This window comes from Granulicella sp. S156 (genome assembly GCF_009766105.1).
GTDB lineage: Bacteria > Acidobacteriota > Terriglobia > Terriglobales > Acidobacteriaceae > Granulicella.
The window spans coordinates 114,461-172,131 of the sequence record NZ_LMUH01000007.1; the positions used below are offsets into that span (position 1 = coordinate 114,461).

A 57,671-nucleotide genomic window follows, 5' to 3' on the forward strand; every position below is an offset into this window, starting at 1 on the left:
CACGCGGCGATGCTGAGGTCGCGGAAGCAGTGGCCATCGCGCAGCATCACGAAGGACTCTCCGCGGAGATCCTTGAGGGCGAGCGATTCCGCAGCGGCGCGAGGGTGATCCTTAGGCAGCACGGCGAACAGGGGTTCGGTGCAAAGCGGAAACAGCTCCAGGTCTTTGTGCCGCAGAGGAAGCGCAAGAATCGCAAGATCGATCGACAGGTCCCGCAGGCCTTCGATCAGGATCGGCGTCGTTTCTTCAACGATGCGCAGCTTCGCTTCGGGATACTTCTTCGCAAAGGTCTTCGTGTAGCGCGGCATCAGGTAGGGCGCAATGGTCGGGATAACGCCCACGGATACGCTGCCGCGAACGTCCGTCCACTTATCGGCCACGCTGGATCGCGCCGTCTCCATCTGGCTCAGAATCGAGCGGGCGTGGGGCAGAAAGGCGCGACCGGCCTCGGTGAGACGGACACTGCGTCCCAGACGGTCGAAGAGCTTTGAGCCCAGGTCTTCCTCAAGCTTCAGAACCTGTTGCGAGAGCGAGGGCTGGGCGACCTGGCAGCGTTCGGCGGCGCGGCTGAAGCTGCCTGTATCCGCGATGGCGCACACGTAACGTAGCTGGTGAATCTCCATAGGCTGTAACTATACTCCGGATGGAAATTATGTATTGGAACTATCGATCCCCATAGTGCTACATTCGATGGGGTCGAGACAAACGGAAACATGGTCTCGACGAACGGCACCGGCATTGCGCAGGCTTTACCGGGCTGTAAGAATGACGGTGGATGATGAGGAGTGAATGGATGGCGGCTGACCCGAGCCGATGCTCGTACAGGATCGCCACCCCATCCAGAAGCTGATTTCACGAGATGCCATCAGGGCGAACACACCCTGATCGATGCCTGGGTTCCGGCCTGGGTTGGGCCCAAACAGTTAGAGGGAGAGAATACATGTCAACTGAAGCGAAGTGCCCGTTCAATCACACAGCAGGTGGAGGCACAAAGAACCATGATTGGTGGCCGAGCCAGTTAAATCTGAAGATCCTGCACCAGCACTCGTCCCTGTCCGATCCCCTGGACAAGGACTTCAACTATGCCGAAGCGTTCAAGAGCCTTGACCTCGCGGCCGTGAAGAAGGATCTCCTCGCGGTGATGACGACCTCGCAGGACTGGTGGCCAGCGGACTTCGGTCACTACGGTCCTTTCTTCATTCGCATGGCGTGGCACAGTGCCGGCACATACCGCACTGGTGATGGTCGCGGCGGAGCCGGATCAGGCCAGCAGCGCTTCGCTCCTCTCAACAGCTGGCCCGACAACGTCAGCCTCGACAAGGCGCGCCGTCTGATCTGGCCGGTCAAGCAGAAGTACGGCAACAAAATCTCCTGGGCTGATCTGATCGTCCTCACCGGCAACGTCGCCCTGGAATCCATGGGCTTCAAGACCTTCGGTTTCGCAGGCGGACGCGAAGACGTCTGGGAACCGGACGAGGACATCTACTGGGGCTCCGAGACCACCTGGCTGGGCGGCGACAAGCGCTACGGCAAAGAAAAACCCGGCGACGGCGTACTCGTGGCCGATGCGGAGCTGCATGGCAGCGAGAAAGACCGTACCGCTGGCGGCAGCAACGAGCGCAATCTCGAGAATCCGCTCGCCGCAGTGCAGATGGGCCTGATCTACGTGAACCCGGAAGGCCCGGATGGCAACCCCGATCCGGTCGCCGCAGCTCACGATATCCGCGAGACCTTTGCTCGCATGGCCATGAACGATGAAGAGACCGTCGCGCTGATCGCGGGCGGCCACACCTTCGGCAAGACTCACGGTGCTGGCCCTGCGTCCCATGTTGGACCTGAGCCCGAAGCCGCTGGCCTCGAAGAGCAGGGCCTCGGCTGGAAGAGCAGCTATGGTACCGGCAAGGGCGCCGATGCAATCACCAGCGGCCTCGAAGTCATCTGGACGACCAAGCCGACAACATGGAGCAACGAGTTCTTTGAGCACCTGTTCGCCTACGAATGGGAGCTCACCAAGAGCCCGGCAGGCGCGCACCAGTGGAAGCCCAAGGGTGACGCAGGCGTCGGCACCGTGCCGGATCCGCATGATCCCTCCAAGCGTCGCACGCCGTCCATGCTGACCACGGATCTCTCCCTGCGCCTCGATCCTGCCTATGAGAAGATCTCGCGGCGCTTCCTCGAGAATCCGGACCAGTTCGCCGACGCGTTCGCCCGTGCCTGGTTCAAGCTGACGCACCGTGACATGGGTCCGCGTGAACGCTATCTCGGACCAGAAGTTCCTGCCGAAGAGCTCCTCTGGCAAGACCCCATCCCCGCGGTCGATCACAAGCTGATTGATGCGCAGGATGTTGCCTCCCTCAAGAGCTCGATCCTGGCCTCAGGCCTGCCGGTCTCGCAACTGGTTTCGACCGCCTGGGCATCGGCATCCACCTTCCGTGGCTCCGATAAACGTGGCGGCGCAAACGGCGCGCGTCTCCGTCTGGCTCCGCAGAAGGATTGGGAATCGAATCAGCCCGACCAACTCGCGAAGACGCTGAAGACGCTCGAAGGTATCCAGAGCGATTTCAACGGCAAGCAGACCGGCGGCAAGAAAGTCTCGCTCGCTGATCTGATCGTCCTGGCTGGTAACGCAGGTGTCGAGCAGGCGGCAAAGAATGCTGGCCACAGTGTGACGGTTCCCTTCACACCGGGCCGCGCAGATGCCTCGCAGGAGCAGACTGATGTGGAATCCTTCGCCGTGCTCGAACCGATCGCCGACGGCTTCCGCAACTATCTCAAAGGCAAATACACCGTGCCGTCCGAGAAGCTGCTCATCGACAAGGCCCAACTGCTGACGCTGTCCGCTCCTGAGCTGACAGTGCTCCTTGGTGGCCTGCGTGTCCTGAACACCAACGTAGGACAGACCAAGCATGGCGTCTTCACCAAGCGGCCAGAAGCCCTGACCAACGACTTCTTCATCAACCTGCTCGATATGGGGACGGAGTGGAAGGCGGTCTCAAAGGCTGAGGACGTGTTCGAAGGGCGCGATCGTAAAACAGGCGAAGTCAAGTGGACCGGCACACGTGTCGATCTTACCTTCGGTTCGAACGCGCAGCTTCGGGCCCTGTCCGAAGTCTACGGAAGCGCGGACGCGCAGGAGAAGTTTGTCCACGACTTCGTAGCAGCCTGGAACAAAGTGACGAACCTCGATCGTTTCAACCTTGCGTAAGTTTGCAAGGTAGGCGTTAGAGTCTTAAGCTGCTCGAACCTTGAGCTGACCCGGGTTATTCCGGATCAGCTCGAGGTTCGGGCAGTTCTTGTTTGTGGAATGGAAGAACAGGCCAATGCGCGTTTCCAAGAGCAGATTTTCTCGAATAACGCATTGGCGATTTAGCACTCGTCGCCGTGGATATGGTTTAGAGCATTTTCCCTATTACTGTGAACCGGATGAGTTCTGCGAGTGCCGTTTTTGTTGGGAAAACGGCGTACAGATCTTTGCTTTCGGTCTACACCTATAGGGAAAATGCTCTAGCGCGAGTGTCAGGTTCAGAGAGATCAGCGAACAGTAATCAAGAATCGCAAAATTAGCAGTTGACATTGACCGACAATCCACTACCATTTGGTTGTGAATAGACTGGATACAACATTTGCGGCTCTATCTGATCCAACCCGGCGAGCGATGATCGAGCGGCTCTCCCACGGCCCTGCCTCTGTGCATGGATTGACGGAACCGTTTGCACTCTCGCAGCAGATGATTTCAAAACATATCGCCTACCTGGTGCGGGCGCGGATTGTGATCAAGACGAAGCGTGGACGAGAGAGTGTGTGCACGCTTAGACCAGAGGCGATCAAGACAGTCAGCGACTGGGCGATTAGCTATCGCCGATTCTGGGAAGAGAGCTTCGACAAGCTGGAAGTAGTTGTCAATCAAATGAAGAAAGAGGAGGTCAGAGATGGCAGAAAACATGGTTAGCGAAGTTGAGCGGATGGTCGTCACAAGAATTTTTGATGCCCCACGCGAGTTGGTTTGGAAGGCGTGGACAGACCCGAAGTACATCATGCAGTGGTGGGGGCCGAAGGGCTTTACTGCGCCGGTTTGCGAGATGGATTTTCGCGTTGGAGGAAAACTTCTCTGCTGCATGAATGCGCCGGATGGGCAGCTCTGCGGCTGGAATGCGGTTGAATACCACGAAATTGTTCTGCACGAGAAGATCGTTTCTTCCATGTACTTTTCGGACTCGAAGGGAAACAAGATCGACCCTGCGGAATTAGGAATAGAACATGAGACTATCGACGGTGCCTACGACGTGACCCTCTTTGAGGACCTCGGAAACGGCCAGACGAAACTGACCTTCATCGGCAATGATCCCATGGAGAGAGCTAAAGAAAGCGGTCAAATGGAGGGCTGGATCGAGATACTCGATAAAGTTGCTACGGTTGTTGCGGAGCTAGCGCAGGCGAAATAAGAAGCTGAGGCTTTGATGATCGTGCTGCGCTAGATAAAGCTGAGGCTGGCAGCGGAGGCCCGGTTAGACCGGGCCTCTGGTCGCCTGGCCGAATCATGGCCCTTCCGGACAATCGGCCCTTGCTCAACTGTTACCTTCAGGCCTTAGCGCTCATCTAGAGCATTTTCCCTATTACTGTGCACTGGATAAATTCTAGGAGTGCCGTTTTTATTGGGAAAAACGGCGTATAAACCTTTACTTTCGGTCTACACCCATAGGGAAAATGCTCTAGCCTCGGTTAAGCTCCCAGGAATTAGCGTGGTGAGTCATTCGTTCGTTGAAGAATGATGGTCTGTTCACTACAGCGCGAAGCGCGTTCCCTAACACTTCAGCGTCACGGTTTGCGCTGCGCGCCATTTTGAACTTCTCCATCTTCTACGAATGAATGACTCACCACACTAGAGCATTTTCACGCCTCGACTTACCAGGGAACAACTCCACCCGTCTCGAAGAAGCCACCGGTCGGAGCATCATCAGGAACGAGAGACTGACGGACCGTCTCGGCGGCTCCTTCTTCAATGGTTTGGGTGCCGCTATTGCCATTCAAATCAGTGGCTGTATAACCAGGGTTGACGATGTTGACCTTGATGGGAGTGTCCTTTAGCTCCCAGGCAAGTTGCACGGTCAGCATATTGAGAATCGCCTTGGAGCCGTTGTAGCCCAGAGGCTTGATGCCGGCAAAAGACCAACTAGGATCGGCGTTCCATGTGAGCGAGCCGAGGCCGCTCGATACCATCACAATACGGCCGGATGGAGCATTCCGCACCAAAGGCAGCAGGCCTTGCGTAACAGCGAGCACGCCGAAGAAATTGGCTTCGAGAGTCTGGCGAACTGCCTCAGGATCGGCGAGGCTAGGCGGGCCGTCACCCTTCAAAAATACTCCTGCGTTATTGACCAGGATGTCGAGCCTGCCGTGTTCCGCGCGGATTTTTTCTGCAGCCTTCGTAATCGTTTCAGGTTTGGTGACATCGAGCTCAATGAAATGAGCGTCCGCGCCCTCTGCTTTCAGCTTCGCTGCAGCAGCTTCCCCCAGTTGCGGATTGCGTGCGCCGAGAAGCACTGTAATACCTTCCGCACCAAGCTGACGTGCCACTTCGAACCCGATGCCCTTGTTCGCTCCCGTTATCAAAGCGATCTTGCCGTTGTGTTTCAATGCCATGCGATACACCTCTCCCTCTGGACGATTGGAGAGGGGGAGAGGCAAGTAGGATTCAAATTCGCCAGGAGGATCGCTCAAAAGCGGTTGGACCTGACTAGTTATATCTACCGACCAACCCCAAGAGCCTGTCATTTCGACCGACCAACGGGAGCGGAGAAATGACAGATCTGAGAGTGGTTATTGTAAATACAACTGTAGTACTAGGTCCCGCAGAACGTCTGGCGAACATACTCTTCAGGGCGCGCCGGCATGGTATATCTCTCTTTGCCGGGCATGTCTTCGTAGGGACATGCCAGTACTTCGAGCAGCTCTTCAAAAGGCTGAAAATCCTCCTGCTCTGTTGCGGCCTCCAACGCAGCCTCCACGATATGATTACGCGGGATAAAAGCCGGACTCACCCGCCGCATCTGCGCGGCGCGCTCTTCTGGAGAAACAGACTCCTTCGCCAGCCTCTGACGCCACGCCGCCTCCCACGTATCGAAGGCCGCAGGATCGGCAAACAGCGCACGAACGCCCTGATTGCCTTCGATCCCGGCCGCTGCATCACACAACCTGCGGAAGGTCAGCGTAAAGTCGGCACGATTCTCTGCCATACGCTTCAGCAAATCTTCGACCAGCGCCCCATCGTCCTCATGCTCCTGCGTGAACCCCAACTTACGTCGCATCCCAACATCCCGCGCTGCTTCGAAGTGCACGGCAAACTTCTCCAGAGCTTCATGCGCGGAAGCCAGACCTGCCTCATCGCTTCCCTCTTCTGCTACAAGCAGAGGCAGCAATGTCTCGGCTAAACGAGTCAGGTTCCAGTGCATGGCATGCGGCTGATTGCTGTAGGCGTATCGCCCCTGGTGGTCAATGGAACTGAACACCGTCCGCGGATCGTAGGCCTCCATAAACGCGCACGGACCATAGTCGATAGTCTCGCCGGAGATCGAAGTGTTGTCAGTGTTCATCACGCCGTGAAGAAATCCGAGCAGCATCCACTGCGCAACCAGCTGTCCCTGCCGCGCGATCACACCATCAAGGAATGCCCGATAAGGCCGCGCAGCCTGTTTGGCCTCTGGATAGTGCCTGGCAATGGCATAGTCGGCGAGCGTGCGAACTCCATCGATGTCGCCCTGCGCGAAAAAGTACTGAAAACTCCCCACGCGAAGATGGCTCGTCGCCACCCTGGTCAGCACCGCCCCCGGCAGTGCTGTCTCACGATACACCGGCTGCCCCGTCGTAACGGCCGCGAGAGCGCGCGTCGTCGGCACACCAAATGCTGCCATGGCTTCACTCACGATGTACTCCCGCAGAACCGGCCCGAGAGCAGCCCTGCCATCGCCGTTGCGCGAGAAAGGCGTGCGCCCCGCGCCCTTCAACTGGATGTCATAGCGCACACCGTCGCGCCCAATGACCTCTCCAAGCAGATTCGCGCGGCCATCGCCTAGCTGCCGGACAAAGTATCCAAACTGGTGCCCGGCATACGCCATCGCCAGCGGCTCCGATCCCGCTGCCACACGACTGCCCGCAAGAATCTCAACCCCCTCCGGACTTGCCAGCTCAGCATTATCGAGACCGAGTTTGTCGGCAAGCTCCAGATTGAGCTTTACCAATCGTGGGGCTGGGACTGGAGTAGGAGCAACGCGCGCGTAGAACTTCTCCGGCAGCCGCGCATAGCTATTTTCGAAGTTGAACCGAACCCCGCCAAGCGTGGGTACCTCTGTTGGACTCATCTAACCATTGTGCTTGAGCTACAGAAATCTCGCTCGGCACGTCAAGGTGTGCCATCAAACTGATATTCGGAAATCAGGTGAAGCCTGTAAACGGTGCGATCTGACACCACAAGCTATCTGGGGAAGAGACTGTCATCTCTTCCCCAGATAGCTTGCGGCCTGAAGGCTCCTTACTGCACGGTGACGCTCAGGCTTGTAGACTGCGACAGTCCTGACGCTCCGGTTGTAACAACCTGGACCGTGTAGGTGCCGGCAGGCGTTGTCGTCGAACCTCCCCCACCTCCGCCCGACGAACCACTACCGCCGCCCGCACAACCAGTCAGCGAGTTTGCAGCGGCGCCTAGCAGAAGCAGCAACGCCATCGTCCGCAAGGCGATCCTAAGCTTACGACGCCGGCTCGCCAGCGCAAGCGCGAGCAAACTCGGTAGGCCCAGCATCGCTGCCCACGTGGTCGCGCGTGAGCCTCCAAAGGGCGAAGAGGGCAACGAAAGACTTGCAGTAGTACCTGTCTGAATCGTCAACGTCGAAGTTGCTGAGTTGGTAGTACCGGTAAAGGGAACGGAGGACGGAGCGAAGCTGCAGGTAGCATTCTGCGGCAGACCAGTGCAGCTAAGCTGCAAGGTTCCCGAATAGCCTGGCGCTACCGCGAGCGTCAACTTAGCCGTAGCAGAGCCCGACGATGCGACGGTGAGCGATGAGCTGGCCAGAGTCGCATTGAGGACCGGAATAGAAGCGGAGGTCGATTGCGTGAAGTTTGGATCACCGCTGTACTGTGCACTGAGGCTGGCATTCCCCGTCGGGAAAGACGTCGCCGTATAGCTCGCAACGCCATTGCTCAGTGTGCCCGTCCCCAGCAGTGTTTGCCCCGAGTAGAAGCCAACGCTGCCAGTTGGAACGCCACTGCCGCTCACCGGCGCTACCGTCGCGATAAACGTAAGGTTTCCGTTGGAGAGCACAAAGCTCGTTGTTGTGCCGACGGATTCGTTCTGGGTCACGGTGACAGAACCCGATCCAGTCGCGCTCGTGTAGATCCCAGTGCTCTTTGAGTCTGGGGTGTAGCTAGCCGATAGCGCATCCGTGCCGACCGGCAGTGTTCCTGCAGGAATGACGATCGCAGCGCTGCCTCCACTGAGTGGGGTTGCAGCAGAGGTATAGCTTCCACTGGTGAGCGTAACCGAACCAGTAGGAGCCGGGTATCCCTTAACAGCGATCGTAACCGTCAGTGCTTGCGCCGTGGTGATACTCGCAGACGACAGGCTCAAAGTGACAGGCGGCGCGCCACTTTCTGGATTAAGCATCGTCGGGACTGAGGTGCTGGCGGCATAGATGGTGTCGCCGGCATAGCTCGCGTCCACGGTCTGCGAGTCATTGCCGATCGGCGAGATGCCCGATGCGGACGCAGTTGCCGTCTGTGTAAGCTGAGACGTAACGACTGTAAGAGTGTTGGCGTTGATATTTGCGGTCACAACGTCCTTTATGCCGTCGCCGTTCCAGTCGCCCACGGCAAAGGCAGCCGGGCCAGATCCTACCGCAGCATTGATTCCAGCGGCAAAGGTGCTGTCGCCATTGCCCAGCAGCACGGTAATGCTCGAACTGAAGTTGGTCAATATAAGATCTGCGTTGCCATCGGCATTCAAGTCAGCTATCGCAATCGCCGCAAGCTCACCACCACTCGTGGAAGGGCCTGTGGCGGCGGTGAAGGTGCCGTCACCATTACCCAGAAGGATGGTCACGCTGCCGAGATACTCGTTGCTTATCGCGAGATCGAGCTTGCCGTCACCATTCAGGTCTCCGACCGCGATCGAATTGGCGTAGCCAGCCGTGGCGAAGGTGCCGCTCTGTCCAAAAGTGCCGTCGCCTGCACCCAGAAGAATGGTCACGGTGTTGCTATATAAGTTAGTGACCGCCAGATCCAGAATGCCATCTCCATTGAAGTCACCTTGCGCAATCGCACTCGGAGCGTACCCCAACTGCGGGCTCAAATTGGAAGGCGTGAAGGTACCATCGCCATTGCCCAGGAGAACCGTCAAGCTGGAACCTGAATATCCAGCATCGGCCACTACAAGATCCAGCAAGCCGTCACCGTTGTAATCACCCATCATCATCGCGATTGGCTGCTGTCCCGTTGACGGACTAAGGCTGGAGGGTGTGAATGTCCCATCACCATTGCCCAGGAAGACAGTGATGCTACTGATGCTACTACTGTTGTACAACTCGACGGCAAGGTCAACATGACCGTCGCGGTTGAAATCCCCCACAACAAGGGAGTTAGGTCCAGCGCCGGTTGGCAAGGTGGCCGCCGATTTAAACGTACCGTCGCCGTTACCAAGAAGAATCGTGATGGTGTTTGCACTATTGTTCGCCACGGCGAGGTCGGGAATGCCATCACTATTGAAGTCGCCGCTCACAACCGACACCGGTTGTGAGCCGACCGCAATCGGTGATTGCGAGGGGCTTAGGCTGAGGACCGGCGCACCGCTGCTCAACGTACCGCTGCCCAGAGTAACGGTACTGTTCGTGTCCACAAAGGACACCTTGCCGGATGGCGCAACCGCGCCATTGCCTATAACCGTACCGGTCAACGTGTAATTGCCCGCACTTCCACTCTGCGCAATCGTGGTCGTCGACGACAGCGAGGCCGTTACGGCGACGCTCGACGCCGCAGAGGCACTCGTCCCATTGCTGTTCGTGCCGGCAAAGACCGCCTTGTAGCTATGGCTTCCCGCTCCGGGGATGAACGGAAGCACCGCCGTTCCAGCGCTTGTCAGTTGTGCCGTACCGAGTAGATGGATCGCATCGCACAAGGTCGCCGTGGCATCGCAGAAGTTTACCTGGCCGGTAGTCAACGAAGTGGATCCCGCCGTCACCTTCGCCGTAGCTGTCACCATCGTGCCCGAGGCCACCGGGCTGCTGCCCGAGCTCAAAGCCAAGGTGGTTGCCGTGGCGATCTGAGAGGACCTCACCGTGACGGGCAGCGCCGTCGTAGCGGTAAGAGAGCCGGAGGTGCCTGTGATCGTCACCGTTCCGCTCACCGGCTTGGCCGTGGCCGCCGCCGTCAGCGTCAAGATGCTGGCGCCTGAAGAGGGGTTCGGCGAGAACGAAGCTGTGACCCCGCTGGGCAGGCCACTCACAACATAGTTGACGCTGCCGGAAAATCCATTCTGGGAGACGGAAGTCACAGTAGACGTCTCCGAACTACCCGGAAAGAGAAATATCTCGGATGGCGCAGCGGCGATGGTGAAGCCCGGTGAGTTAATCGTCAGCGTAAAGGTCGTGGACGCGGTCGTCGAGCCGGACGTGCCGGTGATCGTTACAGTCGCCTGTCCAGTTGCAGCGGTGCTGCTCGCCGACAAGGTCAGCGTGCTGTTCCCTGTAGTGGGGTTCGGCGAGAACGAAGCTGTGACTCCGCTGGGCAAGCCGGATGCGCTGAGTGTCACATTGCCGGAGAAGCCATTTTGAGAATAGATGTAGAAGTAGCCGGTAGTGGAAGCCCCTTGATTCAAGCTAAGAGTGCCGATCGAACTATTAAGGGTGAAGCTGGGTACAGCGATGGTCAACTGGAAGGTCGTCGTTACGGTCTGAGAGCCGGATGTGCCGGTGACCGTCACGGTGCTGGTTCCCACAGGAGCAGAGGCTCCGATGTTCATAGTGAGCGTGCTGCTATAGGTTGTGGGGTTGGGAGAAAATGATGCAGTCACGCCGCTGGGCAGCCCGGAGACCGAGAGATTCACACCTCCCGCGAAGCCGTACTCTGAAGACACATAGGCGTAGCTGGTGACGGAGCTTCCCTGGCCGGCCGTAGTATTGTAAAGGCCCGACAGCGAGAAGGTCGGCACATACACGCCCAGCGTAAGATTCGTCGTTGCCGTCATGCTGCCGGACGTGCCGGTGATCGTGAGTGTGTACTGTCCGAGCACAGCAGTGCTGCTCGCGGTCAAGGTCAAAGTACTGTTTCCCGTGGTCGGATTGGGCCCGAACGAAGCGGTGACGCCACTGGGCAGACCCGAGACGGACAGATTCACACTGTTGATGAAGCCATATTGCGGATTGACGCTCACATAGGTGCTGGTTGAGGTTCCCTGTCCAAGCGTCACGCTGCCGCCGCTATAGAGCGTGAACGTGGGCTTGTAGACACCCAGGGTCACCGTGGTGCTGGCCGTCTGCGTTCCCGAGGTTCCAGTCACCGTCACGGTGTATTGGCCCACGGCTGCGGTACTACTCGCATTCACCGTCAACGTGCTGAATCCGGTCGTGGGGTTAGGACTAAACGAGGCTGTGACACCGCTGGGCAGACCAGAAACCGACAGATTCACGTTGCCAGTAAAGCCATACTGAGGAGTTTCGTATATATATCCGTAATTCGAACTTCCCTGGCCGACAGTGATGCCCCCGTAATTCGTGAGTGTAAAGGTGGGGACATAAACGCCCAAAGGGAGTGTCGTGGTCGCGGTCTGCGTTCCCGAAGTGCCCGTGATCGTGAGAGTGTATTGCCCCACCGCTGCCGTATTGCTTGCAGTCAACGTCAACGTGCTGGTTCCCGTAGTAGGGTTTGGGGAAAACGCGGCAGTCACTCCGCTGGGAAGCCCTGTGACAGCAAGATTCACACTGCCGGTGAAACCGTATTGCGGAACGACGGAGAAGGAGGCGGTTCCCGTGGTGCCTTGACCGAGACTCACGCCGTAATAGGACGACAACGTGAAGGTCGGAGCGTAGACGCTGAGCGTGAGAGGAGTTGTCGCCTTCACGCTTCCGGAGACGCCTGTAATGGTCAGGCTATATTGCCCCACCTTCACAGAGCTGCTCGCCGCGAGTGTCAGAGTGCTGTTGCTGGTCGTTGGATTAGGAGACCAAAGCGCTGTCACTCCGCTCGGCAACCCCGAGACCGAAAGAGTCACATTGCCATTAAAACCGTTTTGCGAGGTGACAAACACATTGGAGGACACTGAGCTACCCTGACCGACACTCGCACTGCCACCCGCGTTGAGCGTAAACGAGGGAGCATACACGCCCAGGCTGATGGTCGTCGTAGCACTGAGCGCACCGGACGTACCGGTGACGGTCACAACACTCTGGCCTATGCTGGCGGAACTGCTCGCAGTGAAGGTCAGTACGGAGATCCCTGTGGCGGGATTGGGAGAGAAGGACGCGGTCACGCCATTCGGCAGACCGGAGACAGCGAGGTTTACGTTGCCGGTGAAGCCATACTGATCGGTCACGTAAATGGTGCTGGCTCCGGTGAAGCCCTGGCCGACGGTGACGGGACCTGTCCCCGAAAGGGAAAAGCTCGGTGCATGGATCGTGAGCGGCAGGCTGGCGTTTGCCGTCACCGTGCCCGAGGTGCCGGTGATGGTCAGGTTACTGCTGCCGGGCGTGGCTGTGCTGCTGACTGTAACCGTCAGTGTGCTGGTGCCAGTGGTAGATGTCGGAGAAAAGGATGCTGTGACGCCGGCAGGCAGACCTGCGATAGAGAGGTTCACCGAACCGGTGAAACCGTACAGCGGTAACACGGAGATCGTGGACGTGCTCGACGAGCCCTGAGCGATTCCCAATGTGGCCGGCAACGCCGCCAGCGTAAAGCCGGCTGCATGCACTGAGACCGTAGTGTTGGTGCTCGCCGTCAACGTGCCCGAGGTACCGGTGATGGTGATGGCCTGGTTGGCGAAAGGCGCAGAGCTGCTCGCCGTCAACGTCAGCACAGATGATCCGGTAGTGGCAGGGTTCGGAGAGAACGACGCGGTCACACCCGTGGGTAACCCGGAGGACACCGCGAGATTGACGCTGCCTGTGAATCCGTCCGCACCCGTAATGGACACAGTTGTGGTAGCCGTGCTGCCTGGATTGATCAGAATCGAGCTTTGCGAACTGTCCAGCCAGAAGCCCGGCACCTGCGGCCCGGCAAGATCGTTGATCAGACTCTGCCCGTTGGCGCTGCCCCAGCCCGTCGTCAGGTCATAGCCCACCTCCGCGTTGAACCACAGCGGCTGATTGTTCGTCTCATTGTTGCCGACGGTAATGTCGTGGAAATCACTGCTGGTGCTGGCCCCCTGAGCAATCCGATAGACCGCAGGGTTGATGAACCCTAGTCCGCCACTGGGTGCATTTCCTGATTCCACGGCCTGCTGATTCACCAGCGCCATGAAGCCTGCCCACCGCGGAGACGCAAAACTGGTACCCGCCCAGCCGCCCTGGCAGACTCCAAAGCTGCAGTTGTAGTTGTCAAAATCACCTTCCATGGCGACATCCGGCACATTGCGAAGGGTGGTCGAGCCGCCATTGGCAGTGGTCGCAAGACCGACCTGCCAACTCGGAATGGAGATGTTATCCGGGCTGATGCCACCGCCGCTGCCATCTCCCCCGGAGTTCCAGACCGTCTCCGAAACCCAGCTACCAGCCGCGCCGCTGGTGGTCAGATGGGTACCACCCACTGCGGTAACGTACTGGTCCTCGCCAGGATAGAAATAAGGGCTAATGGCCGCATCAAAGGCTCCGCTATCGCCGGAAGCCGTGAAGAAGCTTTGTCCCTGTGCAGCCATCTCCTGGAAAAACACATCGTCGACCGTGGGGTCAGCTGGCATCCATCCCCACGAACAGCTGATTTGTTTGGCGAGGTTCTCTGAAACCATGGAATTCAAAATGTCAGCGTCCTCGACTCCGTCACTGACATAGACCCGCACCTGGCTCAAACCGGGGGCCATTCCAATTGCCTGAACGATGTCCAGCACCACCTCGGCCTCGGCATTCGGGTCTCCACTAACCGGTGCGCCGGTAGCTCCATCCACCAGCACATTATTAATGGGAACAGCGTAGGTCTGTCCCGCATTGCTGAAGGTCAGATTCACGTCGCTGAGAAGGTAGCCCTCGAACTCCAGAAGGCCGACGGCCTGTCCAGTGCCATTCAGCGTCGTTCCGCCATAGTAGGCTGCGCGCATGTCGCTGCCCAGGTACGAGCCGCCCGGCCCCGAGCCGGTAACAGCCGCCGCTTGTTTGCCGTTTGGTGAGTGAACGGACATGGGGCGCGGCACCGAATAGTTATCCAGTCCGGAGATGTGGGCTACCTTCACGCTGAGATTCAGCGAAGGCTCACGATCCGGAGAGAAGAACGTCCGGTTCGCTGTCGGATCTTGATACAGGTTCATCTGTACATTGAACGCAGCGCTAATCTGCGCCACCGTGCCCGAGACGGGAACGATAAGCCGGTTCGCGGGAAGCTGTGTCACGGTCAGGCCATTCGCCTGCGCGAAGGCCACAACGGCCTGGAAATCCTCATTAGTAGGGCCGAACTGATCTGTGAACTGAGCCACCGTCAGAAAGTGCCGGTAGTCCGGGCTGGTGGGGTCGTACAACCGGCCAAGCAGGCTCGTCAGCGCCGCGCTGTTCCGCAGCGGCAACACAATCGAGGCTTGCATCTTCTGGTCCGGAGGCATGGCCCCGGCCAGCGCCGCCTGGTGATCTGAAACCGCCGCACGCACATGGTTCTGCAACACCTGAAGCTGCTGCGCCTGTGCAGCAGAAGAAATGCCGAGTGCAAATGCAAGAGCGGCACACCAGATCAGAAAGAAGCTTGCCCGGCGAGACCAGCGGCGCAGAGAGCAAGTGGACTGGAGACGAGATACAAAGGCCGATGCGGTTCGACGGCTAAACACCATATGAGGAGAACTCCCTGAATCAAGCGGACCTCTGGGCCTCTGCCGTGTGTTTAATAAAACAGCACACGAAGCCCGGGCCCTTGGTAAAGCATTTGCAGATTGAGGATTATTGAATCAAGCGGGAGTCTATCACAAGAGTGATCGCACTATTGTTAGGTTCCATAACCAGCATGACTGGCTCTTACATCGGCGGCATCTAGACGAGCAGCCCAGGTCTAAACAGAAACAACTAGATTCTCCGCATCTGCGTGGGCGATTTAGGAACTTTCATCAAACTGCGGTGTGTCTATAAACCTTTGTAGTAACGACTGCCGCCCTCTCGGCTTTGTCTTTATTTTGTCTTTATTTTGTCTTTGCTTTTATTTCTCAGATAGGTCCGGACTTCAGTCCGGACATCCAAGGCCGGTAACAAAATGGGATTCAGCCCCTGGGACATGCTCTCTTTTTCATGGGCATAGTGCTGGTGAAAAGGAGAGCCTATCGGAGAGGCCGAAGCCAGCCCCTACTTCAGAAGCAACAACAAAAACATTCATGGAGGCGAGCTAATAGATACGCTTCAAGCCCGAATCTCCGTCAACATCGCCTTGTCCTTGGCCGGAGCAATGTTTGGCGTAGTAAGTAGTTTCTCTCCAATGAAGATGGAGTTCGCCCCCGCAAAGAAGGCGAGCAGCTGAGCCTCCTTGTTGAGGCTCAGCCGTCCTGCCGTCAGGCGGACACGAGAAAGCGGCATCAGAATTCGTGCGACTGCAATCGTTCGGATAAGATCCGTCGTCTCGACCGGAGGCATGGTTCCGAGCGGTGTTCCCGGAATCGGCACCAGCAGATTAATGGGTACGGACTCAGGCTGCGGTTCCATCTGCGCAAGCTCGCTTAGAAGCGCGCAGCGATCCTGATCGCTCTCCCCGAGTCCGAGAATACCGCCGCAACAGACTGTGATCCCTGCTTCGCGAACCCTCCGAATCGTCTTCAGGCGGTCGTCATAGGTACGGGTGGTAGTAATTTTGGGGTAATACTCGCGGCTGGTGTCGAGATTGTGGTTGTACGCATCAAGGCCTGCCTCTTTCAGGCGATGGGCTTGCTCGGCAGTCAGCATGCCGAGTGTAACGCAGGCCTCCAGCCCCAACGATTTCACCTCTCGAATCATCGCCAGCACACGCTCGAAGGGCTCGCCCTCTGGAGCATTGCGCCACGCCGCTCCCATGCAGAAGCGTTGCGCTCCCTGCTCCCGCGCCCTCAGTGCGGAGGCACGCACTTCCTCCACGGAAAGGAGAGGCACTCGCTGGAGTTCCGTCTGGTGATGCGCCGACTGCGAGCAATAGCCGCAGTCCTCCGGGCAACCACCCGTCTTGATGGAGAGAAGAACGCAGCGCTGAATATCTTCCGGATCATGAAAGGACCGATGGACGGAATGCGCACGGAAGAGAAGATCAAAGAACGGAAGCCGGTACAACTCCAGGACGGATGCAACATCAGTGGCACTGCTCAATGTCAGAGACTCCTTGGTCTCCTGTGATTGTGTTGGCCGCAATCTGCAGGGTCAACAATGCTTTGATCTTGTCCTAAATAGTTTAGAAAATAAACTATGATGCAATCCAAGATTAGCTCTCGCTCTCATCGTTCCACCCGTGATCCCCGAATTATTGAGGGAGGGGCACGGCATTGACCAGAGACGTGTTCTGCTGCCCTCTCCAGATGACAGTCCCATCCACTCGCTCAATCGAAAGCACCGGCCGTATGCCTCGCAATCCACTGCAGACACAGATGCTTTCAACATCCCGCAGAACGTGGAGGCTGATCTCCCCCTCCTCCACGTTCTGCAAAGATTGGAGTAGGTGCGCCCGTTGGACTCCTGGTAGAACTCCAGAAGCCAGGCTAGGCGTCATCCATGCTTCGTTCATCAGAACCAGAACGTTACTGATCGCACCTTCTGTTAGTTCCGATCGTTCGTTGAGGAACAAAACCTCATCAAACCCCAGACGTCGCGCCGTGGTTAGGTTTCGTTCATAGAGCTCTCGATTCGTCGTCTTGTGGCGCAGGAATACGTCTGCTGAATGAGTGCGTTCCTCCGCCAATAACAGGCGGCCATTCCAAATCACGGGCGCCAGGGGTTCAGCAGTAATGCTCCAATCTCCCGTTTCGCTGAGTTCGACCCGCACCCTGCTTGCTGTACTTCCACAATCCCTGACGGCTGAGGCCAACTCTCTCTGCAGCCGGTCGCCGTCATACCGGATACCGAAGTACTGCGCCGAATCGTCAAGCCTTCGCAGGTGAAGGGGAAGCAGAGCGATTTCACCTTCACAGCGCATCGTCTCTATCAAAGCAATCGGAGGACGTTTGTTCGTGAGAAAACTAGCCTTCAGCCGACACTCTTCAAACTCCTCGTCCGGCTTCGAGTCTGCCGTGATCCCGCCGCCGACGCCCATCATGACACGGCCGTTCTGAAGCTGCACGGTTCGGATAGCGACATTGAAACAGGCCTCCCCGCCTGGTCCGAAGTAGCCAATGGAGCCCGTGTAAACCCCACGACGATTCTGCTCCAGCTCCCGGATAATCTCCATCGTCTTGCGTTTGGGAGCTCCCGTGATGGATCCCGAAGGAAACAGGTGCGCAAAGATCTGAGACGGAGAAAGCCCATCCTCCAGCAGTCCAGAGCACGTCGACGTCATCTGGAGCAGAGTATTGTAGGTCTCTACCTGGAAGAGATTGTCGACCTTGACCGTGCCGTATCTGCAAATACGTCCGAGATCGTTCCGCAGCAGGTCCACAATCATGACGTGCTCGCTGCGATTCTTTTCATCGTTCCGCAGATCCTGTTCCGCTCTGCGATCTTCCACCAGATCGTTCCCCCGCATCCATGTGCCCTTCATGGGGCGGACGGCAATGCGTCCTTGCGTGGTGCGAAAAAATAGCTCCGGGGAGAACGAAAGTAGCGGTCCTTCTACCCTATTGATGAGGGCAGCAAAAGAGACTGGCTGCTGCCTCAGCAACATCTCATAAACGGCCAGCGGCTCAGACTCCGTATGGCCTGTGATTCTATCGGTGAAGTTCACCTGGTAGGTATCACCAGCATCGAGATGCTGATAGATACGAGCGAGTGCTGCACGGTAGTCTTCCCGCGATATTTGCAGGCCATCTGTGATGACCGTGGCGTCCTCACGTAGCGTGGCCCTCGTCGTGTCTGGCATTGGGAGCGTTCCCCGTATCACTCCACTGGAGTGGTCGAACTCGATGGGGAGCGCAAAGACTCCGAGCCACGCCAAAGGTTCTGACGGAGATGAACCCTCTGATCGTCTAGGCGTCAGTCCAACGAAGTGCTCACCACACTCATAGCCGAAGTATCCCGCAACGAACGCACCCTGGGCGAGATGACGATCAATCTCCCTGAGAAGGTGGTCCAGGTCGCGATCAGTCCATGCGATCAGCTCCCGCAGCGGATTCAGGAAGAGCAAGCTCTTATCTTGAACCCCATCTGGCTTCGCGGTCTCCAACAGCACAGAGTTAACGCTACTGGCTGCACAGGCTCGGAAGGCTTCCGGCAGGGCATGCCAGGAGGGAGACCGAAAAGATTCGGGCACATCAAGATCGCCATCCCCACCCTCTTTTTCTTTGAGGCGTTGGGACTCTTGATACTGCACGGGTTCGATCACAGAGTGCATCTTCGCTTGCCGCCTGGCTCACTCCCTCGATCCCATAAAGCTTAATTCGGAGAGGAATAGGCTCTCATCCATTATCAACTCTATGGCGATTCGTATCGCCAGGACGCTCTGGAATCAGCGGCTCCATTGCGAACCGCTGCCCCAGAGCGTCACCCCTGAGGCAGCCTTCAACCAACGCTTCGGATACATTCTGTTGACGCGATAACATTTTAACGATACGTTCATAAGTATCTTTTCGGGTCCTTACTTCCCTCACCTTTGGGCGAATGCCGTCTGCGCAGAGCCTTCTCAGATGACCTGTTCCTGCGCCGTGCAATTCGCTGTCTTCGATCTATGTGTCACATCCATGTGTCAACAGGAGGTTTCGAATGTCACGAATGTCGAATCGCTTTCTACCCATTCTTCTGGCTGGGTTTGTATTGGGAACCTTGTTCGTACCCTCGACCCTTTCTCCCGTCATGGTCGCTCAGGGCATCATTACGGGCTCACTGACGGGCTTTATCTCCGACTCCACCGGGGCCGCCGTGGTCAACGCCAGCGTTACCGCTGTGAACGAAAACACCAAAGGTCTATTCAAGACCGTCACCGGCTCCGATGGAACGTTTACGCTTCGTGATCTACCAGTAGGTTCTTACACGGTGAGTATTACGAACGAAGGTTTCAGCAAAGACACGATACAGCAGGCGCTGGTCACGACCGGCAACACCACGTCGATCGGGAACCAGAAGCTGCAGCCCAGTTCGATGACAGAGACCGTACAGGTTGCAGCCAGTTCAGCGGCTCTGCTCGATACAGTTTCATCCCAGGGGTCGGCGACCATTGAGTCCAAGGAGCTTCAGGAGCTCCCTGTCTATGGCGGGTTCGATACCACAGCTTTGCTGGTGCCAGGAATCGTTTCCACCCATAGCAACGGGGATGCGCAGTCCAATGGCACGGACTACTCCTCCAACGGCCTGCGGTCTCGGTCGAACAACTCCGAGCTCGATGGCCAGGCGAACAACGATCTTCTGATCACCGGCCCGCAGATTTACTTCTCCAACCAGGACGCGCTGCAGGAGATACAGGTTATCTCCAATAACTTCAGCGCCCAGTATGGGCGCAATGCGGGCAGCATCGTTAACTACATCACGAAGAGCGGTACCAACGAATTTCATGGCTCAGGCTTTGAGTTCTATAGTGGCACCTGGCTTTCATCATTGACCCAGGGACAAAAGGGTCCACAGTTCGGCTATTGCACGCCCGGCGAAGATGTATCGTCCGGATGCACAAAGCCTGCGGTGCCAGGCTTTGTACAGAATGCCTATGGTGGAACCCTGGGTGGCCCAATCATCAAGGACAAACTTTTCTTCTTCGGCAGCACGTACTGGGTAAGAACATTTCAGGGTGCGACACGCTATACCAGCGCGGGAACCCTCTTTCCCGACTCCGTTGGTCTGGCGCAACTACAGCAGAGTTTTCCATCCAATCCGGGAACGCAGGAACTGGTGAAACAGGGGCCGTTTGCCTATAGCGCCGGAAATCCAACGTCATTCGGTACACCGCAGAACGTGTTGGTCACCGATGGGGTTACGACGCAATCCATTGAGATGGCCCAGGTAGCTCGCAATGTAGCCAACATCGATCTCGACCAGGAAGACATGGGACGCCTGGACTTCCAACCTACGGATCGGGATCACTTTTATCTCCGCTACATCTACCAGGACACACCCCTCATCGCCTATTTTGGGAACCTCGTTGCCGGTTCCAGCGTCAATGTTCAAAGCACTACGCACTCCGTTGGCGCTGACTGGACCCATACCTTCTCACCACACTGGGTTGATCAGCTTCGTTATTCTTTTCAGCAGGCCAGGCTTGGATTTGAGGGTGGTGGAGTGCCTAGTTGCACCATCGGCAATCTGAGCACCTGCCCGTCGAGCGTGAGTTTCGGAAGCTCGTTTCTACAGCTAGGTTATCCAGCAGGACAACCTACAGGCCGCATCGCCAAAGTGACTCAACTGCAGAACAATGCGACAGGCTCAGTCGGTCGCCACAGTGTCAGCTTCGGAGGTGAGTTCGACTATCAGAACAACCCGAACATCAATCTGCCCAACGGTGCCGGCGTATTCAACTTCACACCCGGCGGTGCAGCATTTCCGCTTCGCAACACGTCGGCTGGCGCGGATACCTACAACGGATACACGGCACTGCTGGAGGGCGTCTCATTTACCTCTTTAACCGCCGGCAATGCGACGACGCACTTTGAAGCACCTAACGTGTTTCTCTATGTCCAGGATGACATCAAAGCCAGACCAAACCTCACACTGAACATCGGTCTTCGCTATGAGTACTTTGGCCAGGCGGTGAACGCGCTGCACAACGAGACGGTTGCGCAGGAGACAGGATCCAATCCGTTCTGGAATACCTCTCTGCCGCTCTCTGCAACTACCTTCCCCAAAATCAACAACTACTGGAAGAACATCGAGCCAAGGCTAGGCTTCTCCTTCAATCCCGATATAGATAAAGGATTGGTGATACGTGGAGGGTTCGCGATTAACGCAGATCCTTCCTTCAACGAGATCTTTCTTACAGCTGCTTCAGGAAGCCCCGTCGTCAACTCCGGCACATTCAGCTGTAACGGACAAACAGTGAACTGCTTGCCCGGTGGAGGATTTACCTACGCTGCCGTACATGCACTCGACGATCCACTGATTCCGTCAGGAGGAGACCCAAGATTCAATCCTGAGCAGGATGTCCCGACAAACTTTCGCCCTGCTTTCGTAGAGACCTGGACACTTGGCATTCAGCACCAGGTCGGTAGAGCGAGTGCACTTGAAATACGCTACGTCGGCAATCATGCGGCGCATGAGTTCCAGAGGATTAATTCGAACCCCTACTTAGGGACCGCATCCTCCTGCTCTGATCCCACCACGGCAGGATACCTTCGTTCAGACTGCACACATTTCCTTCGCAGCACCGTGGCCAATACTGCGTTCTCGCAGTACAACGGCCTGCAGACTTCCTTTACGACGCAGTCCCTTCATAACTGGAGTGGTTCGATCGCCTACGCCTATAGCCGCGCTATCGACAATGCGAGCGAGATCGATAGTACGTATGGCGGAGGTACGACGATCGCATACGCGCAGAATCCCTTGAACCTCTCCACAGGAGAACGAGGGGTAAACGGGCAGTCGTACACGCATGCGGTCGCCTCCAAGGTCACGTTCACGTCTCCATTCTTCAAGGAGGAGAGAGGCATTCTGGGAAGAGTCCTTGGCGGATACCGGGCCAATGCTCTTTACACCTACAACAGCGGTCAACCCTTCACTCCGTTTCAAAGCGCCACCTCTCAATCGCCGAATGCGGATTCGAATGATCCTATGAGCTATAGCAGCAACTGCGACTCTGCATTCAACAACTACTTCAACTCCGGCTACGACGTATGCCGGCCTGTGCTCGCGAACCCGAAGGCACCCATTGGCTCAGTTGGAATCAATACTGGGCATGGCTATATGGACTACGCTGTACCCGGTAAACAGATCTCCCGCAATGACGTTCACTGGATCTACGATAACCAGTATGAAGCTCAGGCGGTTGGCAACACGTATCCAGGCGTAGGGCGCAATACGCTTCGCGGACAACCATGGAATTCCATGGATGCCAGCATCTACAAGGATGTCAGATTAAGACGAAACATCACGCTTCAGTTGCAAATCACTGCGTTCAATGTTCTGAACCACGCTTACTTCGGAACACCGGACGCCTATCTGGATGATGCGCTGAAGTCTCCACAGTCCGGATTTCTGAATCGCTATTACAGCTCCGGCTCAACGGCAACATTCGCTGCAAACGGCGCCATTGTGCCACCTCCAGGAAATCGAAATATCCAACTCGGAGGCGAGCTCCGCTTCTAGTGGATTACAACTCTGTTCAAGCCACCCGAGATGAACCCAGACAGCGGCGGGTGGCCCGGATTTCATAGCACTCCGTCGCGGAAATGGGTATCCCACGGACTTTGAGGACGTACGCAAAATCCGCAGAGCAGCACGATACCCAGCCCCAAAGGGGCGGTAGATCCCAGCCTGGGGCGCAAGCCCCAGGTAAAGGACCTAACAACGAATCACGACAATCACGACACCAGGATAAGTGACACGACCTCGACATTCGAATCGCTGGGGAGCGTAACGCTTTGCACCGTCTTCGTATTGTTCAGAGAAAACGAATAGCCATAGAGATTAAAGGTATGGCTGTCTTCTCCTCCGCTGCTTGTGTCGCGATAGGACTGGGTCACAGCGTTCGACTCGCCACTGTAGCCCTGGGGGGTAAACCAATCGCTCAGGCTTTGTGTAAATGAGGATGTGGTCCCATCAGAGTACGTCACTTTGAAGGTCTGTGAAGCCTGATTGCCGTTCACCCCTGTAGCGAGCATCTGCAGTGAAGAGTAACTCCCGGAAGGCAAGGTGATTTGCTGTCCGGCGGCGCTCACAACATTGGACGAATTCGCCGCACCGATACTGAAAGTTTCACCGTTCCAACTCTGCGACGAGCCTAGAAGATTCGCCGAGTAAGCATAGCCATTCCCATCCAGTCCCGCATTGGACGCAAAGCTGGTTCCGTCCGAATAGATTCCCTCACGGTTAAAGGAGGATGTGAGGCTGACTGCCGTGGCACTGCCCCCAGTAGTTGAACCAGCTACACCTGTATTGATCGCACTGGCGTATTGCGCCGCCTCGCTCTTCCCTACGATGTCGTCATAAATCCAGAGGAACCCGCCCGTAATCCCGCATTGGCTGTGCCAACTGCTCATCTGGCTTTGTGTTTGGCTGGCTGTGTCATCCTGATCCCACACTCCCGGAAATACCGGAACAGAACCAAAATCCCACCCAGAGCATGGAGTGTTTCCGGATCCGCCGGAGTATGTCTGCAGATGGACGCCATCCACCGTTCCCGGGCTTTGAGTGTTGATCGACGAAACCAGCGATGTCCAATAAGAGCTATTGTCGAAGGCATCCGGCATAACGTTATAGCCAAGCCCATGCAGCATCACTGAAAACGCAGTGGTAGAGGCCGCATCAAAGTTGTTTTCGTCGTCGAGATCGATGGCATCCAGCGCGGGAATCGCAGCTTTCAACGCTTGAAAGTCCTTATAAAGGATGCTGCTCGAACCGGTACCCTGCGAGTTGACCAGGGACTCGATATCTTGAAAATCCCCAACATTCGAGGATCCGATACTGAAGGTGATTCTCTTCACCGTCCCTTGTTTCAGGGTTGCCATATCAGAGGCGAAATTCGGATACGTCTGGTTCCCGACGTAGGCGCCATTCGACGTTAGCGGAAACTCGCCATTGAGATTCAAATCTCCAGTCGAGGAGACCTCGACGCTCCAGACAATGACTTCCGTAAAGCCGGAGTTCTCCAGTTCAGCGATATTAGTTGCCGCACCGCTCTTATAGAGCGGTCCGCCGCCGAAGATTCCCGTATATCCCGTTTGTGCAGATAACCTCAAAAACGACGGCACCGCAAACAGTAGGAGCAGCAACAATACCTTGGTACGCGTAACTACGAAGTGTTGAATAGAGGTAAGCCCGATGTTTCTTAACTTCCGCATATATCCCTCTTCCCTGACCCGAGTATTTTCAACATAGGCGAGCAGAATGGCCTCCTCGCATCGTTGAAGTGATCCCATTCACTATCTGAAGGGGTGCCGCGAATTATACGAGGTTTTGTTTTATTTTTAGCTGCACGGCTCGGGACGTTAAGTAACACCCACCCGGTGCAAACTTAGTCCGAATATTGACAATAAGAGGCAATAAATTGCGAGCGGCGTGCTGGATCTTCCCGCGCGGTTGTCTTTCGCCCTTGGGTACAGGGATTTATAGGCAGGTGGCCCCGATTTCATTGTGCCTCCGCAGAAGCAAACGCCACATCTCGCTTCTGAGATGTGGCGTTTGCAGAGGCAACCTCTCGCACGAGCCTCCATTCATTTTGGGGCTGTGGCATTTACATCGTACGGCGCAAAATACATAGCATGTTCTGCGGCGATCTTAGCGACCCGTTCCATAGCTTCTGGCGGAGCGAGCGTTGAGAATGGCTGATGCAGATCAGCACTCGCTACCGCATCGAAGAAAGCCTGGTGGGACGGTGTGGATATGCCCAGCACGCGACATGGCTCGGAACTTTTATTGTAGAAAGCATGCAATGCATTTGGCGGAAGGATCATGGTCGATCCAGCCTCACAATGGATCCAGTTTTCTTTGCCTTCGAGGACGCGGAAGAACTCAGCGCTGCCAGCCAGAATGTAGAAAACTTCCGGTGCAATATGAGAATGCAACGGAACTCCCTCTCCTGGCTGTAAGGTCTGCTCACATACGGCGAAGGCATAGGCGTTCTCCTCAGCCTTGACCTTCCAGGTGATGTGAGCTCCGGCGATGTCGAACGTTTCACCCTCCTCCGGTGAGATCTTCCGGACACCTTCGGTAGTTGGGATGTTCTGCAGAACTAGACTCATGGGCTGCTCTCTTTCAAAGGCATAGTGTGACGAGCAGTGTGAAGACTTCATCACCGCACTATTCCAGCATAGGCAAAAACTTCAGGCATAAATCAGCTAGAATTGCCAAAGAATAGCTTGATATGGCCAAATCCAACCTTCAATTGCATCAGGTCGTAGAAGAATCCAAAGACGACGTTATGCATTGGCATGTCGATGTCCCTGTGTCGCTGAGTACGGAAGAGCATTCACACTCCAAGGGCCAACTTTTCTCGCTGAAGTCAGGCCTCGCTCTCGTTCAGACTTCGACGGGGGTATGGGCACTTCTGCCGAACCGCTGCTGCTGGATACCACCTTCGTATCAGCACTGCATGCGTTCTCTTGGAAAGATCTCGGGATGGTCGCTCTATCTACCCGCCGCTGCCTGCGCGTCACTTCCCCAAAAGCCAACAGTGCTGCCGTTGTCTCCATTGGTGGAACAGATATCGATACGGATATCGGAGTGGAAGCATGATCCGCCCGCACCCGCCACCAGGCGCCACCTCATTACTGTCTTGCGGGATGAGATCAGGAATGCAACAACAGAGTCATTGCATCTCCCAATGCCCATTGACCCTCGACTCAAGAGACTTGCAGATGAGATGTTGAAGCATTTGGGAACAAACAGAAGTCTCGATGATTGGGCACGATTTGCGGGCATGTCGAAACGCTCGCTTCTTCGTAACTTCCAGCGCGAGACCGGGATGACGATCGGGCAATGGTTCCAACATCTGCGTATGTTTGTTGCTCTCGAAAAACTGTCGAGAGGGAGTTCTGTTACTCAGACTGCTCTTGCCGTGGGATTCAGAAGCGTCAGCGCTTTCATCAAGGTCTTCAAGAACGTGGTCGGCGCCACCCCACTCGCCTATAGCCGAGCTCAACAGATTTAGGCGGCTGGCCCAGATTCCACAGCCCCCCCGAAGTGGGTGCCCCACATCTCGATTTTGAGATGTGGGCGCTTGCAGAGGCAAGCTCTCGCGCACGAGCGAATCACCTGGAAGATAGATGCGATTTCAATGGCGCGACATTTTTAGGCAGCAAGGTAGCCTCCGTCTATTAAAATGTGCTCATACGAGGTGTCTGTGGGTATTCAATAATGAAGGATTATTTTAATACTCGTCTTTTCGAAAGCTCCGCTCAAGATGATGCTCCGCACCATTTTCTGGCTTGATCAAATCGTTTTCTATCTCCCCAAACTTCAGAAGAAAACCTACCGCCGATGATTGCAAACTGTTGGCGGGCAGTTTCGGGATCCTTAAACTTCCAAGCCATGAGCGCCATTTCATTTATGGTACGTTGTGATATATGGTATTCCGTCGCCAGTGCCTGATACCCTCTTTGAATTCGCCCCCAATCCAACATGTCTGAAGGGAAACCGCTGCCAAAGGCAACGGCAAAACCACCGGGGTCGCGGCTAGTCATAAGGCCAGCTGCAATACGAAAATAGAGTTGATCGCCATGGGTACCACCAAGCCTATCGGCTGAAGACTTGGCAAGAGCTGATGCTAGTTCGGGGTGCCCCATATCCGGCACGGATCGCGTACTATCGAAACCGAGGTCCCCAGGTTGGTCAGCATGCCACAGATAGAGGGCATATCGGCGGTAGAGATAGAAGTAACCAAGTTCGAACTGAATTCCCTTTTCAAATATGTCCCGGATCCGAGTAGTATCCCAACCTGATGAAAGGCCAACCATCATTGCCTCCCAATACCACTGGGGGCACATAGAACTCATATGGGCTGAACTCTCAAGTACAACTCGCGCTTTTTCTATGCGTTGTCTATGGACGATTAAGTTGTTACCCAGATATAACCCATTAGTTTTTAGAGTCCCAGCCGAAGCCCAACGAAGATATCCAGTAACAAGAGCGACACGAGCTGTAATCGAATCGGGTCGTTGCTGCACCCAACGCTCCAGATGAGAGATGTAATCAATAGCTCTCTCATCACCTGGCTGGCCCTCTGCAAGTTCAGAATAAAACTGCCACAGGCTCCAATCCCCTCCAGATGTCCGAGATTTATTCTGGCGATATCGTTCTGCTTTGCTGTCCAGCTGGTCGAAATGTTCCGCCAGAAGATCGGACTCAACAATATGACGGCTCTCCCGCTGTTGACAGGAGCCAGCATCAGTATCGGGCGAACTAGGGCTACAATCCACCAACTGTCCTAAACCCGAGCATGGGACCGCTAGAAGTAATACGAAACAAAACGCGAAGTGAATTCTTATGGATCGCAGAACGTATATTTCTAGATCCTTCTTCATGGCGAACGAGCATAACAATTTATGTCATTAATGGCAATTTGATTGATTGATCCCTCAGCAAGAGTTGTTTCGGCGCAGTTTTAAATTGATGAAAAACAACCTCACCCCATAAATCCAAGCTTATTCACGCTAAACGCGGATAGCGTCGGAAATACTGTCGCCAGCTGCGCCTGCTGTACTCCAAACCACTGAGCAAGTGTCGACGCATACTGCACACTCGCGGTCGATGGAATCCATCTTCCATTCGATCCCGAATCATCTGGCCCACCAAGCTGCAGAGTCGGATAAGTCCCATACATACTCCCACCCTTCACGGCTCCGCCCAGCACAACGTGATGCGAACCCCATCCATGATCGCTGCCGCTGTTTGAGTTTGGCTGGAACGTTCGGCTAAAGTCCGACATCGTAAACGTCGTCACCTGCTGTGACACGTTAAGCTCCTGCGTCGCTTGATAGAACGCCGAAACCGCCTGGCTCATCTCTGCCAGCAACACCGCCTGTGTATTCAACTGGGACGAATGGGTATCAAAATTCCCTATGCCGCAAAAGAATATCTGTCGTTGTACCCCCAACGCAGCTCGTACCTGAATAATCTGTGCCACTTGTTGCAACTGCGCTGCCAGCGGATTATTCGCTGGGAAGACCGTCTGCAGAGAAGGCACCGATTGCACAGCGTCAGACAGTACCGTCGCATACTTGTAAGCATTGGTCGTAATCGCATTGTCTGCCTGTACCAGCGATACTCCACTTTTCATCGTCAACATCGCCTGCGCGACAGCGGTTCTCGACGAGCACTCCGACACCTCCGAACACGTCACCGCACCGATGCCTCCCGGAGATACAGCCACAGGCCCCGTTGTCTGCCCATCACAAAACACGGTATCCCCATCCACCGACGTAACCATCGGGATAGAAGCATTAACGTTGTAAGTAGAAGCCAGTGCATCTGCCATTCGTCCAGCCCATCCCGTTTGTGTGGCTACGCTCTTCGCCGCGTTCTGCCACTCCACCTGCTGATCGGGGTGAGAAAACAAATTGCTCGGCACCGGTTGCCCTGCCGCAAACTGTGCCTGTGTCAATGGCTGTAATAGCGTACCCACATTGGCCACCAGCGCCGCACTTCCAGAATCTACCAGCGCTCGCAGCTCCGGCATACTCGGATGCAACCCAAATGTCGGCATCGAATTCAGCTGCAACACCGTACTCTGCGCCAGGGCCAAAGGCCCGCGAATAGCCTTATAGTTCGCATATCCCGACGGATCGAACGGGATCAACGTGTTGTTCCCGTCATTCCCGCCATACAGAAACACGCACACGAGTGCCTTGTAATCGGTCGATGTCTGCGCTAGAGCATTCATCAATCCAAATGGACGTAACCCCAACACATTGCCTGCCGCAACAAGGGAGGCACACCGGACAAAACTTCTACGATTCATGGCTTCTCTCTCCTTTGTCTTAGTGCATTACCTTGTATTCAGAGCTGCTGATCACCAGATAGACAGCCACCCGCACTCGCTGTCCAATGTCCGTCAGGCTGGAGATCTCATTCACAATCATCTCCTTCATGTCGCGCGGCATCCGCCCATGCAGAAACATCACTCCCAGCTTATCGACCAGAGCACTCGGATTCCCTGCCAACTGCCCCATCGCACTCGTCACCGTCAGGTTGCCATTGAAGCCGGCGATCTGGTTCTCCGCCAACTGGTCGGCCAGCGTCAGCCTCTGCTGTACAGCGGCTGTATTCTCCAGCCCAAACTCCGGCGCATTCAACGTAGTTCCAGGAACCACATACGATGGCGAAAAGAAGTTGAAGACGCTGGACGACCGCAGCGGAATCTCACCCAACGGGCTCGTATAGTTCCGCAACCCTACATACGCGCCTTGCTTCTCAAGGCCTGTATTGATGTCCATATACTTCAGCGCCTGCATCACATTCGTCAGATACAGAACCGGTTCCCGCAAATGGCCGCCATCATAGTTCGGATCCCAATCCCCGGCCCGGGCTTCAGTGTCCATCAGGATCGCCGTGATCACGGCTGACATATCGCCACGAACACCACTTCCATTGTCGATAAAGACCTGGCTCACTCGTTCCACATACGCAGACGAAGGCGTGCTTGTTACCAGGTGTTGTATGAGCTGCTTGCAGATAAACGGAGGCAGATTCGGATGCGCGAAGATATTATCCAGCGCGGCTTCCAGATCCTGCGATGTCGACTGTCCTGCCGGCAGCACCACATTATTCAACAGCGTCTTCGATGTCGTATCGTGTGCTGAATCCACCGCTGCCATCGGCATCGAGTAGTTGGGGACATAAGAGGGGAAGCTTGTCGGAGCCGCCCCTGTCGAAGTCGCATACGTCCACCCCGTATACACTCGTGCAAACGCCTGCACCTGCGCCTCCGTATAAGCAGGAATCGTATCTCCCGAAGCATCTGTCTGCGCTGTAGCATCGGGATTCAGCATCACTGGCCCAATCGAGAACAGCTGCATCATCTCGCGCGCATAATTCTCATTTGCGATCTGTCCTGCTGGCGCCTTGCTACTGTTCACCATGCTCAGATACTGCCCCATTGCTGGCGACAGCGTCACATCTTCCATGATCGTGCGCCAGTTGGTAAACGCATCTTTTGCAAGTGTGTTGTAGTACTGCGGAGCTGCGTTTCCATCAATCACCTGCGTTGACGTCACCCACATCTCACTCAACGCAAAGGCAACTCTCTGCCGCAGCTGGTCTGGCGCAGTCAACGCCGTCTGCCAAAACTCCGATTCAAAGCAAATACCCGGATCGCCCATGCATGCCTTGGGAAGCGGATCCGACAACACCCCCAGCGCTGTCTGTGGAGTATTGAGCTGCTCTGCAATATAGGCGTCCAGCCCAATCTGCTGAACATTCGTTATATCAATCGCACGCACACCAAACGTGGTTTGATCCAGCAGACGGCTCGCCTGCGTCACGGTCGGCGTGACCCAACTAGCTGCTCTGGCTCCGCCCGTACTATTTGGGCTGCCTGTTGACTGTGCACTCTCCGGTACTACCAGGAGCTGTCCCAGTGCCGTGTATGGAATCAGTAAAACGAACAACGCGCCAGCCGGTAGCAGTTTGCAATGTAGCACGGAGGGTTACCTCGCAGTTATGCAAAGGACTTTCACAAAGCGCGCCGCCGGTCAGATACGCAAAGCACGCCGTCGGCCAGATAAAGGAGGTAAAGAGGGATGAATCTATGAAATGAGGCAATGATATCTATTTCCAGACCCAGCACATATAGATAGAACTTCTCATCAATAGAGAAGAGGAACGGGTGACGATACTTCTCAATCGTCATAGGGTAAAGGTAGCAACCAGAATGTGGCTTTGGGGGGCGAAAAGAACAGAAAGCATGCACAGGGAAAGAACATTTCTAGAAAAGCAGCCATTTAACATCTGCCGCACAAATCTAGAAATCACATCGCCTGTTCGCTTTTTACTCGGTTTACTGCAAAGTGCAACAGCCTTTGCCGTACTGCTCCTCTGTAACGTGCTCCATCCAATCGACCACCTTGCCATCGAGTCTCTCCTGAATAGCAAGGTGCGTCAGCGCCGTCGTCGGCGTAGCTCCATGCCAGTGCTTCTCACCCGGCTCGAACCACACGACATCGCCGGGTCGAATCTCCTCGATGGAACCACCCTCTCGCTGTGCCCATCCCGCACCTGAAGTCACAATCAGAGTCTGGCCAAGCGGATGAGTGTGCCAGGCTGTTCGAGCACCTGGTTCGAACGTAACGCTTGCACCGGCTACAAGCGCGGGATCGGGTGCCTGAAACAGCGGATCGATACGCACAGTGCCTGTAAACCAATCAACAGGCCCCTTAGTCGATGCCTGCGTACCCACCCTCTTGATCTCCATAGACTGTTCCCTCACGCTTCGAATCGATTGTATCGGAGGAACAGCTCGGCTTTACTGGAGTCCTCTAAAGGTTCGCGTTCTCTTATCGGGTCTGATTCCAAGATCTGTGGCAGATCTTAAAAAGCAGATCGCCTCTGCTACTACTTCTTGAAGGCAGGGAGAAGCTGCCTGCTGCTCCGTGCAGAGGTCAACGCCATGAAGCTCCAATATTTTCGTATGCAGTCGATGAATTCTCGCCCACGGCCCTTCCACTTGAAGCATGACCAAAATCAGCTCGTCGACGTGGCTGGAGACAAAAGCAATCGGCAGGATCTCTTGTTGTTCCAGTAATTGAAGGAGGCGCGACTGAAAGCGATGTCCAGTGCGAGCTACGTACATAAGCGTTGTGCACATCCCACGCTTCCCTCCTCGATCATTGAGATCACCGCACACGATGCCAGGCTGAGATCGGGATCTTCCCATCGGGAATGGCGGGCACACGCCACTCCAGGTCATCGCCATTGAGGGTGAACGGCCGTGTTTGCGTGGCGCCATCCCAGTTGGGAAAGGAAGCGCGTTCGATCTGGAATGTGATGGTGCCTTTCTCTGGGTCAACGGTGTAGCGGCCAAAGTGGCAACTCATGCCCAGCGAAGCGTCTTTGTATTCATCTGGCGTGCCGTGGAGTTTATCTCCAGCGGCAAACTTCACGCGATCCTCGCGGAAGATCTGTACTGTGTATCGTCCGTCTGCTCCGAATACCAGGATGCCCTGCGGGTTCGCCCCGTAGGCGTGAACACGCGAACCGTCTGGCTGAAGATTGTCTGCCGCAGTGAGCGTCCATATTCCCACCAGCGAGGAAGCGGTTACAGCAGCTGCCTTAGGGGATTGTGCCATCAGCTCACACGTTGTCATCAGCATTATGCAGAGCAAACCGTTCAGCACTGCCGCAAATGTTTTCATCCACTTCTTCATTGCGTTCTCCTGGGTTATTTATCGATTCGAGGTTCATGGGACAGACTCTTCTCACCTTGCATTCCCCGCCCCATAGCAGCTACTGGTTTGCCGCCGACGGTGTCCAGAAATTGTGGAGGCTGCCATGCGTGAGCATGCTGCTCGAAGCTGTAAGCGATTGAGATCAGCGTTGGCTCGCTCCACTTTGCGCCAAAGAGAATGATCCCGACCGGCAGATCGTGAGCGAACCCAGCGGGCACCGTGATTGACGGATAACCGGCCATGGCCGCAGGTTGTGAAGGGTCGCGGATCGCGGGGTCACCCAGCACGGGGTCTATCACGAAGGCAGGTCCCCAGGTCGGTGCCAACAGTGCATCTAGATGATGCGTACTCATGGCCGCATCGATTCCTTCAGGGCCAGACAGGCGCTTGGCCTTGGCGTGAGCATCGATATAAACCTGCTCCGTCAGAGGACCTGCTGCCTGCACCTGTTCCAGCAAATCCTGTCCAAACCATGGCATCTCTCTGAAGGCTTCACGCTGATTGAAGGCGATCACGTCGGCCAGATTTCTCACCTTGAGCTTCGGATGATCGGCCAGATAGGTGTTGATTGCATCCTTGAATTCGTACCTCAGTACGGTTCCTTCCAAGGCACTGAGTTCGTCAAGGTGCGGCAGCTCCACAGGATCGACGATCACGGCGCCTTGCTGTTTCATCAAGTCGATCGCCTGTTCCATTGCATGATCTGCATTGGGGTCCCGGCCTGCGAGTTGGCGAACTATACCAATACGCTTGCCCTTGAGCCCATCGATCTGAAGGAAGCGCCTATAGTCCGTCGCGTGTTGATCCGCTTCGGCAGTGGCCGGGTCGCGCAGATCGCTGCCGGCAATCGCGCTGAGCACAGTGGCGGCGTCGGCCACGCTGCGGGCCATTGGGCCAGCGGTATCCTGACTGGGACTGAGGGGCACAAGACCTGCACGGCTGACCAGTCCCAGCGTGGGCTTGATGCCGACGATACCGTTCATCGAAGCCGGGCACAGGATAGAACCATCTGTTTCTGTGCCAATTGCCGCCACGGCAAAACCAGCGGCCACAGCCGCAGCGGAACCTGCACTCGAACTGCACGGGGTGCGGTCCAGCACATAGGGGTTGTGGGTCTGGCCGCCGCGCGCACTCCATCCACTGACCCCATGACTGGAGCGAAAGTTGACCCACTCGCTAGGGTTGGTCTTGCCGAGAATCACCGCACCCGACCTACGCAGCCTAGCTACAACGTCTGCATCGCGGGGTGCAGGCTCATCCAGAGCGAGAGAGCCGGCGCTGGTGAGCATACGGTCGCCGGTATCGATGTTGTCCTTGATTAAGATCGGAATTCCGTAGAGAACACCGTGTGCCGGTTCGCTATCGAGCTTGTTGGAGAGTGCCGTAACGTCGGGATTTATTTCGATCACTGAGTGGACGGCAGGACCGGCCTGATCCAGGATATGGATTCTTTCTATGAACTCTGCGGTAAGGTCACGCACACTGAGCGAACCTTGTGCGAATTTCTTCTGCAATGTTTCTATGTCGTTGTAATACGGTTTGTTGGCGACCGCATTTCTAGAAATCTGCATCGCATGAAGAGCCTTCATGGCGAAGATCATGCAGAGCAAACTGCCCGTAACTATTGCCGTTTTCCGTGATCGGTCTTTCATTGAAAGGCTTTCAACTCTCGATTCCCTGTCTCAAGCTATGGTTAGGAAATCGTGAAAGCAAGTTCATAATTTTCATGAAATAGATGAGTATCCATAAACAGTTTTGTCTCGCTTGTTGACCGCCCTAAGTGTATGGAGTATACATACACAAGACAATGTTACTGACCATTCAAACCGACGATGCACGGCCGATCTATCAGCAGGTTGCCGATGGAATCAAGGAGCTGATTGCGCGAGGCGAGCTGACGGAGGGCACACCGTTGCCACCGGTGCGGCAGCTTGCAGCAGACCTTGGGGTGAACCTCAACACGATTGCCGTGGCTTATCGCGAGCTGCAGAAGGATGGCCTGATCGTGGTAAAGCATGGCTCCGGGTCGGTTGTGGCTCCGAGGTCACCAACAGCACGGACACAGGGTGAGTTGCGAACGCCGCTTCGGACAGCACTGACGCAGTTTGTGCTGGCGGGATGGACCAAGGACAAGATTTTAGAGCTGGTCACGAAAGAGTTAGAGATTGTCGGGAGGGGTAGCAAATGACAGCTGCACATCTACAGCATTATGCCGTTCTTGTTTACGTATTGTTTTGGGTGAGCAGGATTCGCGGTGTGGTTCGCCGAGGGAAGCAACCGCATCTGCGCGGACCGAATTGGTTCTTCAATGTTCCAGTGCCTGCAGGATTCTATGAAGGGCCTGGGCGACAGATACTGCGTGGGTACTGGCTGCGGATGGCTATCCCCTGTGTATTGGATATACCCGCAATTGCAATGATGCTGACGGGGCATACTTCGTGGCTGCCCTGGGTGATCGTGGCGCTGGTGCCGATGATCCATGGGAATCACATGTACAACGTGAATATTGCCGAGCGGCAAGCCTGGCAATTTGCGAAGCCAGAAGAGGCACAGGCAACAGTCACGTCTACCGTGGGGCTGTCGCTTACGCCGCGAAGGCTGAAGGACTATACGAACTGGCCTCTGGAGTGGGTGATGGCTTTCGCCACTGTCGCCGCAGGGCTTGTACTGGCTCATATCTATCGAACTGCTCCAGAGGAGCATAGTATCCGCGCCGTGTTTTGGGTTCCGGCGTTCTTACTCTACCTGCAGCTTGGGGTCCTGCTTGTGAAGCGGGTGATTGTAACGTGGAGGGCACCCGTACCCATGGCCCAGACGGCTGAGCATATGGCGACCCGCGATGCTATGCGCAAGTACTACCTGCGGATGTGCGACTGGAACCGGATAGTGTTTACGGCAGGAATTGTGTTTCGTCCCGTGTTATTGAGCGCTCCCAAGGCTGAGTCTGAGTTGCTGATCAGGATATGGATTGGGGTCTGGCTGGCGCTCTCGGTTGCAGGAACGGTGTGGATTGAGATACGCAGGAAGCAGTTAGCTGAGATGGGGGTGAAGGCGAGGCCTGTGCGTATGCCCGACCTCAGCGGCCAAGTTGAGATGACAAAGTGGCCTGTGTGTTATCAGCCGGATTTGCCGATGCTGGTATTGCAGGGTGCTCGAGGCTACTCGTTGAATCTGGCCAATACGATTGCGTATCTAGGAGCGGCCTATCTGATTGGAATGGCTTTGCTGCTGATGCTGGCGAGGGTTGGACATTGAGTTCGAGATTGACTAACTAGACAAGAAGAAAAATAGCGAGGAGATGCTCGATGCAAACGAGATGGGGATGGCTTGGCTTAAAAATGGATGTGGTTGTGGCGATTTTGATGGTGCCAATGATGGCAGCGCAGTTGCCGGAGATACATTCGATTGCCGGGGAATGGGACGGGATGATCGGCAAGCAGCATCTGGTGTTTGAGTTTGAGCAGACGCCCGAGAATGGATTGAAGTTGAAGCTGACCAGCGTGGACCAGGGGAACGCAATCGTCCCGGTGGACAGTGTGACCTTTGCCGGGGGGAAGCTCGATGTAGAGATGAAGTCCATCGGAGGCAGCTATGTCGCCACGCTAAGTGCGACAGGCGATTCGCTTGTAGGTACGTGGGCGCAGGGTGCGGCGAACCTGCCGCTGACACTGCATCGGCCGGGAGCTAAGGCTGCCGCTTTTACCCTCAAGCCGCGGACGATCGGCACCGTTCTACTGGAGCCCTGCCGGACGGTAGATGGCAATACCGAGGGATTGTGCGGAACGGTCTCGGTCTGGGAGAACCGGGAGCTGAAGCGTGGACGGCGCCTGGCACTGAAGGTGATGGTGTTGCCAGCGCTTTCAGGCGGTGCTGCGGACGCGTTTTTTCCGCTTGCGGGCGGCCCGGGGCAGAGTGCTATTGAGCTCTATCCGATGACGGGTTATACCAACGCTATCCGCAAGGAGCGTGATGTGGTGCTGGTGGACCAGCGAGGGACAGGTGGTTCCGCGCCGCTCAATTGTGCGTTGCGGGATATGAATAGTGCGCAGGATGTACTGGGAGAGGAGATTCCGGCAGAGCGGCTGAGAGCCTGCCGGAAACAACTGGAGCAGACAGCGGACCTGACGCAGTACACGACATCGATCTTTGCGGACGATCTGGATGAGGTGCGGGCTGCCCTGGGGTACGAGAAGATTGACGTGTTCGGGACGTCCTATGGGACACGCGCAGCATTAGTTTACTTGCGGCAACACGGGAAGCATGTGCGAACGATTGGACTGGAGGGCGTGGTGTCGCCGGAGTACAGGTTTCCGGGGACGTTTTCGCATGCGTTGCAGAGTTCTATCGATCAGATCATAGAACGTTGCGAAGCGGATACGGCGTGCGAGCAGAGCTATCCCGATTTGCGCAAGGAGTTTGATACGTTGCTGGTGCGATTGGATAAGGAACCGGCGAAGGCCGAGGTGACAGTTGGCGGCTCCAAACAGACGGTGACTATCTCAAAGGGACTGTTTGTATCCACACTGAGGCCTGCTCTGTATATGCCACAGGTGATCAGTGCCTTCCCGTTGATGATTCACAAAGCGTATGAGGGACATTGGAACGTATATGCTTCGGTGGCACTCCAAATAAGGACAGCACTCGATAAGGCGATCAATCGGGACATGAGTCTCTCGGTTGTCTGCGCAGAAGATGTTCCTGGGACGACGGAGGCGATGATTCGAGAGGAGTCCGCTGGAACCTATCTTGGGGATTATCAGGTGAGGCAGTATCAACACTACTGCTCGGAGTGGGCGCAGGGACACGCACCCGCAGACTTCCATGCCGCAATCCACTCCGATGTCCCGGCGCTGCTGATCTCAGGGGCGCTTGATCCAGCTACCCCGCCGGAGGTGTCACGAGAGATGTCTCGAAATCTAAGCAATAGCCAGACTGTACTGCTCAACAATGGCACGCATGGGACCGGATCGCCCTGCGTCGATGGGATCGTAGAAAGGTTCGTAGCGACAGCAGCAAGAGTGAATGATTCCTGTGTGGCTGATATGAAACTTGGGCCGTTCTTGACGGAGACGAAGTAGTGATTAGATGTGAGACAAGGTGAAATCCGAGCACCCGCACCATATCTCAGAATTTATGATGGGCAATAGGTATCGTTTCCCCGTATTTACGAGTTTCGTTTTGCCGGTAGCACGAGAATAGGTAAGCACTGGAGGGTTGTGATGCGGAAATGGATGAGGGGTTGTGTGCTTGTGGTGGCGCTGATCATGACGTATACAGCGCAGGGACAGGCGACATTCGAGGTAGCAACGGTGAAGCCGGCAGCGCCGCTTGACATGGCAAAAATGGCTGCGGCGATGCAAGCTGGGCAGGCTCCGAAGCTTGGGCCCCACGTAGAGGGTGGACGCGCAGAATATACCTATATGGCATTGCGCGAGCTGATAGCAATGGCTTACAACCTCAAACCCTATCAGGTGAACGGACCCGATTGGTTGGCTACGACGCGGTTTGATATCAATGCGAAGATGCCGGAGGGAGCTCCGAAGGATGCTGCACCCGCGATGCTGCAGACGCTTCTGAAGGAGCGGTTCAAGTTGACCGCACACCCGTCCACGGAGGAGCAGCCGGTGCTGGCGCTTGTGGTGGCCAAGAGTGGACCCAAACTGAAACCCGCGACGGAGGCACCGACCCCCATTGATGAAAACACTCCGCTGAAGCCCGGTGAGATAAAGATGGACTCCTTGGATGGTCCCATGCGAGTGAAGGTGAACTCAGATGGAAGCACAACCATGAACATGGGCGTAAAAGGAATCTTCGTCCAGAAGATGGACATGCAGACCAAGACTCTGCATATTCAGTCCAGCGCCATGACGATGGCGGGATTCGCAGATATGCTGACCCGACTCACGCAAATGGGCGGTGGTAACAGCAGACAAGTAGTCGACATGACCAGCCTGAAAGGCTACTACGAAGTAAACCTCGATATTTCGCTGGCAGAAATCCTGGCGATGGCGAAAGCAAGCGGGATCGATCTGCCGGCGCGAGCGGGAGGAGAAGCTAGTGGTGACTCCGACCCAGATGGTGGACAATCGGTGCTGGAATCAGTACAGGAGCTAGGACTGAGGTTGGAAGGGCGAAAGGCGAGTGTGAACCGATTAGTCATCGATAGTATTGCGAAAACGCCGACAGAAAATTAGGCATGATGCCATCTTGTGGCTTCTCCGTCGAAGCTCATGGGAATACGAGGGCTTAGCCTACAGTTTTGACGTTTGGTGTGCTGACCCAACCTCTACTGCCTGCCCGGCAAGCTGACGGTCACATGCTTGCCAGTGCCGAGTTCGACGAGAGTAGGGGGCAGCGGCTTGGTAGGATCTTTCCAGTCATTGAATCGGTAAGCCGCTGCCCAGACCGAGTTACCGATCTTCAGCAATGGAAGATCGCTTACGGGTCCGGCTGAGCCGATGTCCTTCTGCGAATCATGGATGTTGCGCAAGTGGGCGCCGGTGGCGTTCTGGCAGGCGAGGACGTTTGGGTCGTATGTCCAGGCGATGCCGCCACCACAGCCCTCAATCTTCTGTGTCTTGAGGGAGCCTCCAACCCAGAACTCCGTGGCATAGGCGGGCTTCCCGTGCCCGTGGGCTGCATTGAGATCTCCAGCAGCCAAAATGCGGTTGTCGGCAGAAAACGCCGGCCTTGCGGGAGGGTCGAGGGCAAGGTCGTCGCCGCGCGTGATGAAGTGAGTTGGACGAGTGCGGCCGGCCGTGGCGATGCGAAGCGTATCCCGTGCCGCAGCGATCTGGTGCCCATCCGGTGAGAGCGCAAAGGTGGTGGCGTGCGCATAAGGCAGCGGATCGGGCAGGTCTTTCGGAGCCTCGATCACGGCCGGCACATCGCGGATCCAGAGATATCGCTTGTCGGCTACATCCCAGGCGAACAAGGTATCGTTCGAAAGCCCATACAGGATGGTACCGTCAGACGAATATAGGAGCTGTGAAACGCCAGCGCCCCACCGAGGGTAGGTCTGTCCGGGAACGAAATCCAGATGCTCGTCCCACCCCAGCGCCGCTGTCTGCTTGCCGGTGTTTACGTCCAGCAGAAGAACGCCGGCCTCGCTAGCGCCCACACCTTGCAGACCGACCGCAACGGTGTGGCCATCCGGCGACATAGCCAACGCTGTGGGTATGTTCTTTGGACTCTGCTGCCAGAAGACCTCTTTGGACCCTGATGCTGCCGCAAAGATCAGATGTTTCCCCGTGTAATCGAGAATGTCGATCACCAGAACAGACCCGCCTGGCGTAGCGGCGATGGATTGCACGGTGCGCGTCAGGTCATTCCCCTCCGCTGTATTGCTGGGCCGCTTCCTCAGCGATAATGAGCCAAAAATCCGTGCGGCACTCCGGCGCGGAGACATTAAGACCGCGCGTCGCGCCGTCAACGGCGGCTCCAATGGTTTGAACGTCTTCATCGCAGCCATGAAGGCGGGGCGTGCCTTTATGCAGCAGCGCGTCGCAGAAGATGCCTCGCAATGCGTGGCTGCACTGGCTGGCACTCGCTAGTGTGGTATCTCTAAAGTTCATTACATAAATCTCGTACTCTTGCGGGGCAAGAGAGCCACCATTTCCAGCAGCTTATATTTCGAACCAGCTTTGAATTATGCTGCAAACTTTAGAGACAGAACTCGAAGGACGCAATAGAATGTCGATGAAACAGCTTGTCATCCGCACCGTACTCACGGCACTAGTGATCGCTTCCCCACTTTGCGCCTTCGCGCAAAAGGCCAGCCTGTGCACAGAGCAGGAGGACTTCCTGTTCACCTGCACGCTGGAGAGCAAGAACATCGTATCCGCGTGCGCTGAGGTCGACGCAGCGCAGAACGGATACAAGTCGATCGTCTACCGATACGGTACCAAGGACGCGATCGAGCTTTCGATCCCAAAAGCTCCCACGGATTTCCGCACTGTGATCCGGGTCAGTGAATGGACCAACAAGCAGAGCAGCAAACTCACCGAGGATGATAGATATCTTCGTTTCCTGAACGGGCGTTACAGCTATCTCACCTATACCTCGACCGGAAACAATTTCGACATCGCGGGCCTCGCCATCTTCGATGGAGCGAAGTTACTGAAGAACGAGAAGTGCCAGCCCGACAGCTTCGATAGTCATATGCTCAGCTTCAACGAGCTCCTGAATCTTGGCGTGCGAGAAGAAGAGGCCGCTGGAGAGAAGAAACTCTGGAAAGCCATCGCGCCTCCAGGTTCCGCTGTTCTGCGTCATCCATCCGAGATGCGCTCCAAATAGAAGCTGGCATGCGCCTCGTTACCGTGTCCTGTATTTCTTCGATGAAGCCCCGGGCCACTCAGGGGATCGTGCCTCGATGAGCGCATTGCCCTGTTCTCAATAACTAAGAGCTAGCATGATCTCTAAATCCGATGGGATCCTCGCGCTTCCCTGTGTCTTGCCTTCGGCCTGAATTCTTCCATGCGAGGTGATCTTCCGCAGCTTCACGGGTATACGCAATTGGTTACAGAATGATGAAATCGCCTGGCCTAGATATAGCCATGTTGGATAGCCTTGAGGACTGCGCGTGTGCGATCTCGCACCAGAAGCTTTCCCAGGACATTCGAGACATGGTTTTTGATCGTTCCTTCCGATAGCTTTAGCACTTGAGCGATTTCATGATTGCTATAGCCTCCCGCTAGCAAACGGAGAATTTCTATCTCGCGAGGAGTGAGGGCTTCGGTAGGAACTGATCCGCCGGGTTCAGACATGGAGTATCTCGCTACACCGCTGAGTACCCGTTGCGTCACAGATGGATTGAATAGATTTCCTCCTGCCGCGACTATGCGGATGGCCGCCGTGAGCTGCACCAGCGACACATCTTTGAGCAAGTACCCCCTTGCACCTGCCTTGAGGCCTTCGAGCAGAACCGCGTCCTCGTCAAAGGTCGTGAGAATGATGGTAGGCGGAAGAGAACCGATCCTCGCCAAAGCTCGAAGCACGTCCGCGCCATCTGCCTTGGGGAGACGCATATCCAGCAGCACGACGTCCGGATGGCAATCGGTAATCACTCGTGGCGCTTGCTCGCCGTCCTCGGCGATCGCCACGACGGAGATATCGTCCACTAGGTCGAGCAGACTTTCCAGGCCTTGGCGAACGAGCGTCTGATCCTCAACGATGCACACCCGAATCATCCGTTCAACTCCATAGCGACGGGAAGATAGGCGCGAATGCGAAAGCCATCGCTCGGTTCCGATCCAAAGCTAAGCTGGCCACCAAGCTGTTCGAATCGGGTCTTCATACCGGAAAGACCTACGCCGGGCACGGCGGATGGATTTCCTCTGCCGTCGTCGCGAGCGAGGATTTCCAATCCTCTGCCGACTGCAGCAATCTCAATCCAGAGATTCCCCGCGCGTGCATGCTTCAACGCATTGGTAATGATCTCCTGCACACAACGCAGCAGAACCTCTGCGCGCCAGGCGTCATCGATCTCAAGATTCGCCGGGCACGTCACATGAACGTTGATATGCGGCATGTCCCGGCTAAGGGCTTCTAAGGCACGGCGCACGTCCATGTTTTCAAAGCGGCGCAGGGCGTTGACCACGCCCCGAATATCACCTAGCATGCCCTTCGAAATGTTCTGCGCCTGTTCGATAGGCCTCTTCGCCTCAGCATTCACCTTATGGCTTGCAACTTCCAGATGAAGACTGAGTGCGGTGAGACTGTGACCGAGCAGATCATGCAGTTCCTCTGCGATCTTAACCCGCTCGGCTCCACGGGCGCTCTCAGCCAGCAATTCGCGGGCCGCTTGGAGTTCGGCGTTCGTCCGGCCTAGATCCTGCCGCAGCGCGGCTTCACTGCGGGCTACAAAGGCGCTCACCATGGCGAACGCCTGGAATCCGATGTAGGAGCCGGTTGCGGCCCAACCCCAACCGAAATCGCAGGTTGGCGCGTAGATATAGAGCAAAGCCGCTGTCTGTAGTACGCCCCAGGCGGTCGCGGTTGGCACAGAGAAGAAGAGGGCGAGCTGCCAAGACACGATGACAAGAAGAAATCCGAGAAAGTAGCCCGGCAGCAGATCAATCATTGCTAGCGCCGCCATGCTTTCGAGCAGGAGCGCCAATAGTCGTATCTTCCCCTCCCTCCCCGATTCGAGCCTTGAACTGAACCACAGCGCAGGCCCAAAGACCGCGAAGGCGAACAGCCAGAGAGCGAAATCGCGGGGAGAAAAGCCGTGGTATTTATGACGCAGAAAACCGAGGACCACTGGAACGCCGAGAAGCGCCCATGTGCCGAGCGACGCAAACCGCAGAACTCGATGAGAGGCTCCCGACAGGACCATCATGAGATTATTTCACCAGCTGCCGGGAACTGCATGTGCCGGAAGTCATGGCCTCTTCGCCTGACTTTCGGCACTGGTGATGATCATTGTGCGTCGGTATTGTCTTTTCAGGAAAGCCGCTGTCCGGTTCAGTCCCATGGTCGAAGGAGCAAAATGAAAGTTAAGAGGTACATCACGGCGTTGACCATCTACATGACGCTCATTGTCGGCGCTGGCGGGCAGACAGAAACGTCGACAAGGCGCGACGACCGGAGTGAGATTCGCCAGGCCGCGCTCGACTACATCGAAGGTTGGTATTCCGGTGATGCCCAGCGAATGGAACGAGCTCTACATCCCGAACTGGCGAAACGGATGGTCTCTACGGATGCCAAGACTGGCAAGAGCAGCCTCAATCAAATGGGCGCCATGACTCTGGTTCAGAATACAGGCAAGGGCTACGGCACGCACTTCCCTAAAGACCAACAACTAGAGACCATCACGATACTGGATGTCGACCGCGACGCAGCCAGCGTCAAGATCGACGCCGCCACTTGGATCGACTATCTACAACTTGCAAGGTGGAACGGAGCGTGGAAAATCGTGAATGTCTTATGGGAGGTCAAACCGGCAGACCGGGCACAAGGGCAGGAGCAGAGATGAGCAATTCGACAATCGAGAATGATGTATCCGTGCGGTTCCGTCTTCTCAATTCCTTTCTTCTTTTCTATAGCATTGCGCTCGCAGGTCTTCTACCCGCACACGCAGCGGCCGCAGCGCAGGCCCCGGCACCATGGCAGATCTCCACACCGGCAAAGTCGGGTCTCGACGAAACACGTTTAGCTTCTCTTTACGTGAGCATCCGGGACGATCCGCGGCACGACCTGAAGGGGATCGTGATCTTGCGTGACGGCAAGCTAGTGGACGAAGCCTATTTTAACGGGGACGGCCCTGGGACTTTGCACGATATACGCTCGGCGACGAAGAGTATTACCGCAACCCTCATGGGCATTGCTATTCAGCGCCGCTTCATCCACAGCGTCGATGATCCAATTGCAATGTATTTACCAGGGCTTCCGCGCGACGGGAAGCAGGATATCAGGATTAGAGACCTGCTCAACATGCGGTCCGGACTTGATGCGAACGATGAAGATCCTTCCAGTCCCGGGGACGAGGACAATCTTGATCGATCTACCGACTGGATGAAAACCGCATATGAGATTCCGATGAAGACAAGGCCGGGGACACAGTATCAGTACTGCTCTCTGGACGCGTTCTTGACAGGAGCAATCGTTGAGAATGCAACGCGCATGCCACTCGACCAGTTCGCAAAGAAAAATTTGTTCGGACCGATTGGTATCAAGGAGTTCGAGTGGAGGCATGTTCCGGTAAACCGGACAACCGGTCAGGGGAACCTGAAGATCACCGCGCGTGATGCTGCTGCAATTGGCGAGCTGTTCCTGAATGGAGGGCGCGTTCAAGGGAGGCAGGTGATACCTGCGGATTGGGTTAGAACGAGCATGGAAAGCCAAGTCTCGATCTCGTCCTCCGATCCTTATGCAGATCACTATAGCTTCATGTGGTATACCAAAACGGAGTTCACAGGGGATCGGCAGATCACTGTACATTTCGCCTCTGGAAATGGCGGAAACAAGATCTATGTAGTTCCATCTCTCCACATGGTCATTGCAATCACATCGAGTGCGTACAGCACCAACTATGGGCAGCGTCGGTCGCAGGACATCTTGCTGGCTATGCTCGCAGCAGCACACCCCTGAAGTGGCTCGACGAGTGCTAAATCGCCAATGCGCTCATTGACAAGCGATGAGTACCGATGAGCATCTCGTGGCGATTGCGGCACATTGCACTGGATGACGGCATATCGGTTTATCCAGCATTTGCCGCGCGAAAAGCAGGCCATGGAAATATGTCTCCTCGTGCCCCCTCAACTCGAACCATCGCCACCGTGAGGGGCTTGTAACGGATGTCTCAGGTCCACAAGGTAACGCATGTCCCGGTACAACTCATGAGCCACCCGCCCCACTCAGCGCACATATTCGCTAAATCTTCGCCTATCATGGGGAGTATGCCGATTGTCGAACAATCTCTTTACGATGTCCCGAACGGTATAAGCCTGCGGACCGAACTGAGCCTCCGAAATCTGCGGTTCGCAACGACTCATGGGCTTGTTTATGAACGCACCGATGGGCAGGTTCCCAGCATTCTCTTCGGACAGGGAGAGGATGGCCGGCATGGAAACTTTCACCCACTCTCGTACGAAAGCATTCGCGCTAACGAAGAGTGGGTGAAGCGGCTCGGCAAAGTGCATACGGCTTCGAAGCGAGCCAGGGTTCGCGCGAATTGGCAATGGAAAGAACTGGACTGCTCCAATAGCTCCGATGCGCTCCTGATGAATATCTTTTGCCATCCGGAGGTGATGCCCCGTGCCGGTGTTCGCGCCATGCTAGGAATCGAATCGAATACGGTGCCGGAGTTTGGCTTTAAGCCTCGCACGCCCCTAACGGGCGGTCGACGCGACAATACCGAGATCGATATGAGAGCCGGTGACCTGCTGGTCGAAGCGAAGCTTACCGAGTCGGACTTTCAGAACGCGAGGACCAATCTGATCTCTCGCTATCGTGATCTGGAATTGGTCTTCGACGTGTCAGAGCTTCCGTTGCGGAATGGAAAGCAGAGCGGCTATCAATTGATACGAGGCACGCTCGCAGCCTATGCCACTGGAGGCTCGTTCTGTGTCTTCTGTGATTCTCGCCGTCCTGATCTGATCGAAGGCTGGTACCGTGTCATGCGTGCCGTGCATCTGTTCGAGCTTCGGTGCCGGCTCAAGCTGCTTACCTGGCAGGAACTGGCCTCGGACCTTCCAGGAGACCTTCAGCTGTTCTTAGCTGACAAATACGGTATCCGTGGCTCCTGAATGGCTTTGCGAAAAGCCGCCCGTTTGGGGTCGGTCAGAGTCCACACTTTCGCGAGCAACCAATCGGTTGTCGCTACTCGCTTCGCAGTATGGTTGCAGGATCAACAGACGCGGCCTGCCGCGCCGGTGCCAGCCCTGCTATCGCGCCAACAATGATCATGATGGCCATCGCCAGCATCGATGTAGAGACTGCATCCGGACCGAATTCTGTAAAGAAGTGCCGTAGTGTGGACGTCGCGATGTTGGATAGGACAAGACCCAACGCCAGACCTATACCAACCCACAGGAGTGCACCCCTCATCACCAACGATAGAATTTGACCTCGCTGCGCACCGAGAGCCATACGAATGCCAAATTCGTTCTTACGCTGCATCGTCACGTAATGGATCAAGCTATAGATGCCGACCAGCGCCAGGACCAATGCCAAGCCGGCGAAGGCTGATAAGAGCCAGACGACCAACCGACGGGAAGCTAACGAATCGTTCACCCGGGATTCCAGCAAGCTGATATCGAATGCGGTCTGTGTCGGATCTGCGGAGGACACAGCCAGTTGGAGCGTTTTAGTGAGTTCATTCGGGTCCTTGTCGGTGCGGATCAAGAAACTCGTGGCCTCATTGGGAAATTGAGAGTAGGGATAGTACCGCATCCCCTCGCCTGAATCCTGTTCGAGCGAGTCCGGCCGGACGGCTTCGACTTCTCCGACGACTGTGGACCAGGGGTCACTGCTTGAAAGCTTAAGATGCTGCCCTATCGGGTTCTGATTGGGCCAGTACTTGTGTGCCAGCCTGCTGTCGATCACCACGACTGGCGCAGTGTTGGCGCGATCGCTGTCGCTAATCCAGCGGCCAGCGAGCAGGGGAATCTGCATGACCTTGAGATAGTTTGCCGTCGCAGTCGTGAGTTCGCTATGAGGTCCCGGATCATTGGCTGTTGTTGGTTGTCCTTCTATATGAAAGGAGCCTGCTCCCTTTTGATCGCTGAACGGCAAAGAGGTAGTAGCAGCCGCGGATCTGACACCAGGACTGCCCGAGAGGCCGTTCAATACAGCGGTTACAAAGGCTGTTTGATGCTCTTGATTGTCTCTATAGGCATCACCCGCGTAATACACGGTGCCGGCAAGGATGCCGTGCGGGTTGAACCCTGGGTTCACCTGCTGGAGTTGCTTGAGACTGGTGAGAAACATGCCCGTTCCCACCAGAAGCACAAAGGCGAGCGCGACCTCGGAGACTACGAAGAGGCTGCGGAGCCGCTGCTTTTCAACCGAGGTGGTCATGCTCCGTCCGCCTTCGTGCAGGTTCAACCTCTTCTGAGAGATAGCCTGTTTGATGGCCGGTCCCATTCCGGCGATCAAGCAAGTCAGAAGCCCAACTCCGGCAGTGAAGAGCAAGACTTCCGCAGAGGTCTCCACAACGTAGCCCTCTGCAAGGCTATGCGGAATGACCCACAGCAACAGCTTTCCGCAGATTGGTCCCAGGAGGATGCCAAAAGCAGTTGCCACACTGCCGAGGATGACCGTTTCCGTCATAAGCTGTTGGACTAATCTGCCTGCGGTTGCGCCCAACGCAGTTCGGATGCCGAACTCCCGGGTCCGCGATGAAGCGCGAGCCAGGAAGAGACCGGCCACATTGGCAGCAGCAATCAACAACACGAGAATAACTACCCCGAACAAAACATAAAGCGGCTTCCGAAGCGGGCCTGCGGCAAACTCGGTAAGAGGAGTAGCCGCCATGCTCCAGCCGGATTTCAATCCGAATCCGGCCTGCCCTTCGGTGAAGTGTTCTTCCCGAGTTTTCTGCTCGAGGCCTGCTCGTAGTTGCTCGATCTTGATCCCGCTGCGCAGCCGAACAGCCGAGTAATAGTTTTCGTTGAACCGATTTTGCACATCGTATGCATCCGGGGAAAGCCCCAGCGGAGTCCATATCTTGACTCCTCGTGGCCAACTGAAATCGCTTCGCATCACACCCACGACGCGGTAGTTTTTCTGATTCAGAGTGATTGTGCGCCCGATGACGCTGGGGTCACCACCAAAAGCATTTTGCCAGATGCCATAACTGAGTACGGCTTCCTGATCGGCTCCCAGGTGGTCTTCTGCTTCGACGAAGGTCCTTCCGAGAATCGGTCTCGCGCCAAAGACGGAGAACCAATGCCAGGATACCTGTGCACCATCGAGATGCTGGGTGGCTCCGTCTTGTATCAGGTTGTACCCAATGGGCTGCTCAAGTGCAGAGGTTTCAACCTGGGCTTTGAGAGACGAAGCATCTGCGTAGTCCGGCACGGAGACGACTGGGAATTTGACGCCGAGGTTTGCGTACTCCGTTCGCAACATGGCTACCCGCTCCGGCGCGTCAACGCCAGCGGGGTGAATCAGTACTGCGTGGATCACGCTGAATATCGCGGTGTTGGCTCCGATTGCGAGGGTGAGAATGACAATGGTCATGATGGCGAAACCCGGTTCTCTAACCAGTCGCCGCAGCGCCAGACGTACTTCTCCGAAAAACGCCATTTGTATTCCTCCACTCCTCGAATGAGGCTTTGTGTGATCTACTCGCAATTTTCGAGCCATTCTCTCAGCGCTCAAGTAACTGAAAACATGAGGTCGATCAATCGCGACAACCCTCTAAGTAGTTCGATATTGGGCATCTCCGTCCATTTCCGGACATATTCATGCGTGTGCGCCGAATCGCTTGATTCAATTTCGCATGTTTCAGGGCCCACGTGCCCTGCTCTGTATTTTGATCTTGACAACATAAGACACGTGTCATAGAAAGTAAGACATATGTAGGAGAACCTATGCCCGGACCGAAGTTGTCGAAGCTTGAGATGCAGATTATGGAGACGCTCTGGACGCGGGGCGAGGCGTCGATTCGCGAGATGGTGGAGGCGTTTCCGGTGAAGAAGCGGCCTGGCTATACGACGATTCAAACGATGGTGTATCGTCTGATCGCCAAGAAGGTGGTGCGCCGGGCTCGCAAGGTGGCCAACTTCTATATGTTTGCCGCCGCTATATCGCGCGATGCGGCGCAGCGACGGTTAGTGGATGAGCTGCTGGCGATCTTCGGTGGCGAGTCGCGACCGGTGGTGGCACACCTGATCGACGCAGGCAAGTTGAGCCTGGACGATGTGGAGTTTGCCGAGAGGACGTTGAAGGGGTTGAAGGAAGAGAAGGAGGCATGATGATGCAATCTCTGACTTCGATTGCGCCGATAGTTGCGAACCATCTATGGCAGTCAACCGTGTTTGCAGCTGCAGTGTGGCTGGTGACTCTACTGCTGCGCAGGAATGCGGCACGGGTAAGGTTTTCGCTCTGGCTCGCCGCCTCGATTAAGTTTCTGGTCCCCTTCTCGCTATTAGTCGGCCTGGGCGGATTGCTGCCACAACAGCAGCACGTTGAGGATCAAAGGCCAACGATTGTCTATTCCACGGTGAATGCCATGGGGCAGCCGTTTGCGGATTTCAAGGTTCTGGCTGCGGACTCTCCTGCACACCGTATGGGTTTGCTGGAACGAGTGAAGGCTGATGCGCCGGTCATGCTCGCGGTGATATGGCTTTGCGGCGCAGTGGTGGTGGTGCTGGTGTGGTGTGTGCGCTGGCGACAGATGCGGCGGCAACTGCGGCGGGCGGTGCCAGCGGTGGAAGGTCGCGAGTTTGAGGTACTGCGGCGGATGGAGCGTGGGGCAAGGGTCTCGCTGCTATTGTCGAGGGACTTGATGGAGCCGGGGATCTTCAAGGTGTTTCAGCCGGTGCTGATCTGGCCGGAGCAGCTATCGGCGCGGCTCGAGGATGAACACATCGAAGCGATCATGGCTCATGAGCTGGTGCATGTTAGGCGGCGCGACAATCTGACTGCGACGCTGCACATGCTGGTAGAGGCGCTGTTCTGGTTTCATCCGATGGTGTGGTGGATGGAGCGGCGGCTGGTGGAGGAGCGCGAACGTGCGTGCGACGAGGCCGTGGTGGAGACGGGCAGCGATGCCACGACGTATGCGGAGAGTCTGTTGAAGGCCTGCCGGTTTTGTGTGGAGTCTCCTCTGGTTTGTGTTTCAGGAATTACTGGCGCGGACCTGAGCAAGAGAGTTCGCTCGATTATGACTCTGCGGCTGGAGAGGCTGAGCCCGATGATGAAATCTGTGTTGGCGTTGCTGCTGCTCATTGCTGTTACCGGGCCCGTATTCTTCGGTGCGCACTATGCGGAACTAAGAGCGCAGCAAGCGGTAGCCGAGGACTGGCAGAGGGCTGCGGGCGGGAAGATGGCGTTTGAAGTGGCATCGGTACGGTTGAATCCTGGGCAGAGTGGGCTGTCGAATTTTCGGCTGAGTACTGATGATGCCTATACGCCCACGGGTGGGCTGTTGACTGCAGATTCTCCGCTGTTGACCTACATCTTATTCGCGTACAAGTATTTGCCAACGCGTGAACAATTTCATGAGCTCCATCTTCCGCAGTGGGTACAGGACGATAGTTATGAGATTAATGCGCGAGCCCCAATAACGAATCCGACAAAAGATCAGATGCGGCTGATGATGCAGGCCTTGCTGAAGGAGCGGTTTGGGCTGGTGGCGCATCTTGAGACGCAAGAGACTCCGGTGCTGGAGATGACATTGATCAAACAGGGAACTCTGGGGCCGCAACTGCATCGGCATGAGGATGGGCCAGCTTGCGATCTTAAGGTGACGACGGTTCATGGCGAAGAGCAGAAAGATACGGATGTATTTCCGTCGCAATGTGGTGGCATTGAGGCGGAGAACAGACCGGACCACATGATTCTGTTGGGTGGGCGGGACACCACGATGGAGGTCATGGCCAAGTCTCTTCAAGTTGGCAGATTGGGCCGGTCCGTGGTGGATGCGACCGGATTAACCGGGAAGTATGACTTCACACTGAAGTGGACGCCAGCTCATGGTGATTTCGGGCAGGATCCTCGGACGACATCTCCAGACGCACCTGCGCCTGAGCCGCAGGGAACGACATTTCAGGAAGCGTTGCAGGAGCAGCTTGGAATAAAGCTGAAGCCGGGAAAAGCCCCGCTGAAGGTAATGGTGATCGATCATGTGGAGCGGCCTTCGGAGAACTAACCCCGGGACTACTTCCTACGAATCGGTTCCGTTGTTCTTTAGATTTCTGCCGGAAACATGCACTCGATCCGAAACTCCTGCGCCGTGATGTCTTGCGGCAGGCCCACGGTAGAGATCATCGAGAAATAGGAGATCCTCTCGCTGCCTCGAATAAAGGTGATGGGCAGGACTGCGGTCTGACTCTTTCGAGCCACACTCAGTTCTTTGACTCCTGGTACTTCTTCAGACGGTCCACCAGCTCCGTCGTCTTCTGATCGGTGGCGTGCCCTACGGCCTCTCTATAGACACGCTGCGACCGCTTTCCACGAAGCTGATGTGGCGCTGAGAGATACCTGTGTCCAGCGATAGCTCGAGCTGGCTCTTCCCACGCTGCTGTCGCCAGTAGCGCAGGAAGCCGCCCAGTTCGTGTTCCGGTTGTTGCCTGGTTTGAGTTAGAGAGTGCATTCAGTTACATCCTGACGATCAGTCGTTTGGATAGAGTCTATGCCTCCTGCTAGAACTGGACGGGGCCTACGGATCCTATCCAGCTACGAACCTTCGACGGCTCTGCCTCGTCCATGTAGAAAAAGTGGGTCATGACGGGCTTTACGGTGGGCTTACTGCTGTCATCAGGCTTCATGGTGACGATGCCGCGAAAGATCTTGATCGATCCACCGTCCCAGTATTCCACTACATCGTGGTGCGCCGTGAACCCTGTGTCGATGAAGGCGCGGAGGCTTTCACGGATCGTCTCACGTCCATTCCATTCCGCAACGCCAAGCCGGCATGTCGCGTCCTCTACAAAGCAGTCAAAGCCTTTGCCGAAGGTCTTGTCATCGATCTCTTTCCAAAAAGCCAATAGCCATTCCGGGGGTGCGGTCTTGTTGATGGTTAGTGTTGTCATCGTGTTCTCCTAAGCTGATATCGATCTACTGCTTTCTCAATATCGGCGCTTTGGGAGGCGCTCGCAATTACATCGGAGGTAATCGGGGATGCAACGCTGCTCCACAATTGCCTGCGTATGCAGCGATCAGTCTCGGGGACGCAGCCCCATGATGATCTGTTCGACCGTTTCGCGAGCCAGGCGATCCAGTGGAGCACCGAGCAACGCTCCATTCTGAGACAGCGCGATCAACCCGTGAACAGCCGCGAAAGGTGCAAGGGCAAGACGAATGGGATCGCCAGGAATGACTCTGCCAGCCTTCTGTCCTTCGGCGATGAGTTGTGGACCGGAATAGAGCGCGCGTTCGCTGGCCTCCAACAACTCCGGGGGAGCGTCGGGATGGTTTTTCGACGCAAACATAAGCTCAAGCAGAACGGGATGAGTGCCGGCAAAACGCACCATGGAGCGGACGACCTTGACCAAACGGCTATCAAAATCGGCGTCTCGGTCGGCAATGGCACGCGCCAAGACGTCGCCATATTGTTCGAACCCATGGATGGCTAACGCATTCAGCAGAGCCTGCTTGTCCGCGAAATGACGCCGGAAGGCAGAGTGGCTCACCTCGAGATCTCGGCTGAGTTCGCGCAGGGACAGGTTCTGGCTCCCGTGGGTTTCGAGGCTCTTGAGTGCGAGCTCAATGACCGCATCTCTCAGGTTTCCGTGATGATAAGGACGTTTCGGGGTCTTCACTCTATTAGTTTCCCACTCAAGTTGAATCCAAGCCTAGTCTTCGGGCATCTATGTATCCATTGACAACATTGTGTCCACCGGGCACATTAGATGATGAAGGAGGAATTATGAAAGTTTCAGGAAACACCATTCTGATCACCGGTGGAACATCCGGGATAGGCGAAGAGCTTGCAAAGCGCTTTCTAACACTCGGCAACACAGTTATTGTGACCGGTCGAGATGCGGCCAAACTTGACCGACTGAAGAAAGAGCAGCCAGCTCTGCACACGATCCAGAGCGACGCCAGCGATCCGACGGCCATTGAAGCGCTCTATGAAACGGTGACCCGGCGGTTCCCGAAACTTAACGTCCTGATCAATAATGCCGGCATCATGCGCAAGATTAATCTTCAGGACAATAGCGGTGATTTGAAAGATATCGGTCTTGAGATAGAGACCAATCTCCTGGGAGTGATTCGCATGGTGAAGCAGTTCCTTCCCCATTTGAAGCAGCAATCAGAGGCGGGGATCGTCAATGTTACATCGGGGCTGGCGTTCTCGCCCTTTCCGATCTCTCCTGTTTATTCGGCTTCAAAGGCAGGACTGCATTCGTTCACACAGTCGTTGCGGGTGCAACTGAAGAACACTCGCATCAAGGTCTTTGAACTTGCTCCGCCTGCGGTCGAGACCCCGCTGGCGAACGCCTTTGATGCTTCCGACACGAAGGGCGGGCCGCCGATGATGAAGGTGGATAAACTTGTGGACCACGCCATCAAGGGCATCCGGAGAGACCAACTCCAGATCATGCCGGGATTCAGCCGGGTGTTAAACCTGCTGGGCCGGGCACTTCCCAAACTTGCCGTGAGAATGGCGAGCGCTCCTGTCGATGCCATGCTCGCGCAAACGAAAAGCTAAGGACTTGGAGGAGAGGATTCGGCAATGACGATCAAATTGATAAGTACGGCACTCATCCTGATCACGATCTATTTTTGCATCAGCCATGGGAGGGCCATCCTTGTGGGCAGTTCTCAAACTCGGGAGATGTTCGCACGCTTCCATATTGGGCGCCCGCTCCAGGTGGTCCTCGGAGTTCTGACGCTTCTCGTGGTCATCTTACTGGTGTTTCCTCAGACGTTCGTCGCGGGAAACCTGCTGAATCTGGCTTTGATCCTTTCAATAATGATATTTCAGCTGCGAAGCCGAAACATCAAGGGAGCGCTGATCGAGATCCCGTTTCTCTTGATGCCTCTCCTGATGATTTACCTGCGCCATCCGTTGCGTCGATAGCCACGTTCAACCCATTCCCGAGACTTAAACTCACGATAAAAACTGGTAACGTTCATATCCCCTTCATTTACATAGTGTTCGATGAGAGCTATTGGTCTTGCGCGGCCCCAAGCAAAACCCTGACGCCCGTGAACAAATCTATAGAGGTAATGGATATGAAGAAACAAGTTTTAGTCCTCGTCTCATCGCTGCTTATGTCTATACCGGCACTGGCCGGTGAAAACAACAGGGAGCCAGTTCCCCATGGCTCCGTGCCGAAGTTGGACCATGTCTTCGTCATCATGATGGAGAACCATCTGCAGCAGGAGATCATTGGCAATCCCAATGCTCCGTTCATGAACCAGGAAGCCGTGGAGGCGGGCCAGGCGACGAACTACTACGGCGTAGGTCATCCCAGCCTGATCAATTACCTGGAACTGACCGGCGGTTCCAACTTCGGCATTACCAACGATGACCCGCTCAACTGGGTCAGCGGCCCCTGCCACTCCAATCAGTATGCCGACGATTGTAGCGGCGCTGTGGATTCGATCTCTAACGATGGGGAGGACGTAGCCACCCCCGCGACCGCGCCGAGCGGCGGCTGCAACGGCCAGATCTCCTTTACGGGCACGCCTGTCAATCACAACTGCGCGCTACGCAACTATCCGAGCATCAACTACACGCCGAAGACGATCGCGCACCAGCTTGTAGCGGCCGGCCTAAGCTGGAAGGACTATCAGGAGAGCCTGCCGACGACCGGTCCGCGTGTCGATGGTGTGTATTACTCGGATGGCAATTTTTCCAACCTTACGCCGAGCTCGTTCTTCACCTCCAACAGCCCGACGCCTGTGGTTTCGCAGCTCTATGTGACCGATCACAATCCCTTTGTGTTCTTCGCCGACATTCAGCAGGGCTACGATCCGCTTCTGTCTGAGGCACAGGTCCAGGAGTGGAACGGCGCGGACGGCCTGTATCATGACCTCGCGACTGGCAACGTCCCAAACCTGTCCTTCATCGTTCCCAACAAGTGCCATGACATCCACACGGTGGGCGGCCAGGCGAACACCTGCACCGACCAGCAGGCCGATATTAAACTCGCCGACTCTGTCATCAAGCAGGTTGTGCTTGCCATCAAGGCGTCCAGAGCCTGGCAGCAGGGTAACAATGCAATCGTCATCGTGTTTGATGAAAATGACTACTCGAACAATCTCAATCGGGTACCCTTCATCGTCGACAAGAACTATGGCAGAGCTGGTACTCAGGTGTCGGTTCCTTACGACCACTTCGATCTCCTGCGCACCCTGCAGGCAGGTTTCCGTCTTCCCTGCCTCAACCATTCTTGCGATAGCACGTCTACCCTGATCAGCCTGTTCAACGACAAGTAGACAGCTCTGGCTGTCCTCTACCCTCGGGATCCGCTCGCATTCTTTGCGGGCGGATCCTTCTTTCAATTCGTCGCATCTTCTGGGAGCACAAACTGTTGGCTGTAGTTACCTCTTCTTCGATCAGGAGAATCGTCTGGATAGCAGTATCTCTCGCTGTTTGTCTCGTCTGCAGAAACGCTGCTGCGGATCGCGATGAGTACAACGGTCTTGCCTGGAATCCTACGTCCACACCGGCACATCCTTGCGGAGTCGGACTTCCTCCGCGCGGCAACTTTGCCCATGATCGCTGGGTCAATGCTCGCAAGCCTACCGTCAAGCTGGTGGTGCGTCAGGAAGGAACGACGCTTTGCTACGTTATAGACGGAGTTGCCGAGGCGCCCACCATACGTGTCAAGCAAGGCGCAACACTGACGATTACGCTACGCAACGAGATCACAGACCCGGCCGCGCTGGCCAAGCTGCTGCCTCCCCTCGTGCTCCGCGACCGTCCGATCAATGCTGTGCCAGCGAGTGCTGGAGTGGTTGCGGTGATTCCAGGAGAAGCGCATGTGCCGACAGGGCGCACAAACCTGCACGTACATGGATTTGCCGTACCGCCGGTCGCGCCGCAAGATGAAGTGCTGATGGGATGTGCCGATCCCGCAGTGGGCGATACAGGTTGCGGACATCGCGAGATTACCTATCACTACCAAATACCGCAGGATATGCCGCCGGGGCTGTACTGGTATCACCCGCATGTTCATGGAGAGGTGCAGGCACAGATGCTGGCGGGTTTGACCGGTGCGATCGTCGTCGAGGGGCCAGACGATCACGCGAGAGAAGATGCCGGCATTGAGGATCGGGTGTTCATCGTCCGGCAGCTGCGCGACAGCGATACAAAGAATCCTTCCGCTGCTGTGCCGCAAACTAATGGCCAGATGCACATGGATCACAATTCGATGATGGAGCATGGTGCGACACCTAGTGCAGGGGGAGAAGGCGGGCAGGGCGGACAGATAGATACGCGGCATGAACTAGGCTGTACAGATGCGGCAGCTCTGGACAAGATCACGCTGAATGGTGCGCCTGTGGTGGATGGTGAGCCAGCCGATAAGGATCTTGCGCCTCTGCATATAACGGCAGGCACAACGCAGCTATGGCGAGTTGTGAATGCAGCTACCGATGCCGTGCTCAACCTGGCGTTGATCGACGAAGCCGGGAAGCCAGTGCCGATCCGCGTGGTCGCGCGCGATGGTGCACCGCTAACCGATGATGCCGGTCAGCCGACGAAGCTAGTCGCCACCACTGCCGCGCAGATGGTGCCGCCCGCCGGGCGTGTAGAGTTTCTGGTTACGGCGCCGAAGCTGGGAACAAAGGTGTACTTCGTCACCCATGCTGTGGATACAGGGTGCGCAGGCGATCTGGTACCGGAACGGCGTCTTGGTGTTTTGACCAGCCTGCCTTATACCGACGATGGGACGCAGGCTGCGGCCTCTGATCCTCCGCGCAGCAGCACGCCAGACTTATTTGCAGGCTTGCTGGCACGCAAAACGGACCGCACTCGGGTGATCGCCTTCGCCGAATATCCGCGCCCAGGAGACTCCGACCAGACCGACTTCTATATTGCCGAGAGGCGGCAAGGTGCGGTGCTCAAGCCCTATGAGATGTCGGACGCGCCAGCCATCACCGTAACGGCCGGATCGGTTGAGGAGTGGACGATTGAAAACTGGACTCGTGAGATCCATGCGTTTCATATCCACCAGCTTCACTTCCGCGTATTGGCCGTGAACGGCCAACAGCAGGTTGAACCTCCCTTGCTGGACACGGTGATCGTACCCACAGCGACGGGCTTCGATCGAACCGATGCTGGATCAGGGCCTACGCCAGGAACGGTGCGCATTAAGGTCTTCTTCCCCGAGACGATGGCGGGAGACATCCCATTCCACTGCCATCTTGTGGACCATGAGGACAACGGCATGATGGGTGTGCTTCGTGTGCTGCCAAGCACGGGCATAAACAACAGCAGCGCGACTCCCAAAGCGAATCATGGGGAGATCTCGTTCCACAAAGCCGAAAACCAGCAGCCCTCACCATAGGAGTAACCCATTGAACTCTGATCGCTCACGGTCTGTGAGCAACTCGATGACGGTCCTTTCTTCAAAAGAAAAACCCGCTTTTAAAAGCGGGCTTTCAAGCATCGCAGCGACTATGGCTTCAGCGCAGACTCGATCGCCGAGATCACCTGTGGCGAATCCGGCGTCACGGCCGGCTCAAAGCGAGCAATCGGCTGTCCGTTGCGCGCGATGAGGAACTTGGTGAAGTTCCACTTGATCTCGCCGCCAACGTTGGGCGCCGCAGTGAGGTATTGGTAGAGCGGCGTCTTATCGTCGCCCTTTACCGAGACCTTCGCCATCATCGGAAACTTCACGTGGAACTTGCCGCTGCAGAACTCTCGGATCTGTGCATTGGTGCCGGACTCCTGGTTGGCGAAGTTGTTCGCCGGCACTCCGACGATCACCAGGCCCTTGTCCTTGTACTTCTCGTAGACGGCCTCGAGCGCGGTGTACTGCGGCGTAAATCCGCAGGCGCTGGCGACGTTGACTATCAACAGCACCTTGCCCTTGTAGGCACCCAGCGTGGTGGGGTCACCATCGATGGTGCTCAGTTTGAACTTGTAGACGGGCGCGCCGGCATCGGCCACAGCCACGCCGCTGAGGAACAACAACATCAGCATCAGGTAGATCTTTCGCACGGGCGACTCCAGAAAATCGTTATGTGCCCAGTGTAACTGGGCGGCTGATTTAAGCGGCAGCGCCGTCGCCGATGTTCGTACCAAGTGTCGTATACGATC

The 57,671-nt window shown here is 56.0% G+C and carries 44 protein-coding genes (1 of these 44 cut by a window edge); 21 read left to right on the forward strand and 23 right to left on the reverse strand.

Features of this window, described 5'->3' with window-relative positions:
• Window positions 1–623: the 5' portion of a LysR family transcriptional regulator gene (locus GSQ91_RS06275; protein WP_158820407.1), read on the reverse strand. The gene continues 244 nt to the left of window position 1, outside the view; only the first 623 of its 867 coding nucleotides appear in the window; it begins with the start codon at window positions 621–623; its stop codon lies beyond the left edge, outside the window.
• Between the two features lie 317 nt (window positions 624–940).
• Here GSQ91_RS06275 and katG point away from each other — a divergent pair, with 317 nt between their 5' ends.
• The 3 genes from katG (at window position 941) to GSQ91_RS06290 (ending at window position 4,442) form a co-directional block, all read left to right on the forward strand.
• The gene (gene katG, locus GSQ91_RS06280) at window positions 941–3,205 is read left to right on the forward strand and encodes a catalase/peroxidase HPI (RefSeq protein WP_158820408.1); all 2,265 of its coding nucleotides are present in this window, start codon (window positions 941–943) and stop codon (window positions 3,203–3,205) included.
• A 396-nt stretch (window positions 3,206–3,601) separates the two neighbouring features.
• On the forward strand, window positions 3,602–3,949 hold the full coding sequence (locus GSQ91_RS06285) for a helix-turn-helix transcriptional regulator (RefSeq protein WP_256370365.1): 348 nt from the start codon (window positions 3,602–3,604) through the stop codon (window positions 3,947–3,949).
• Window positions 3,930–4,442 (forward strand): SRPBCC domain-containing protein, encoded by a 513-nt coding sequence (locus GSQ91_RS06290; protein WP_158820410.1) that lies wholly within the window; start codon window positions 3,930–3,932, stop codon window positions 4,440–4,442. The genes GSQ91_RS06285 and GSQ91_RS06290 overlap by 20 nt, the downstream gene beginning before the upstream one ends.
• A 460-nt stretch (window positions 4,443–4,902) precedes the next feature.
• Here the strand turns inward: GSQ91_RS06290 and GSQ91_RS06295 are convergent, their stop codons facing one another.
• The 5 genes from GSQ91_RS06295 to pabB form a co-directional block, all read right to left on the reverse strand.
• Window positions 4,903–5,640 carry an SDR family oxidoreductase gene (locus GSQ91_RS06295; RefSeq protein WP_158820411.1) on the reverse strand — a complete coding sequence of 246 codons (738 nt, stop codon included), beginning with the start codon at window positions 5,638–5,640 and terminating at the stop codon, window positions 4,903–4,905.
• A gap of 200 nt (window positions 5,641–5,840) precedes the next feature.
• Complete coding sequence (locus GSQ91_RS06300) at window positions 5,841–7,355, reverse strand: YdiU family protein (RefSeq protein WP_158820412.1); 1,515 nt, start codon at window positions 7,353–7,355, stop codon at window positions 5,841–5,843.
• A 170-nt stretch (window positions 7,356–7,525) separates the two neighbouring features.
• The gene (locus GSQ91_RS06305; protein ID WP_158820413.1) at window positions 7,526–15,001 is read right to left on the reverse strand and encodes an FG-GAP-like repeat-containing protein; all 7,476 of its coding nucleotides are present in this window, start codon (window positions 14,999–15,001) and stop codon (window positions 7,526–7,528) included.
• Between the two features lie 556 nt (window positions 15,002–15,557).
• Window positions 15,558–16,487, reverse strand: coding sequence for a biotin synthase BioB (bioB, locus tag GSQ91_RS06310; RefSeq protein WP_216845096.1), 930 nt, complete (start codon window positions 16,485–16,487; stop codon window positions 15,558–15,560).
• Window positions 16,488–16,638: 151 nt separating this feature from the next.
• Window positions 16,639–18,657: an aminodeoxychorismate synthase component I gene (gene pabB, locus GSQ91_RS06315; protein ID WP_158820414.1), complete on the reverse strand. Its 2,019-nt coding sequence runs from the start codon at window positions 18,655–18,657 to the stop codon at window positions 16,639–16,641.
• A gap of 368 nt (window positions 18,658–19,025) precedes the next feature.
• Between pabB and GSQ91_RS06320 the strand changes: the two genes are divergently transcribed.
• The gene (locus GSQ91_RS06320) at window positions 19,026–22,547 is read left to right on the forward strand and encodes a TonB-dependent receptor domain-containing protein (RefSeq protein ID WP_158820415.1); all 3,522 of its coding nucleotides are present in this window, start codon (window positions 19,026–19,028) and stop codon (window positions 22,545–22,547) included.
• Window positions 22,548–22,762: 215 nt separating this feature from the next.
• On the opposite strand, the gene GSQ91_RS06325 is transcribed toward GSQ91_RS06320, so the two are convergent.
• Window positions 22,763–24,241: a hypothetical protein gene (locus GSQ91_RS06325; protein ID WP_158820416.1), complete on the reverse strand. Its 1,479-nt coding sequence runs from the start codon at window positions 24,239–24,241 to the stop codon at window positions 22,763–22,765.
• Window positions 24,242–24,613: 372 nt separating this feature from the next.
• Complete coding sequence (locus tag GSQ91_RS06330; RefSeq protein WP_158820417.1) at window positions 24,614–25,141, reverse strand: cupin domain-containing protein; 528 nt, start codon at window positions 25,139–25,141, stop codon at window positions 24,614–24,616.
• 295 nt (window positions 25,142–25,436) lie between these two features.
• On the opposite strand from GSQ91_RS06330, the gene GSQ91_RS06335 reads away from it, so the two are divergent.
• Together GSQ91_RS06335 and GSQ91_RS06340 are read left to right on the forward strand one after the other, a co-directional pair.
• On the forward strand, window positions 25,437–25,634 hold the full coding sequence (locus GSQ91_RS06335; RefSeq protein WP_158820418.1) for a hypothetical protein: 198 nt from the start codon (window positions 25,437–25,439) through the stop codon (window positions 25,632–25,634).
• Window positions 25,635–25,761: 127 nt separating this feature from the next.
• Window positions 25,762–26,049, forward strand: a complete 288-nt coding sequence (locus GSQ91_RS06340) for a helix-turn-helix domain-containing protein (protein WP_256370366.1) — start codon at window positions 25,762–25,764, stop codon at window positions 26,047–26,049.
• Between the two features lie 247 nt (window positions 26,050–26,296).
• Here GSQ91_RS06340 and GSQ91_RS06345 read toward each other — a convergent pair whose 3' ends face one another.
• The 6 genes from GSQ91_RS06345 to GSQ91_RS06370 form a co-directional block, all read right to left on the reverse strand.
• The gene (locus GSQ91_RS06345) at window positions 26,297–27,421 is read right to left on the reverse strand and encodes a hypothetical protein (protein ID WP_158820420.1); all 1,125 of its coding nucleotides are present in this window, start codon (window positions 27,419–27,421) and stop codon (window positions 26,297–26,299) included.
• A gap of 101 nt (window positions 27,422–27,522) precedes the next feature.
• Entirely contained in the window at window positions 27,523–28,857 is a 1,335-nt protein-coding gene (locus tag GSQ91_RS06350) for a DUF1501 domain-containing protein (protein WP_158820421.1), read from the reverse strand.
• Window positions 28,858–28,876: 19 nt separating this feature from the next.
• The gene (locus GSQ91_RS06355; RefSeq protein WP_254064387.1) at window positions 28,877–30,505 is read right to left on the reverse strand and encodes a DUF1800 family protein; all 1,629 of its coding nucleotides are present in this window, start codon (window positions 30,503–30,505) and stop codon (window positions 28,877–28,879) included.
• 389 nt (window positions 30,506–30,894) lie between these two features.
• Window positions 30,895–31,308: a cupin domain-containing protein gene (locus tag GSQ91_RS06360; RefSeq protein WP_158820423.1), complete on the reverse strand. Its 414-nt coding sequence runs from the start codon at window positions 31,306–31,308 to the stop codon at window positions 30,895–30,897.
• A 421-nt stretch (window positions 31,309–31,729) separates the two neighbouring features.
• Window positions 31,730–32,260 carry a lipocalin-like domain-containing protein gene (locus GSQ91_RS06365; RefSeq protein WP_254064388.1) on the reverse strand — a complete coding sequence of 177 codons (531 nt, stop codon included), beginning with the start codon at window positions 32,258–32,260 and terminating at the stop codon, window positions 31,730–31,732.
• 14 nt (window positions 32,261–32,274) lie between these two features.
• A complete protein-coding gene (locus GSQ91_RS06370; RefSeq protein ID WP_371417088.1) occupies window positions 32,275–33,933 on the reverse strand; it encodes an amidase in 1,659 nt (552 codons plus the stop codon).
• A 155-nt stretch (window positions 33,934–34,088) separates the two neighbouring features.
• Here GSQ91_RS06370 and GSQ91_RS06375 point away from each other — a divergent pair, with 155 nt between their 5' ends.
• The 4 genes from GSQ91_RS06375 (at window position 34,089) to GSQ91_RS06390 (ending at window position 38,475) form a co-directional block, all read left to right on the forward strand.
• Window positions 34,089–34,469: a GntR family transcriptional regulator gene (locus tag GSQ91_RS06375; RefSeq protein WP_158820424.1), complete on the forward strand. Its 381-nt coding sequence runs from the start codon at window positions 34,089–34,091 to the stop codon at window positions 34,467–34,469.
• The gene (locus GSQ91_RS06380; RefSeq protein ID WP_158820425.1) at window positions 34,466–35,536 is read left to right on the forward strand and encodes a hypothetical protein; all 1,071 of its coding nucleotides are present in this window, start codon (window positions 34,466–34,468) and stop codon (window positions 35,534–35,536) included. The genes GSQ91_RS06375 and GSQ91_RS06380 overlap by 4 nt, the downstream gene beginning before the upstream one ends.
• Window positions 35,537–35,586: 50 nt before the next feature.
• The gene (locus GSQ91_RS06385) at window positions 35,587–37,359 is read left to right on the forward strand and encodes an alpha/beta hydrolase (RefSeq protein WP_158820426.1); all 1,773 of its coding nucleotides are present in this window, start codon (window positions 35,587–35,589) and stop codon (window positions 37,357–37,359) included.
• A 141-nt stretch (window positions 37,360–37,500) separates the two neighbouring features.
• Complete coding sequence (locus GSQ91_RS06390; protein ID WP_158820427.1) at window positions 37,501–38,475, forward strand: TIGR03435 family protein; 975 nt, start codon at window positions 37,501–37,503, stop codon at window positions 38,473–38,475.
• A 92-nt stretch (window positions 38,476–38,567) separates the two neighbouring features.
• On the opposite strand, the gene GSQ91_RS06395 is transcribed toward GSQ91_RS06390, so the two are convergent.
• Window positions 38,568–39,554 carry a WD40 repeat domain-containing protein gene (locus tag GSQ91_RS06395; protein WP_158820428.1) on the reverse strand — a complete coding sequence of 329 codons (987 nt, stop codon included), beginning with the start codon at window positions 39,552–39,554 and terminating at the stop codon, window positions 38,568–38,570.
• Here GSQ91_RS06395 and GSQ91_RS06400 point away from each other — a divergent pair.
• Both GSQ91_RS06400 and GSQ91_RS06405 read left to right on the forward strand, forming a co-directional pair.
• The gene (locus GSQ91_RS06400; RefSeq protein WP_158820429.1) at window positions 39,544–39,834 is read left to right on the forward strand and encodes a hypothetical protein; all 291 of its coding nucleotides are present in this window, start codon (window positions 39,544–39,546) and stop codon (window positions 39,832–39,834) included. The two genes, GSQ91_RS06395 and GSQ91_RS06400, sit on opposite strands and share 11 nt — an antisense overlap.
• Window positions 39,835–39,979: 145 nt before the next feature.
• On the forward strand, window positions 39,980–40,576 hold the full coding sequence (locus tag GSQ91_RS06405) for a hypothetical protein (protein WP_216845100.1): 597 nt from the start codon (window positions 39,980–39,982) through the stop codon (window positions 40,574–40,576).
• A gap of 248 nt (window positions 40,577–40,824) precedes the next feature.
• On the opposite strand, the gene GSQ91_RS06410 is transcribed toward GSQ91_RS06405, so the two are convergent.
• Both GSQ91_RS06410 and GSQ91_RS06415 read right to left on the reverse strand, forming a co-directional pair.
• Window positions 40,825–41,469, reverse strand: coding sequence for a response regulator transcription factor (locus GSQ91_RS06410; RefSeq protein WP_158820431.1), 645 nt, complete (start codon window positions 41,467–41,469; stop codon window positions 40,825–40,827).
• Window positions 41,466–42,620, reverse strand: coding sequence for a sensor histidine kinase (locus GSQ91_RS06415; protein WP_158820432.1), 1,155 nt, complete (start codon window positions 42,618–42,620; stop codon window positions 41,466–41,468). Before GSQ91_RS06415 ends, GSQ91_RS06410 begins: the two co-directional genes overlap by 4 nt.
• A gap of 150 nt (window positions 42,621–42,770) precedes the next feature.
• Here GSQ91_RS06415 and GSQ91_RS06420 point away from each other — a divergent pair, with 150 nt between their 5' ends.
• From GSQ91_RS06420 to GSQ91_RS06430, 3 genes are all read left to right on the forward strand, one after another.
• Window positions 42,771–43,256: a nuclear transport factor 2 family protein gene (locus tag GSQ91_RS06420; RefSeq protein WP_158820433.1), complete on the forward strand. Its 486-nt coding sequence runs from the start codon at window positions 42,771–42,773 to the stop codon at window positions 43,254–43,256.
• Window positions 43,253–44,371 carry a serine hydrolase gene (locus tag GSQ91_RS06425; RefSeq protein WP_158820434.1) on the forward strand — a complete coding sequence of 373 codons (1,119 nt, stop codon included), beginning with the start codon at window positions 43,253–43,255 and terminating at the stop codon, window positions 44,369–44,371. Before GSQ91_RS06420 ends, GSQ91_RS06425 begins: the two co-directional genes overlap by 4 nt.
• Before the next feature lie 308 nt (window positions 44,372–44,679).
• Window positions 44,680–45,528, forward strand: a complete 849-nt coding sequence (locus tag GSQ91_RS06430; protein WP_158820435.1) for a hypothetical protein — start codon at window positions 44,680–44,682, stop codon at window positions 45,526–45,528.
• Between the two features lie 73 nt (window positions 45,529–45,601).
• On the opposite strand, the gene GSQ91_RS06435 is transcribed toward GSQ91_RS06430, so the two are convergent.
• Entirely contained in the window at window positions 45,602–48,031 is a 2,430-nt protein-coding gene (locus GSQ91_RS06435; protein WP_158820436.1) for an ABC transporter permease, read from the reverse strand.
• Window positions 48,032–48,318: 287 nt separating this feature from the next.
• Here GSQ91_RS06435 and GSQ91_RS06440 point away from each other — a divergent pair, with 287 nt between their 5' ends.
• Window positions 48,319–48,702 carry a BlaI/MecI/CopY family transcriptional regulator gene (locus GSQ91_RS06440; protein ID WP_158820437.1) on the forward strand — a complete coding sequence of 128 codons (384 nt, stop codon included), beginning with the start codon at window positions 48,319–48,321 and terminating at the stop codon, window positions 48,700–48,702.
• Complete coding sequence (locus tag GSQ91_RS06445; protein ID WP_158820438.1) at window positions 48,699–50,600, forward strand: M56 family metallopeptidase; 1,902 nt, start codon at window positions 48,699–48,701, stop codon at window positions 50,598–50,600. The genes GSQ91_RS06440 and GSQ91_RS06445 overlap by 4 nt, the downstream gene beginning before the upstream one ends.
• Before the next feature lie 38 nt (window positions 50,601–50,638).
• Here the strand turns inward: GSQ91_RS06445 and GSQ91_RS25665 are convergent, their stop codons facing one another.
• From GSQ91_RS25665 to GSQ91_RS06460, 4 genes are all read right to left on the reverse strand, one after another.
• Window positions 50,639–50,794 carry a hypothetical protein gene (locus tag GSQ91_RS25665; RefSeq protein ID WP_216845102.1) on the reverse strand — a complete coding sequence of 52 codons (156 nt, stop codon included), beginning with the start codon at window positions 50,792–50,794 and terminating at the stop codon, window positions 50,639–50,641.
• Between the two features lie 73 nt (window positions 50,795–50,867).
• Window positions 50,868–51,044, reverse strand: a complete 177-nt coding sequence (locus GSQ91_RS25670) for a helix-turn-helix domain-containing protein (protein WP_216845105.1) — start codon at window positions 51,042–51,044, stop codon at window positions 50,868–50,870.
• A gap of 49 nt (window positions 51,045–51,093) precedes the next feature.
• Window positions 51,094–51,483, reverse strand: a complete 390-nt coding sequence (locus GSQ91_RS06455; protein ID WP_158820439.1) for a nuclear transport factor 2 family protein — start codon at window positions 51,481–51,483, stop codon at window positions 51,094–51,096.
• 126 nt (window positions 51,484–51,609) lie between these two features.
• On the reverse strand, window positions 51,610–52,212 hold the full coding sequence (locus GSQ91_RS06460) for a TetR/AcrR family transcriptional regulator (protein ID WP_158820440.1): 603 nt from the start codon (window positions 52,210–52,212) through the stop codon (window positions 51,610–51,612).
• A gap of 50 nt (window positions 52,213–52,262) precedes the next feature.
• Here GSQ91_RS06460 and GSQ91_RS06465 point away from each other — a divergent pair, with 50 nt between their 5' ends.
• The 4 genes from GSQ91_RS06465 to GSQ91_RS06480 all read left to right on the forward strand — a co-directional run bounded on the left by GSQ91_RS06465 (window position 52,263) and on the right by GSQ91_RS06480 (window position 56,916).
• Window positions 52,263–53,105, forward strand: a complete 843-nt coding sequence (locus tag GSQ91_RS06465) for an SDR family oxidoreductase (RefSeq protein ID WP_216845107.1) — start codon at window positions 52,263–52,265, stop codon at window positions 53,103–53,105.
• A 24-nt stretch (window positions 53,106–53,129) separates the two neighbouring features.
• Window positions 53,130–53,477 (forward strand): hypothetical protein, encoded by a 348-nt coding sequence (locus tag GSQ91_RS06470; RefSeq protein ID WP_158820441.1) that lies wholly within the window; start codon window positions 53,130–53,132, stop codon window positions 53,475–53,477.
• 155 nt (window positions 53,478–53,632) lie between these two features.
• Window positions 53,633–54,841, forward strand: a complete 1,209-nt coding sequence (locus GSQ91_RS06475; protein WP_158820442.1) for an alkaline phosphatase family protein — start codon at window positions 53,633–53,635, stop codon at window positions 54,839–54,841.
• Between the two features lie 95 nt (window positions 54,842–54,936).
• Window positions 54,937–56,916, forward strand: coding sequence for a multicopper oxidase family protein (locus GSQ91_RS06480; protein WP_158820443.1), 1,980 nt, complete (start codon window positions 54,937–54,939; stop codon window positions 56,914–56,916).
• 110 nt (window positions 56,917–57,026) lie between these two features.
• Here the strand turns inward: GSQ91_RS06480 and GSQ91_RS06485 are convergent, their stop codons facing one another.
• The gene (locus GSQ91_RS06485; protein WP_371417090.1) at window positions 57,027–57,554 is read right to left on the reverse strand and encodes a glutathione peroxidase; all 528 of its coding nucleotides are present in this window, start codon (window positions 57,552–57,554) and stop codon (window positions 57,027–57,029) included.
• Between the last annotated feature and the right edge of the window lie 117 nt (window positions 57,555–57,671).

Coding starts and splice junctions, on each gene's coding strand:
- GSQ91_RS06405 (WP_216845100.1), top strand. CDS start 39,980: ATGAAACAGCTTGTCATCCGCACCGTACTCACGGCACTAGTGATCGCT.
- GSQ91_RS06370 (WP_371417088.1), bottom strand. CDS start 33,933: ATGAAAGACCGATCACGGAAAACGGCAATAGTTACGGGCAGTTTGCTC.
- GSQ91_RS06425 (WP_158820434.1), top strand. CDS start 43,253: ATGAGCAATTCGACAATCGAGAATGATGTATCCGTGCGGTTCCGTCTT.
- GSQ91_RS06385 (WP_158820426.1), top strand. CDS start 35,587: ATGCAAACGAGATGGGGATGGCTTGGCTTAAAAATGGATGTGGTTGTG.
- GSQ91_RS06430 (WP_158820435.1), top strand. CDS start 44,680: ATGCCGATTGTCGAACAATCTCTTTACGATGTCCCGAACGGTATAAGC.
- GSQ91_RS06415 (WP_158820432.1), bottom strand. CDS start 42,620: ATGATGGTCCTGTCGGGAGCCTCTCATCGAGTTCTGCGGTTTGCGTCG.
- GSQ91_RS06340 (WP_256370366.1), top strand. CDS start 25,762: ATGTTGAAGCATTTGGGAACAAACAGAAGTCTCGATGATTGGGCACGA.
- GSQ91_RS06290 (WP_158820410.1), top strand. CDS start 3,930: ATGGCAGAAAACATGGTTAGCGAAGTTGAGCGGATGGTCGTCACAAGA.
- GSQ91_RS06330 (WP_158820417.1), bottom strand. CDS start 25,141: ATGAGTCTAGTTCTGCAGAACATCCCAACTACCGAAGGTGTCCGGAAG.
- GSQ91_RS06400 (WP_158820429.1), top strand. CDS start 39,544: ATGTCGATCACCAGAACAGACCCGCCTGGCGTAGCGGCGATGGATTGC.
- GSQ91_RS06435 (WP_158820436.1), bottom strand. CDS start 48,031: ATGGCGTTTTTCGGAGAAGTACGTCTGGCGCTGCGGCGACTGGTTAGA.
- GSQ91_RS25670 (WP_216845105.1), bottom strand. CDS start 51,044: ATGCACTCTCTAACTCAAACCAGGCAACAACCGGAACACGAACTGGGC.
- GSQ91_RS06365 (WP_254064388.1), bottom strand. CDS start 32,260: ATGAAGAAGTGGATGAAAACATTTGCGGCAGTGCTGAACGGTTTGCTC.
- GSQ91_RS06375 (WP_158820424.1), top strand. CDS start 34,089: ATGTTACTGACCATTCAAACCGACGATGCACGGCCGATCTATCAGCAG.
- GSQ91_RS06455 (WP_158820439.1), bottom strand. CDS start 51,483: ATGACAACACTAACCATCAACAAGACCGCACCCCCGGAATGGCTATTG.
- GSQ91_RS06345 (WP_158820420.1), bottom strand. CDS start 27,421: ATGAAGAAGGATCTAGAAATATACGTTCTGCGATCCATAAGAATTCAC.
- GSQ91_RS06325 (WP_158820416.1), bottom strand. CDS start 24,241: ATGCGGAAGTTAAGAAACATCGGGCTTACCTCTATTCAACACTTCGTA.
- GSQ91_RS06300 (WP_158820412.1), bottom strand. CDS start 7,355: ATGAGTCCAACAGAGGTACCCACGCTTGGCGGGGTTCGGTTCAACTTC.
- GSQ91_RS06440 (WP_158820437.1), top strand. CDS start 48,319: ATGCCCGGACCGAAGTTGTCGAAGCTTGAGATGCAGATTATGGAGACG.
- GSQ91_RS06420 (WP_158820433.1), top strand. CDS start 42,771: ATGAAAGTTAAGAGGTACATCACGGCGTTGACCATCTACATGACGCTC.
- GSQ91_RS06470 (WP_158820441.1), top strand. CDS start 53,130: ATGACGATCAAATTGATAAGTACGGCACTCATCCTGATCACGATCTAT.
- GSQ91_RS06305 (WP_158820413.1), bottom strand. CDS start 15,001: ATGGTGTTTAGCCGTCGAACCGCATCGGCCTTTGTATCTCGTCTCCAG.
- pabB (WP_158820414.1), bottom strand. CDS start 18,657: ATGCACTCTGTGATCGAACCCGTGCAGTATCAAGAGTCCCAACGCCTC.
- GSQ91_RS06320 (WP_158820415.1), top strand. CDS start 19,026: ATGTCACGAATGTCGAATCGCTTTCTACCCATTCTTCTGGCTGGGTTT.
- katG (WP_158820408.1), top strand. CDS start 941: ATGTCAACTGAAGCGAAGTGCCCGTTCAATCACACAGCAGGTGGAGGC.
- GSQ91_RS06350 (WP_158820421.1), bottom strand. CDS start 28,857: ATGAATCGTAGAAGTTTTGTCCGGTGTGCCTCCCTTGTTGCGGCAGGC.
- GSQ91_RS06465 (WP_216845107.1), top strand. CDS start 52,263: ATGTATCCATTGACAACATTGTGTCCACCGGGCACATTAGATGATGAA.
- GSQ91_RS06485 (WP_371417090.1), bottom strand. CDS start 57,554: ATGCTGATGTTGTTGTTCCTCAGCGGCGTGGCTGTGGCCGATGCCGGC.
- GSQ91_RS06475 (WP_158820442.1), top strand. CDS start 53,633: ATGAAGAAACAAGTTTTAGTCCTCGTCTCATCGCTGCTTATGTCTATA.
- GSQ91_RS06380 (WP_158820425.1), top strand. CDS start 34,466: ATGACAGCTGCACATCTACAGCATTATGCCGTTCTTGTTTACGTATTG.
- GSQ91_RS06360 (WP_158820423.1), bottom strand. CDS start 31,308: ATGGAGATCAAGAGGGTGGGTACGCAGGCATCGACTAAGGGGCCTGTT.
- GSQ91_RS06410 (WP_158820431.1), bottom strand. CDS start 41,469: ATGATTCGGGTGTGCATCGTTGAGGATCAGACGCTCGTTCGCCAAGGC.
- GSQ91_RS06335 (WP_158820418.1), top strand. CDS start 25,437: ATGGGCACTTCTGCCGAACCGCTGCTGCTGGATACCACCTTCGTATCA.
- GSQ91_RS06445 (WP_158820438.1), top strand. CDS start 48,699: ATGATGATGCAATCTCTGACTTCGATTGCGCCGATAGTTGCGAACCAT.
- GSQ91_RS06390 (WP_158820427.1), top strand. CDS start 37,501: ATGCGGAAATGGATGAGGGGTTGTGTGCTTGTGGTGGCGCTGATCATG.
- GSQ91_RS06295 (WP_158820411.1), bottom strand. CDS start 5,640: ATGGCATTGAAACACAACGGCAAGATCGCTTTGATAACGGGAGCGAAC.